Raw genomic sequence first — 56,185 nt, 5'->3', positions numbered from 1 at the left:
TCAACCGTCCGCTCACGACCGTGGCGGCGGTCGCGGCCGCGGTTCTGATCATCGGCCTGAACGGCTTCCTGTTGTGGGCGCTCGTGTCGTGACATGTGGTTAGAACCGGTGATTCTGGGGATCGACGGCCGGTGCCGTATCAACGTTCGTCCAGGATCCCGGCTCTGCCGGCCATCGCCGCCGCCTCCGCGCGGGTGGTCACCCCGAGCAGGCGCAGCAGCCGCGACACCAGCCGCTTGACGGTCCGTTCGGAGACGTGCAGCTGCAGGGCGATCTCCGCCGTCGTGGCGCCGCTCGCCACCAGCCGCCACAGCAGGCGCTGCTCCCCGGTCAGCCGGAACGTGCCCCGTACCGGCGGCCGGGGTTCGCCCGCCAGGTCGGCGAGAACGCTCGTCGGCAGCACCGACCAGCCCTCGGTCATCGCCAGCAGCGGCGCGACGAGTTCGTCCGGCCGCGCGGTCTTCGGCAGGAACCCGGACGCCCCCGCCCGCAGCGCCTGTGCGATCAGTTCCACGTCGGCGGTCCCGGACAGCGCGACGACCCGGACCCCCGGCTCGGCGCGCCGGATCGCCGCGATGGCCCGGATCCCACCGGGCTGCGGCATCACCAGATCCACCAGCACGATCTGCGGCCGGCAGCGGCGCACCAGTGCCGCGGCGGAAGCCGGGTCGGCGGTCACGCCCGTCACCGACAGACGCCCGTCACTCGCCGGACCGAGTAGGAGTTCCAGGCCGTGAACGAAGAGCGGATGATCGTCCACGATCACCAGTTCGACGGGACTGGCCACGTCACCTCCGGTCGCAGGTCTCTGGTACCACCACCGCTGCGCGGCACCGCTCGGCGGCTCGCGGTGGTGGGTCGTTCCGTGGTGGCCGGCATCCTGGCGCCACGCCGCCGCCGCGCCGCCGAACGCTCGACCGCCGCGCTGCGCCACGAGCTGCGCACGCCGCTCAGCGCTCTCACGGCGCTGACCGCCGCCCTGGTCTCCGACGACCGCGATCCCCGGCTGTCGGCGGCCGACCGGCGGGAGGTCGACCGGCTCGCCTACTGGCAGGCGTGCCATCTGGCGGAGCTCCTGGACGGCGGCGGGGCGCGGCGCGTTTCGCTCGCGGAGGTGGTGGCCGCTTCCCGGGTCGCCGCCGGGATCCCGCTCGCGCGGCTGCGGACGGAACTGTCGCCGCGCGCCGCGGCCGTGCCGGTGGACCGGCGCCGGGCCCAGCAGGTCATCACGAACCTGCTCACGAACGCCGATCGGCACGGCGCGCCCGGCGGCCCGGTGTTCGTCTCCGCGGCCGTGGCTCACGGGCGCCTCGTGCTCCGCGTGGACAACCGGACGGCCCGCGCGCAGAACCGGGCGGCCCGCCGCCGTGGCGGGCTGGGGCTGCGGGTCGTGCGGCTGGTGCTCGACGAGGTCGGTGGAGCGTTGACCTCGTCGAGCACCGACGGCGTCACCCGGTTTCAGGTGTCCGTGCCCACGCCGCGGCGCATCGGCCGCGGATCAGGCGTCGGTTCTGCCGCGCCGGGGCGTGAAGAGCAGGCCGAGCCCGATCATGCCGACGGCGAGGACGAGATGCAGCCAGTTGTCGGCGTTGTCGAGCGGAACGAAGTTGGCGGAGCTGTCGTGGTCGATGACCAGCCCGTACAGCCACAGCAGCAGGTACACCGCACCGCCGCCGATCAGGAACAGGCGCGCCGTGTCGGCCCGGCGGGCCAGCACCAGCCCGGCCACCCCGAACAGCAGGTGCACGATGTTGTGCAGGATCGACACCTGGAAGAGGCCGAACAGCTGCGCACCGGACTCGTGCCCGGCGAAGGCCATCGAGTCGTAGTCGGTCGTCACGCCGGGAATGAATCCCAGCACACCGACGAGGATGAATGTCGCCGCGACTATTCTCGCCACGGTTCGGACCACCGGCCGTTCGCCGGCGGCGGGGATCGCACCCGATTGGGAAGCGCTGACCATGGGTCACCTCCATCGAAATGAATGTGCCCGCCTCACTGCCCGCCGCGGCTATCGACAAACACCTACCCGGAGGACTCCCCGGACAATTTGTCGGGAACGCTGTCGCCGGTGTTCTCCTCCGGATAACTGGCGCCGCCGGTGGACTCCTCGGACATCGGCTTCGCCCCACCGGGCGGCGGGCTCTGCGACGAGTGCCCCGGCGCGTGTTCGGGGAACTTCGCGTCGAACGCCGGCCGTTCCGAACGGATCCGCGGCACCCGGTCGAAGTTGCGCAGCGGCGGCGGGCACGAGGTGGCCCACTCCAGCGACATGCCGTGCCCCCACGGGTCGTCGACCTCGATCACCCGGCCGGCCCGCCAGGAGTGCCAGGCGTTCCACGCGAACGGCAGGAACGACACCCCGAGGATGAACGCGCCCACGGTCGACACCGTGTTGAGAGTGGTGAAGTTGTCGCTCGCCTGGTAGTCGGCGTAGCGGCGCGGCATGCCCTCGTTGCCCAGCCAGTGCTGCACGAGGAACGTCGTGTGGAATCCGACGAAGGTCAGCCAGAAGTGCAGCTTCGCGAGGCGTTCGTCCATCATCCGGCCGGTCGCCTTGGGGAACCAGAAATAGATCCCGCCGAAGACGGCGAACACGATGGTGCCGAAGAGCACGTAGTGGAAGTGCGCCACGACGAAGTACGAGTCGGAGACGTGGAAATCGATCGGCGGGCTGGCCAGCAGGATGCCGGAGAGCCCGCCGAACAGGAATGTCACCATGAATCCCAGCGCCCACAGCATCGGCGACTCGAAGGTGAGCTGGCCGCGCCACATCGTGCCGATCCAGTTGAAGAACTTCACACCGGTCGGCACCGCGATGAGGAACGTGAAGAAGGAGAAGAACGGCAGCAGCACCTGGCCGGTCGCGAACATGTGGTGCGCCCACACGGTCAGCGAGAGCGCCGCGATGGCGATGGTCGCGCCGACGAGGCCCTTGTAACCGAAGACCGGCTTGCGGCTGAAGACCGGGATGATCTCGGTGACGATGCCGAAGAACGGCAGCGCGACGACGTACACCTCGGGATGGCCGAAGAACCAGAACAGGTGCTGCCACAGGACCGGTCCCCCGGTGGCCGGGTCGAACACGTGCGCCCCGAGTCTCCGGTCCGCCTCCAGGGCCAGCAGCGTGGCGGCCAGCAGCGGGAACACCATGATGACGAGAACGCTGGTGATCAGGATGTTCCAGGTGAAGATGGGCATGCGGAAGAAGGTCATCCCGGGCGCGCGCAGCGTCAGCGTCGTGGTGATCATGTTGACCGCGCCGAGGATGGTGCCGAGCCCGGAGAGCACCAGCCCCATGATCCACATGTCGGCGCCGACACCCGGCGAGTGCGTCGAGTCGGACAGCGGCGGATAGGCCGTCCACCCGAAGTCCGCCGCCCCGCCCGGGCTGATGAAGCCGAGCATCGTCATCGAACTGCCGAGCAGGTACAGCCAGTACGCGAGGGAGTTCAGCCGGGGGAACGACACGTCCGGCGCACCGATCTGCAACGGCACGATGTAGTTGGCGAACGCGAACACGATCGGCGTCGCGAAGAACAGCAGCATGATCGTGCCGTGCATGGTGAACAGCTGGTTGTACTGGTCCGGCGAGAGGAACTGCAATTCCGGGCGGGCCAGTTCGGCGCGCATCAGCAGCGCCATGAACCCGCCGACGACGAACCACGCCAGCGACGTGACGAGGTACAGCAGCCCGATCTGCTTGGCGTCGGTGGTGCGCAGCAGCCGCCCGAGCGCCGAACCGCGCACCGGCCGCCGGATCGGGTAGGGCCGGGTCTGCACCGGCCGCGGCGTCATGGTGGTCACCGCGGACGCCTTCCCGCGGGAACCCGCCAGCCGCCGCGCGGCACCCCGTCCGGGGCCCGCCTGCTCAGCCGCCACATCAGCAGCAGCCAGCCGATGCCGACGGCCGACACCAGCGCCAGCCCGCCGTACTCCAGCACCGGGAAGAGCTGCGCCTGGGCCCGCGTCGGCGCCACGAGCCAGCCGTTCGGGCCCTGGGTGTAGGCCTCGCCCTCGGTGAGCAGCAGCGTCAGCAGCCGGGCCAGCCCGTGCATCGAGTCCCACAGCGCGTGCAGCACCGACACGCCCAGGTAGGTGGCCACGAGCCGGGCGGTCACCACGAAGTGGTCGCGGGTGCTGGCCGAGAAGAGCACCCCGCCGACGATCGCCGTCCACAGGCCGTGCCCGAGCGGGGCGAGCAGCCCGCGCAGCAGTTCGGTCTGCACGACCTGGGTCAGCGACAGCCCGTCGACGGTGAACAGCGCCGTGAACGCGTACCCCGCCGACTCGAACGCCGCGAAGCCGAACCCGACCGTCGCGCCGAGGATCATCCCGTTCCGCACCGACTTCACGGCCAGGTGCCGGGCCAGCACCGCCAGCGCGGCGAGCTTCACCGCCTCCTCGATCAGTCCGACGCCGAGGAAGAGCAGCGGCGAGGGGCGCAGCAGGTAGGACTCCAGCACCGAGGCGGCCAGCACGCCCAGCACCCCGCCGGTCACGAACGTGCTGAGCACCAGCCCGGCGGTCAGTTCACCGGTCTCCCGGCGCTCGAACGCCCACGCCACGAAGGTCACCGGCACCAGGAAGCTGCCGAGCAGCACCACGGTCGGGATCAGGTTCGGATTGCCGGTCAGCAGCGTCACGGCCACGGTCGCGATCCACAGCGACAGCCCGACGACGAACATCCGCGCCCAGGGTCGCCGCCCGCGCGGCACGACGGGGCTCGGCAGGGTGGAAACCGCCATCGCGCGCCACTACCCCGCCGCGGGGTTCCCGAATCATCGATCTCGATCCGGTGCGAGGGGTAATTTCGCCGGGTGGACACAGATCAGAAGATCGCCCGGGCGGCGGTGTACAGCGAGACCGGTGGGCCCGAGGTGCTGCGTGTGATCGCGCGTCCGGTGCGCGAGCCCGGCCCGGACGAGGTGCGCGTGCGGGTGCACCGCGCCGGCGTCAATCCGACCGACTGGAAGTTCCGGGTCGCTGCCGGCGGCGGTATGCCGGTCGACCCGCCGCAGGTGCCCGGACAGGACGGCGCCGGCGTGGTGGACGCCGTCGGCGAGGCCGCCCCGGCAGAACTGCTCGGCCGGCGGGTCTGGCTGTGGGAGGCCGCCTACCAGCGGCCCGACGGCACCGCGCAGGAGTTCGCCGTGGTGCCGGCGAGGCAGGTGGTGGAGCTGCCGGAGGGCGTGTCGTTCGACCTCGGGGCGGCGTTGGGGGTGCCGTTCGTGACGGCGCACCGGTGCCTGACCGTCACCGAGGAGGGGCCGTCGCGGCTGGGGCCCGGCGCGTTGGACGGGCGCACGGTGCTCGTCGCGGGTGGCGCCGGCGCGGTGGGCAACGCGGCGATCCAGCTCGCCCGCTGGGCCGGCGCGACGGTGATCACCACGGTGAGCGGCCCGGAGAAGGGCCGGCTGGCGAGCGCGGCCGGTGCCGACCACGTCGTCGACTACCGCCGGCAGGACGCCGTCGCGGAGGTCCGCAAGGTGGCCCCGCAGGGCGTCGACACGATCGTCGAGGTCTCCCCGGCCGGGAACGCCGCGCTCGACGTCGCCGTTCTGGCCCGGGGCGGCTCGGTGGCGATCTACGCCAACAACGGCGGCGACGAGTTCACGGTGCCGGTGCGCGCGTTGTTGGGGCCGAACGCCCGCTGGCAGTTCGTGCTGCTGTACACCATGCCGGTGCGGGCGAAGGAGGCGGCGATCGCCGACATCACGGCCGCGCTGCGCGCCGGTGCGATCCGCACGGGCCCCGAGGCCGGGCTGCCCCTGATCCACTTCCCGCTGGAGCAGGTGGCGCAGGCACACGCCGCCGTCGAGAACGGCGCCGTCGGCAAGGTCCTCATCGACCTGGCCGAGTAGCGCCGAGATCGTTGCTCCTCCCGTGACACGACACGCCGGGCGGCAGGGCCGTCACAGGAGGAGCAACGATCTCGACAACTCAGTCCCGCGTCAGCGCCTCGACGGGCGCGACCGCCAGCGCGCGGCGCGTCGGCAGTTCCATCGAAAGAAGGGCGATCAGCGCGACGATGGCGAAGACCAGCGGCGCCGACCACCACGGACCGGCGGGCACCGGACGCCCGAGGATGCCCACGGCGAGCAGCACCAGCGGCCCGGCCGACAGCACCGCCCCCGCGCCGATCGCGGTCGCGCACACCAGCAACGCCTCCTGGCGCACCGTGCGGCGCACCTGCGCGGGCGTGGCACCGGCCAGTTGCAGCGCGGCCAGCTCCGTGCGGCGCCGCGTGGTGGTGGCGACGAGCCGGTTGGCGATGCCGAAGAGCAGGTAGCCCAGCAGCACCAGAAGGACGGCCGCGTTGATCCACAGCTCCGGCGGGATCTTCGCCTCGGGGGCCGGCGGGGCGCCGACGAGCATGCCCGGGTGCGCCGCGGCCAGCTTCTCCAGCGCGGCCAGGGTCGCCGGGGCGCCGTCGGTGCGCACCAGCACCTGCTGGTCGAGCGCGGTCGTCGTGTGGCCGGCGGCCAGGTCGCGGGAGACGACCAGCGGCCCGAAGCCGAAGCCGCGCCCGTAGGTGGCCACGACGCGCGCCTTGACGGCCGTGCCGTCGCCGAGCGTCAGGTCGATCGTGTCGCCGACGTTCGCGTCCCGGCCGCGCGCGGTGTCCGCGTCGACCGCGACCGTGGCGCCGCGCAGGTCGGCCAGGTCGCCGGTGCGGACGTCGAGGTCCAGGACCCCGGGCGCGTCGGGGTTCAGGATCATCGCGGACGCGCTCTCCGTCTCCTTCTCGCCCAGCATGTCGAACGTCCACAGCACCGTCGTGCTCGTCACGGCGGCCGCCCCGCGCACACCCGGCACGCCGCGCACGGCGGAGGTGAGTTCCGCCGGCATGCCGCCGACGGCCGGTGCGGTGACGCTCAGTTCGGCGAGGGTGCCCTCGCGCACGTCGTCGCGGGCCGCCTGCAGCAGGGTGGTCTGGGTGAGCGCGTAGGTGAGGGTGAAGACGACCGCCATCGCGAGCGTCGTGACGGCGCCGGCGACGCGCTGCGGGTAGCCGTGGGTGTTCGCGACGGCGAGCCAGGTGGAGGCCGAGGCGCGGGCCGGAAGAACCCGGTGCAGCACCCGTCCGAGCGCGGCGACCAGACCCGGGCCGGCGATCGCGAGCCCGATCGTGGCGATGATGCCGGCGACCGCGGTCACCGACGCGCCGATCGGCGTGCGGACGAACAGCGGCGTCACCGCGACGACGTGCGCCGCGACGAGCACCAGCAGCCCGGCGAATGTGCGCGTCGGCGAGGCCCGACGGGGTTCGACGCGGGACTCGGCGACGGCCTCGGTGGCGGCCATCCGGGAGGTGCGCCACACCGCGAGCCGCGCGGCGACCGGGATCACGGCGGCGAGCAGCAGCACCGTCACCGCGGCCGGCACCGGACTGAACGACAACGGCAGCACACCCGGCAGGAACCCGGCCCGCACCAGCAGGTCCCGGAAGATCCCCGCCAGCGGGTAGCCGAGCGCGATGCCGGGCACGGCCGCGACGGCGGCGGCGGCCGAGGCCTGCGCGGCGGCGAGCCCGCGCACCTGCTTCGGCGTGGCGCCGACGGCCCGCATGAGCGCCAGGTCGCGGCGCTGGGCGGCGACGGAGACGGCGAGCGCGCCCCCGACGATGAACCCGACGACGAGCAGCGTCACGCCGCCGAGCGAACCGGCGAGCACGGGCAGGATGCGCCGGCCGGCGGTGGTGCCCGGCGATTCCACGTCGCCCCGGTCGTCCCCGGTCGACACGACCAGCCCGGTCCCGCGCACGGCCTGGCGCACCGCGTCGGCGACGGCGTCCTCCTTGCCCGCCTCGGCCGTCAGCACGACGAGGTCGACGCCCTCGACGCTCCCCGCGGACGGGCCGCCGGCCGGTTCGGCGGGCGCCGGGCGGTTGCGGGTCGCCAGTTCCCGCGCGGTCGGGTCGGCGAAGTAGATGCCGCCGCCGGACACGATCGCGCTCACCCGGTAGGAGGCCTGCCGTCCGGCCGCGACCACCGTGACCGCGTCGCCGGTGCGCACCCCGGCGGCGTCGGCCGTCGCGCGGTCCAGCGCCACGTCGAGCTGTCCCGCGGGCGGCACACCATCCACAGTGGACTGTCCGATGAGGACGGTCGAGGACCAGCCGTGGCCGGCGACGCGCGGGTCCCCGGAGGCGGTCACCGGCGTGCCGTCCGCCGTCAGCGCGGCCGCCGGAAAACTCAGGTCGCCGACGGCCGACGTGACGCCGGGCAGGGCGCGCAGCCGTTCGACCACGTCGGCCGGCACCAGCGCCCGCTCCGGCAGCGGAGTCGCGAACGGATCACCGGCCGCGCGGGTCTGATCGGCCGAGACCACCACATCGGCGCCGGCGAGCCGGTCGACCGGTGCGTGCGAGCGGAACCCGGACTCGGCGAGGATGCCGACACAGGTGAGGAACGCCGCACCGCCCAGCACCGCCACGACGACCGCGAGGGTCGCGGCGACGCGCTTGGTGGCGAGCCTGACGCCGAGGGTGAACACGGGATTACTCCTTTTCCAGGGACGTGATGCGGTAGGCGAGGGTGGCGGCGTCCGGCCGCTCGAAGCTGTCGACGACCCGGCCGTCGGCCATGATGAGCACGATGTCGGCGCGGGCCGCCGCGGCCGGGTCGTGCGTGACCATGACGACCGTCTGGCCCAACCCGTCGACCAGGTCCCGCAGCAGGTCCAGGACCTCGCGCGCGGTGCGCAGGTCGAGCGCGCCGGTGGGTTCGTCGCCGAAGACGACCGCCGGCTTGTTGATCAGTGCGCGGGCCACGGCCGCCCGCTGCTGCTGGCCCCCGGAGAGCTCCGTCGGCCGCCGGTCCAGCCGGCCGGCGAGGCCGACCCGGTCGACCAGGGTCGCCAGCCATTGCTGGTCGGGCTTCTTGCCGGCGAGGCGCAGCGGCAGCGTGATGTTGTCCCGCACGCTCAGCGACGGGATCAGGTTGTACTGCTGGAAGACGAACCCGACCCGGTCGCGCCGCCACTTGGTGCGCTTGGTCTCGTTCAGCCGGCCGATGTCGGTGCCGTCGATGCTGGCGCTGCCGGACGTGGGCGTGTCCAGCCCGGCGGCGCAGTGCATCAGCGTGCTCTTGCCCGAACCCGACGGGCCCATCACGGCGACGAAGGTGCCGCGCTCGACGGCGATGGTGACGCCGTCGAGCGCGTGCACGCCGCCGCGGTAGGTCTTGGTGACCCCGTTCAGGGCCACCGCAGGGGTGGCGCTCATGACGCCGCCTCGCTTCGCTCACCGGCGCCATGAGTGCCGAGCGCGCAGTGCCCCATGATGAGCTCCCGCAAGCGTGCGCTCATGACGTGCGGCGGTGCTTGTAGTGGTCGACGGCCAGGGCGCCGCCGCTCGCGAGGGCCGCGAGGCCGAAGGCCGAACCCACGATGTGGGCGCCGGCGGCCGAGGCCACCATGTTCGCGGCGACGGCGATTGTCAGGACCAGCCAGAGGATCGCTCGATAGGTGTTCATGCCGAAAACGCTATGGAACGGCACGGCTTTCATCGATCCAGTGGGCGCGTCGAACGGAGTACAGCAGGCTGTACCGACAACCGGCCCCGCGTTCGCCTAGGGTGGCCCCGATGTCAGCGTTTCTCGCCCGCCGCGCCCGTTCGACGCTCGACGCGCTCGAACATCTCGTCGGCGGGCTCGGCACCGCCATCCTCGCGGTCGCCACGCTCCTGTGGGTGCTGTTGACCGCCGCGCTGTGCGTGTTCGGCGTCGGGCTCCTGATCGTGCCGGCCACCGCCCGGATCGTGCACACCGTCGCCGATCGCGAACGCGGCCGCATCTCGCGCTGGGGCGAGGAGGTCATCAGCCCGCCACCGCCGCCGTACAGCCTGCGCGTCGTCACCGACCGCACGTTCCACCGCGAACTGGGCTGGCTCGTCACGCACGCGACGTTCGGCTTCTTCGTCGGGCTGGTCGGCATCACGCTGCCGCTCGACGTGGTGCACGACGGGACGCTGCCGCTGTGGTGGTGGGCGGTGCCGGAGTTCGTCGCGGCGCCGTCGCTCGGCTGGTGGACGGTGACGGACTGGCCCGGGGCGTTCTTCGTGGCGTTCCTGGGGCTGATGTGCGCAGTGGTGATCATGATCATCGGACCGGGCCTGGCGTGGGTGCAGGCGTGGCCCGGCCGGGCGTTGCTGCCCCCGTCGGCCGACGTCGACCTCAACCTGCGGGTCGCCGAGCTGACCGCCACCCGGGCCGCGGCGCTCGACGCACACGCGGCGGAGCTTCGGCGCATCGAGCGTTCGCTGCACGACGGCGCGCAGAACCGGCTGGTTGCCGTCACCGTCCTGCTCGGTGCCGCGCGGCGCGCGCTCGGCCGCGACCCCGCGACGGCCGTCGAGATCATCGACCGCGCACAGGACGCCGCCGAACTGGCCCTCGCCGAACTGCGCACCGTCGCCCGCGGCATCCTGCCGCCCGTGCTCGCCGACCGCGGCCTCGCCGGTGCGCTGGAGGGGCTGGCCGTCTCGTCGGGCGTTCCGGTGTCGGTGGACGTCGACGTGGCGGTGCGCTGCCCCGCGTCGACGGAGGCGACGGCCTACTTCGTGGTGGCCGAGACGCTGACGAACATCGCCAAGCACAGCGGCGCGACGTCCGCCTCGGTCATGGTGCGCCGCGACGGCGACACCCTGCTTGCGCGGATCACCGACGACGGCAAGGGTGGTGCGGACGAGAAGGCCGGTTCCGGCATCGCCGGGATGCGCCGCCGCATCGAGGCGCACGACGGCCGCCTGACCCTGACCAGCCCGCCCGGCGGGCCGACGACACTCGAGGTGGAGCTTCCGTGCGGATCGTGATCGCCGAGGACGACCCGCTGCTGCGGGAGGGCCTGGCCCTGCTGCTGCGCGCCGAGGGCCTGGACGTGGTGGCGAAGACGGAGCGGCCCGAGCCGTTCCTGGAGGCGGTCGACGAGCACAAGCCCGACGTCGCGATCGTCGACGTGCGGATGCCGCCGACGCACACCGACGAGGGCATCCGGGCCGCCGTCGAGGCCCGGCGCCGTCGCCCCGACCTCGCCGTCCTGGTCCTGTCGGCCTACGTCGAGCAGGCCTTCGCCACGGAACTGCTCAGCGCCGGCGCGAGCGGCCTCGGCTACCTGCTCAAGGAGCGCGTGGGGCGGGTGGAGCAGTTCCTGGAGGCGCTGCACCGGGTGGCCGACGGCGGCACCGCGGTCGACCCGGAGGTGGTGGCGCAGCTGCTGACGCGCACCCGGCCGGACGCCGGCCTGGACCGGCTGAGCGCCCGCGAGCAGGAGGTGCTGGCCATCATGGCCGAGGGGCTGGGCAACGGCGCCATCGCCGAACGCCTCTTCGTCACCGAGGGTGCCGTGCACAAGCACATCCGCAGCATCTTCCAGAAGCTGGACCTCAACCCGAGCGACAGCGTCGACCGCCGGGTCACCGCCGTGCTGCGCTACCTCGAGGACAGCCGCCGGCGCTCCTAGCCGACGAACTTGTCCTGCACGAAGGAGACGATCGCGACGCCCTGCAGGCCGACGGTCGCGGTCAAGAAGATCTGGTGGAACGTGGGACTGCGGCCCATCCTCGCCAGCACCATGAAGATCGGCAGGCATTCCAGCACGTAGCGCACCATCGAACTCAACGGATAGTAACTGTGGATCGGGCTGAGCACCGGCAGCATGATCACGAAGACCGAGAAGATCACCAGGTAGGCGTTCTCCCGGCCGAGCTTCCAGGGTCCGACCAGCGCCAGCACCAGGAACACCAGCCCGATCAGCACGGTCAGCAGGTTGTACATGTTGCGGACCGTGTTGGGGTCGAGCCAGCTCGTACTCGTCGCGATGAGTTCCCACGTGTCGGCGACCGTGGTCCACGGCCACTGGTAGCCCTCGCGGAACCACGCCTTCTGCGCCTCGTTGAAGTACATCGCGTCGCCGAAGGCGTTCCAGAGATACAGCATGTAGAGCGCGAGCCCGACGGGGATCAGCGTGACGGCGAGCGCCTCGACGCCCACCTTCCGTAGCGAGAACCCGCGCTGCCGCAGGTATTCGTAGACGAACGCCAGCCCGAGCACCACCCCGATCATGCGCGTGGCGCCGCTGAACCCGGCCAGCACGGCCGCCGTCCACCAGTGCCCGCGGCGCATGCAGTACAGCGACCCGACCAGCAGCGCGATGAACATCGACTCGTTGTAGGCCGCCACGAGGTAGAACCCGGTCGGGAACGCCAGCAGGTACCACGTCGTGCGGCGGGCGTGCGCCGAGTCGATCGCCTCGCTGACGAACCGGTGCACCAGGATCAGCGCCACCAGCGCGCACACCAGCGACACCAGGATCGCCGCCGGGAACGTGTCGATGAACAGCACGGTGCGCACGACCCGGACGGTCATCGGGTACAGCGGGAAGAACGCCGCCGCGCGGGAGTCCGACTGGTAGCCGGACTCCGCGATCATGACGTACCAGACGGTGTCCCACTTGGCCCAGGAGTCGAGAATCGGACGGAAGCCGATCGGCGCCGGCGCGACCCCCTGGGTGCCGTCGACCGGGAACCACGCCACGACCGTCGCCAGCACGTAGAGCACCAGCCCGGCCACCCACGTACACGCGCCCGCCACCACCGACGGCCGCCACAGCGCCCAGGCCCCGGGCGGCGATTGCGGGCTGTCGGCGGGACTTTCGGCGACGTTCTCGGCGGCCGGCTCCTCGCGAACGGGTGTTCCGGCGACCTCCGCGTCGGGGCTCTCGTCGACTCCGGGCACCGGTCGGTTCATCCACGCCGTCCTCTCGCTGCGCCGATCAGCACGCACGGTACAGCCCCGACCCCGTAGGGCGCGAAACCCGATGAAACGGTGCACACAGGGGTCCCCGACAACCCTTTCGTTATGAACGGCGTCCTAGGGTTTAGGCATGTTGGGTTCAGGGGAAGGGCGTCGCCATGCGCAAGCGTGACCACAGCCTGCTCGCAAACGGCGCATCGCTGCTGGTTTGTGGGCTTTTGGCCGGTTTGGTGGTCGCTGCTGCGGCCTTCCCCGCGGTCGCCATGGGCGGCCTCGCCGCCAAGGCGGGTGCGGACACGTTCGACAGTCTGCCGACGGATCTCGACGTGCTGCCGGCACCGCAGATCAGTGAGGTCTACGCGAGCGACGGCAAGACCCTGCTCACGTACCTGTACGACGAGAACCGGCACGACGTTCCGATCTCCGAGGTCGCGCCGATCATGCGCGACGCGTTGGTCGCCTCCGAGGACATCCGGTTCTACGACCACAACGGCGTGGACTTCAAGGGTGTGGCGCGCGCGTTCGTCGCCAACCAGCAGTCCGACGGGGTGGCGCAGGGTGCCTCGACGCTCACCATGCAGTACGTGCGTCAGGTGATCGGGTACACCGCGAAGACGCCGCAGCAGGTGCTGGCCGCGACGGAGAAGACGCCGGCCCGCAAGCTGGCCGAGATCAAGCGCGCGCTGGCCCTGGAGAAGAAGCTCAACAAGGAGCAGATCCTCGAGCGCTACCTGAACATCGCCTCGTTCGGGCACAACGCGTACGGGATCTACGCGGCGTCGCAGGTCTACTTCGGCAAGCCGCCCTCGGAGCTGAAGCTCGAGGAGGCCGCCCTGCTGGCCGGCCTGGTGCAGGCGCCGTCGGCGTACGACCCGGCCGACGAGAAGAAGCGGCCCAAGGCGCTCGAACGCCGCGTGTACGTGCTGAACCAGCTGGTGAAGCTTGGCAAGATCACCCAGCAGCAGGCCGACGAGGCGCAGAAGATCGAGCTGAACATCAAGGGCGAGCGCACCCCCGAGGGCTGCGGCGAGGTGCAGCGCACCGACCTGGGCGCCGGCTTCTTCTGCGACTACATGATCCGCTGGTGGAACGAGCAGGAGGCCTTCGGCGCCGACCGCTACGAGCGGGAGAACAGGCTCCGTTCCCGCGGCTACAAGATCGTCACCACCCTGGACATCCAGACCCAGGCGGGCGCCAAGCGCAACATCGAGCAGTACATGGGCAAGCGCGACCCCTCCGAGGCGCTCATGCTCGCCGCCACCGAACCGGGTACCGGCAAGGTGCGGATGCTGGCCGCCAACCGCAACTACAGCAACGACCAGAGCGGCAACGGCATCAACACCGAGCCCACCAAGAAGGCCCGCGGCGTCAAGGGCAACTACCCGAACACGACCGTGCCGCTGCTGAGCGGCGGTGCCGACATCCAGGGCTACCAGGTCGGCTCGGTGTTCAAGATCTTCACCCTGGTTACCGCGCTCAAGCAGGGCATCCAGCTCGACTACGAGGCGGACACCCCGTCGCCGGTGACCACCAAGTACATCCTCGAACGCGGCAGCCCGGCGGCCTGCCCCGGCACGGTGTACTACTGCCCGAAGAACTCCGGCGGCAACGGCCAGGGCATCAAGAACATGTGGACCGCCTTCGGCTCCTCGACCAACACCTTCTTCGTGCCGCTGCAGGAGAAGGTCGGCGCGGACAAGGTCGTCGAGACGGCCAAGTCGATGGGCATCCGATTCCACTCCGACGAGGACCGCGGCTTCGGCGACAACCCGAAGTCCGCCGTCCAGTGGGGCGCCTTCACCCTGGGCGTGTCGATCCAGACGCCGCTGGAGATGGCGAACGCCTACGCCACCCTCGCCGCCGACGGCAAGTACTGCACGCCCACGCCGATCGAGGAGATCACCGAGATCAGCGGCGGCGCCAAGGTCGAGGGCGGGGCGGCCAAGTGCGAGCAGGTGATGTCCGAGGACGTGGCCCGCGCGGCCACCGACGCGGCGCGCTGCCCCGTCGGCGACAAGTCCCAGTGGGACCGCTGCGCCGGCGGTACGGCCACCGGCATGAAGGGCCAGTTCCTCAGCAGCTGGCCGATCGCCGGCAAGACGGGCACCACGGACTCGGAGAAGTCGGCCACGTTCGAGGTGTTCACCAAGCAGCTCTCCGTCTTCGGGGTGATCACCGACCCGGACTACCCGCGCACGCCCAAGGTGTTCAAGCACGACCAGGTGAACCCGGCCGTGGCCGCGACGCTGCGCGACGGCATGCAGGGCAAGCCGGCGATCCAGTTCGGCAAGCCGAGTTCCGGGCTGTCGTTCGGGGCACCGAAGGCGCCGCGGCCGGCACCGTCGGCGGGTGGGACTCCCGGCGGGCGACCCCCGGGCGGGGGCTGCCGTCCGGGGCAGCCGAACTGCCGCCCGGGAGGCTGACCGGTCAGGCGAAAGATTCATTCACGGTGATCATCGGCCCGACAGCATATCGTAGTAGTTCGACTACGGTGCGCCGTTGGGGGTTCCGATGCTGTGGTCCGAGTCGGCAGCCGCCGAGTTCGTTCTCGATCTCGTGCGGCTGGCGGTCATCATCACTCCACTGTGGATGGTCCTGAGGCCGGAACCGGCACCGCTGCGGCGCGTCGCCGTCGTGGCGGCCGTTCAGCTCGGGGCCGGGATGGCGGTGCTCGCGCCGCTGTCCGAGCCGTGGCCGGCCGCCGCGGCCCAGATCGCCGGCTTCTTCGTGACCGGCTTCGCGATCGGATACCTGCGCGCTCCCGCGCCCGAACCCGAGCCGGAGCCGGCCTCGGTTGCGGAACCGACTTAAGCTCTCAAAACGCCGCAGAATCCGCCTAGTCTGACCTGACGGACGGACGCGGACGCGACGGGGGCGGCGTTTGAGCAGGCAGGCGCTGGTCTTCAGGGCTCGGCGGCACGTGTGCGCCGTCGGCCTGGAGCAGGTCGTCGAGACCATGCGCCCGCAGCCCGTCCGCGCGCTCGCCGGCGTCCCCGCGTACGTCACCGGCGTGGCCGTCATCCGCGGCGCGCCGGCACCGGTGCTGAGCGTCGGCGCGCTCCTCGACGGGGACTCGCCCGGGGGCGACCTCCCGAGCGCCCGGCTGGTGATGGTCGGCCGTGGGCAGCCGTACGCGTTCGCGGTCGACGAGGTGATCGGCATCCGCACCGTGCCGGAACAGGTGTGGCGCGAGTTGCCGCCGTTGCTGCGCAGCGTGGCCGGGGTGACGGCGTTCGCGGCGGTGGACGGGGAGCCGACGCTCTTCCTCGACGCCGCGCGGGCCCTCCCGGGCGACACCTGGGACGCGCTGGAGCCCGACCGGTGAACCGGACGGAACGCTTCCGTGAGGTGCTGACCCGGCGGATCGGGCTGGCGCTCACGGACGTTCCCCCGGAGAAGCTGGCGGAGATCCTCGACCGGAGGATGTCCGCGACCGGGCTGAGCGCGGACGCCTATCTCGCGGGTCTGGTCCGCGAGCGCGCCGCCGGGTCCGAGGTCGGTGCCCTGGCGCGGGAACTGACCATCAACGAGACCTACTTCTTCCGGAACCCGGAACAGTTCGACGCCCTGCGCGAGGTGGTGCTCCCGGAGCGCCTCGCCCGGCGGGCCGGGGAACGCCGCCTGCGCCTGCTCTCCGCCGCGTGCTCCTCCGGCGAGGAGGCCTACACGATGGCCACGGTGGTGCGCGAGCGCGTGCCGCGCGGCGGCTGGGACGTGCAGATCGTCGGCGTCGACCTCGACCCGTCCATGGTCGAACGCGCCCGCCGCGCCCGGTACGCCGAATGGTCGATGCGCGCCACGCCACCGTCGGCGCGCAGCCGCTGGTTCCACGGCTCCGGCGACCGCATCACCCCCGACGCCGACCTGACCGGCCTCGTCCGCTTCGCCGTGGGCAACCTCGCCGACGACGAACCGGAGCTGCTGCGGCCCGGCACCTACGACGTGATCTTCTGCCGGAACGCCATCATGTACTTCACCGGCCCGCAGATCCGCGCCGCCACGGCCCGGCTGGTCGAGGCGCTCGCGCCCGGCGGGTTCCTCTTCCTCGGCCACGCCGAGGTCGCCCACGGCCGCGTCGCCGAACTCACCCTCCGGCACAGCCACGACACGTTCTACTACCAGCGCGAGCCGGCCGTGCAGGAACTGCCTCCGCCGGCGCCGCCGGCCCCACCGGCCGCTGCCCCGCCGGTGGTGCGGCGCCCGCCCGACACCTGGGAGCGGGTGCTCGCACTGCTGCGCGCCGAACGCTTCGACGGCGCGCTGCACCTCGTCGAGTCCATGGGCGACGGCACCGACGAGCTGCTGGTCACGCACGCCGCGCTGCTCATCCAGCACGGCCGCCTGGACCGCGCCGAGGCGCTCTGCCGCCGCCTGCTCGAACGCGACGGCATGCACGCCGGTGCGCACTACCTGCTCGCGCTCTGCCGCGAGGGCGACGGCGACAAGCACGGCGCGGCCGAACACGACCGGCGGGCGGCCTACCTCGACCCCGGGTTCGCGCTGCCGCGGCTGCGCCTCGGGCTGCTCGCCCGCCGCGACGGCGACCGCGACCTCGCCCGCCGCGAACTCGAGGACGCCCTGCGGCTGCTCAGCTGCGAGGACGACCGGCGGCTGCTGCTGTTCGGCGGCGGGTTCAGCCGGGCGGCGCTGATCGCGCTGTGCCGCGCGGAACTGCGGGCGTGCGGATGAACCGCTTCCCGGTCGCCGGACCGCCCCCGGACGCCTGGCCTCCCGCGACCGCCGCGCATCCCCCGGAGACCTGGCCGCCCGCCGCCTCCCCTCCCCCGGACACCTGGCCGCCCGAGACCGCGGCACCTTCGCCGGACGCCCGGCCCGTCGAAGCGGCCGGCGCGCCGCCCTCGGACGCCCGGCCGGTCGGGACGGCCGACGTAGCGACGCGCGACGACGCGCGCACGGCCGGCACCGCGACCAGCAGCGATGCCGGGACCGCCGACGCAGCGACCAGCGGCACCGTGGAGACCGCCTGCGCGGCGACGAGCGGCGACGCCCGGACCGCCGGCACGGCGGCCAGCGGCAGCGCCGGGACGGCCGGCGCAGCCACGAGCGGCGACGCCCGGACCGCCGGCGCGGCGACGAGCGGCGGCCGGGTGGCCGGGGCGGTGGCGAGCGGTGGCGCGGTGGCGACCATGCACGAGCGGCTCGCCGACCTGCGCACCGCGTTCGACCGGTCGTTCGCGCTGCCGCCGGTGGAGATCGAGGACGGCTACGTCGACCTGCTGGACCTGCGGGTCGGCGGCGACGCCTACGCCGTCCGGCTCTCCGAGGTGTCGGCCCTGGTCGTGGACCGGCCGCCGACCCGCCTGCCGGGCGCCGTCCCCGAACTGCTCGGCGTCGTCGGGGTGCGCGGGTCGGTGGTGCCGGCGTTCGACCTCGCGGCGCTCCTCGGCGGCAAGCGCTCGACCGAACCGCCGCGCTGGCTGCTCGTCGCCGCCGGCACCCCCGCGCTCGGCCTCGCCGTCGAGCGCCTCGACGGACACCTGCGGGTGCGCCACGACGGACCGGCGCAGAAGAGCACCGGGTTCGTCGGCGACCTGCTGCCCACGCCGGCCGGGCCACGGCCGGTGATCGACATGGCCGCGGTGCGTGCCGCGGTCGTCGCCCGGGTAGGCCCGGGCAGCCCGGACGGGAGTGCGTGAACCATGGGACGTCGCTTTACCTTCAGCCAGAAGATCGCCGCGGCCCTCGGCGTGTCCGTGCTGCTGACCGTCGCCGTCGCGGCGGTCTCCGCCTTCGCCCTGAACACAGCGGTCACCAGCAAGGACCACGTGATCGACCGCGACGCGGTGTACCTCGTCGACACCGAACGGCTCATCGCCGCCGTCGACGGCAAGCTCGCCGCCAGCCGGGCCTACCTGCTCACCGGCGAACAGCGCCACCTCGACCAGATGCGCCAGGAACGCACGACGTTCCTCAACACGGTCGACGCGCTCATGGGCAAGGTGCGCGGTGTCGACGCCCGTGATCCGCTGACCCGCGTCAAGGAGGCCGAACACGCGCACCAGGAGGCACTCGACGCGGTGATCTCGCTGCGTGCGGGCGGTGCGGACCTGATGGCGGTGGCGAAGGAGTTCGACCTGCGCATGACCCCCAAACGGGAGGTGCTGATGGCCGACATCGCGACGTTCTCCGGAGTCATGACGCACCGGCTGGACGCCGCCAAGCGCGCCTCCACCGACGACGCCGCGGCGGCCGTTCTCCTGGTGCTCGGCCTCGGCGTCGTGGCGATCCTCATCGCGATCCTCATCGCCGTGCTGCTCACCCGCAGCCTCGCCAACCAGATCGGCCGGGCCGTCGGACAGGTCCAGACCTCCTCCGCCGAACTGGAGTCCGTCGCCGGCCAGCAGGCCACCGGCGCCAAGGAGGAGGCGACGGCGATGAGCGAGATCACCACCACGATCAACGAACTGCTCGCCACCTCCCGCCAGATCGCCGAGAGCGCCAAGCGGGTCGCCCTGGTGGCCGCCGAGACGGCGGGCGCGGCGCGCACCGGAGACGGCACCATCGAGCAGGCGAACGACGCGATCAACGCCATCCGCCGGCAGGTCGACCTCATCGTGCGCCACATGCTGGAGCTCGGCGAGAAGTCGCAGCAGATCGGCGCCGTGCTCGAAATCGTCTCCGAGCTGGCCGAACAGACCAACATCCTGGCCATCAACGCCACCATCGAGGCCACCAGCGCGGGCGAGTCCGGGCGGCGGTTCGCCGTCGTCGCCGACGAGATCCGCAAACTGGCCGACCGGGTCGGCGGCTCGACGAAGGAGATCCGCGGCCTGATCGACGACGTGCGGGGCGCCGTCAACACCACGGTCATGGCGACCGAGACCGGTTCGAAGGCGGTCGACGCCGGGTTCGCGCAGTTCGGCCGGGTGGCGGAGTCGTTCGCGCAGATCGCCGACCTCGTCGGGACCACCACCCAGGCCGCCCGCGAGATCGAGCTGTCGACCAAGCAGCAGACCACCGCCGTCGAACAGGTCAACGTCGCCGTCGTCGACGTCGCCCAGGCGACCCGGGCCACCGAGGCGAGTTCGACGCAGACGCAGCAGACCGCCGCGCAGCTCGCCGGCCTCTCCCGCGACCTGATGCTGCTCGTGCGCTCCGGAGCGGGCCGGTAGCCGTGGCCGACCGGGATCCGTACCGCTACTTCCGCGTCGAGGCCCGCGAGCTGGTCGACCAGTTGAGCGAGGGTGCGCTGGAACTGGAACGGCACGACAGCCCGGCCGACATCGTCGCGCGGATGCTGCGCCACGCGCACACGCTCAAGGGCGCGGCACGGGTGGTGCGGCTGCCCGGGATCGCGGATCGCACGCACACCCTGGAGGAGGAACTCGGCGTGCACCGGGACGCCGCCGGGCCGCTGCCGCCGGGGCGCGCCGCGTACCTGATCGGGATGGTCGACGAACTGAGCGCCGAGGTCTCCGCGATCCCGCCACCGGGCCTGAGTGCGCCGGGATCGGGCGGTGCCGGCGGCGTGACCGGCGCGGGTGACGTGGCCGGCGCCGGCGGCACGGGTGTGGGTGCAGCCGGCGGTGCGAACCGCGCCTTCGGCGATGCGGCGGCCGGATCGGGCGCAGACCCCGCCGGTGGTGCGGCCGGGCCCGGTGACGTCCGCGCGGCGGGTGCCGGCAGCGGAGTCGCGGCCGGGCCGGGCAGCGCGGGCGGAGACAGGGCCGCAGCGGCCGGCAGCGGGGCGGGCGGCAGCGGGGCGGGCGACGCCGGAGCTGCGGCGCCTGGCGGAGCCCCGCACAGCGGCGCGGACGCGGCGGGTCGACCGGCGGCCGGCGCTGTGACGCACGCCGGCGCGGAAAGCGCCACGCAACTCGGGACCGGCGCCGGCAGCACCACGCACCCCAGGACCGGCGTCGGCAGCACCGCACACCCGGGCGCCGAAGCCGCTGCCACGGCCGGAAGCAGCGCCCACACCGGGGAGGGGACCGCTGCCGCATCCGACGGCACCGCTCAGGCCGGCGATCGGCGGCAGCCCGACCAGCCGCCCACCGGCCGCCGCAGCACCCACCCCGAACCCCTCCTGGTCGGCCGCACCGACGCCCAGGACGTCGACGAGCTGCTCGACGCGATAGCCGAGACCCAGACCCGGATGGCGCCGCTGCGTTCCGGGGTGGGCCAGGTCGAACGCATCCGCCGCGGCATGCGCCTCCTCCTCGCGCAGCTCGACTCGCCCGTCTCCGGAGCGGCCGCCACGGGACGGCTGCGCACCATCGCCTCCGGGATCGACGGCGAGCTCGCCGCGTTCGGCCGGGGGCTGTCGACCACGGTGGAGCACACCGAACGCGATCTCCGTCAGGTGCGCGGGGGTGCCGAACGCCTGCGCCTGGTGCCGGCCGGCACGATCTTCCCGGCGCTGCAGCGGGCCGTTCGGGATGCGGCGGATGTGCAGGAGCGGCGGGCACGGTTCGCCGGGGAGGGTGGCACCATCCGGCTGGATCCGCAGGTGTTGTCGTCGGTGTACGGGGCGCTGCTGCATGTCGTTCGGAATGCGGTCGCGCACGGGATCGAGGCGCCGCCGCAGCGGGAGGAGGCCGGGAAGCCGCCGGAGGGGACCGTGCGGGTGACCGTCGAACGCCACGGCGACCGCATCCGCTTCGCCGTGCGCGACGACGGGCGCGGGTTCGACCTGGCGGCGTTGCGGCGTGCGGCGGCGGAGGCGGGGGTGCCGTCGGCCGGGAACCTCGCGACGAGCGAACTGGTCGACCTGACGCTGCGCGGCGGGATCAGCACCTCCGCCGGGGTGACCGCGGTGGCCGGGCGCGGCGTGGGCCTCGACGCGGTGCGCGACGCGGCCGAACGCCTCGGCGGCAGGGTCGACGTCGACAGTGTGCCCGGGCGCGGCACGGTCGTCGCGTTGGCCGTTCCGCTGTCGCTGCTGGCGCTGGACGCGATGACCGTCGAGGCCGCCGGCACACTGGCGAGCATCCCCCTGGACGCGGTGACCCGAACCGTGCGGGTGGCACCCGGCGACGTCGCCCGCACGGGCAGCGGCGCGTCGGTGCGGCACGACGGCGCGGCCGTTCCGCTGCTGCTCCTGGCGCGGGTGCTCGCACCCCAGGAGACGTCGCGGGCCGACCGCGCGACGACGTTCCCGGCGATAGTGGTCTCGACCCGGACCGGGACGGCCGCGATCGCCGTCGACCGGGTGCTGGGGACGGACCCCGTGGTCGTGCGCGGCCTGCCGCCCCTCGCGCGGGCCGGGGCGACGGTGAGCGGGGTGTCGCTCGACGACGCCGGCAACCCGCGGCTGGTGCTCGACCCGGACGGCCTGGTCGCGGCGGCCCACGGGGTGCGCCCCGACGACGGGCCGGCGCAGGCGTTGGCCTCGCCGGAGGGGCCGCTGCTGGTCATCGACGACTCGCTCACCACCCGCATGCTGGAGCGCAGCATCCTGGAGTCGGCCGGCTACCTGGTCGACGTGGCCGCCGACGCCGAGGAGGGCCTCGAGAAGGCGCGGGCCACCCGGTACGCGCTGATCCTGTGCGACATCGAGATGCCGGGCATGGACGGCTACACGTTCGTGGAGACGATCCGCGCCGATCCGGAACTGCGCGACATCCCCACGATCCTGGTCAGCTCGCTCGCGGACCCCGCGGCGCGGGCCCGTGGCGTGGCCGCCGGCGCGAACCTGCACGTGGCCAAGCACGAGTTCAACCAGAACGACCTCATCGACCAGATCCGAAGGCTGGTGAGCGCGTGAGCAAAAGGATCCGCGTGCTGGTCGTGGAGGACTCCCCGACCGTGCGCCACCGCATCACGGAGATCCTCGGCGACGACCCCGAGCTGGACGTCATCGCCACGGCCGCCGACGGCCGCAGCGCGATCGAGCTGACCATGCGCACCCGGCCGGACGTGATCACGATGGACATCATGTTGCCCCTGGTCAGCGGCCAGGCGGCGACGGAGTACATCATGGCGCACTGCCCCACGCCGATCCTCGTGGTGTCGTCGGCGGACAACCGGACGGAGACGTTCACGACGTGTGACGCGCTCGCGGCCGGTGCCGTGGAGGTGCTGGAGAAGCCGCACGGCGGCAGCGAGGACGACTGGGAACGGCAGCTGCTGTCGGCCGTCAAGCTGGTCTCCCGCATCCCGGTGATCACCCATCCGCGGGGCAAGCTCGGCGGTGTGCCGCGCCCGGCCGCGTCGCCGGCGGTGTCGGCGCCGAGGAGCTGCGAGCTGGTCGCGATCGGCGCCTCCACCGGTGGGCCCGGTGCCGTGGTGGACCTGCTGCGGGCGCTGCCGCGCGAGTTCCCGCTGCCGCTGCTGCTGGTGCAGCACATCAGCGCGCCGTTCGCGGGGGCGTTCGTGGAGTGGCTGGGTGCGCAGGTCGGGCGCAAGGCCGTCTGCGCGCAGGACGGCGACCGGCTCGTCGGCGGGCAGATAACGGTGGCGCCGGCCGACGTGCACATGACCGTTCGGCACGGGCGGCTGCGACTGGACTCCGGTCCGCCGCTGCACTCGTGCCGGCCCTCGGTCGACGTGCTGTTCGACTCGGTCGCCGCCGATGTCGGGCCGGCGTCGGCCGCGTGCCTGCTCACGGGCATGGGTCGGGACGGGGCGGCCGGGCTGCTCGCGATCCGGCGGGCGGGCGGTTTCACCGCCGCCCAGGACGAGGCCACCTCGGTCGTCTACGGGATGCCGCGGGAGGCCGCCCTGTTGGACGCCGCCGACGAGATCTCTTCTCCGGAACGGATAGGTCGTCGGCTGGCCGATCTCGTCAAGGATTCCGGGTGAACGCCTCAGCGCCGGCCGTGCTGATCGTCGACGACTCGTTGACGGTGCGCATGGATCTGGCCGAGGCGTTCGAGGACGGCGGCTTCGAGGTGGTGGCGTGCGGGACGCTGGCCGACGCCCGGGTCGCTCTCGACGGACGCGTCGTCGCGGCGGCCGTTCTCGACGTGAACCTGCCGGACGGCGACGGGGTCGAGTTCCTCGGCGAACTGCGTGCCCGCCCGGACTACGGGATCCGGCCGACGATCATGCTCTCGTCCGAGGCCGAGGTGAAGGACCGCCTGCGCGCCCTGCGCACCGGTGCCGACGAGTACGTCGGGAAGCCGTACGACAGCGGCTACGTGGTCGCCCGCACCCGCGAACTCCTGTCCGCCGGCGCGCACGCCCCGCCGCAGGAGTTCACCGTGCTGCTCGTCGACGACAGCCTCACCCTGCGGATGGAACTCGCCGACGCGCTACGCGACGCCGGCTACACGGTGATCACCGCCGAGAACGGCGAGGAGGGGCTGCGGCAGGCGGCCGTTCAGCGGCCCGACGCGCTCGTCGTGGACCGGGACATGCCCGGCATCGACGGCCCCACCGTCATCCGCCGGATCCGTCTCGACGCGGCCCTGCGCGACCTGCCCTGCCTGCTGCTGACCGCCGCGACGGAGCGGGGCGTGGAGACGGCGGCGCTGGAGGCCGGCGCGGACGCGTTCGTGCGCAAGGACGAGGACCGCGACGTCATGCTGGCGAAGCTGGCCGCGATGCTGCGCAGCGGCGCCCCGGTCGGCGGCGCGCCCGCGCGAGGCCCGCACAGCCCGAAGCGGGTGCTCGTCGTCGACGACAGCGCCACGTTCCTGGACGAGGTCGGCCGGTGCCTGCTGGCCGAGGGGTACGAGGTGGCGCAGGCGCGCAGCGGTGAGGAGGCGCTCGAACTGCTCGCCGGGGAGCCGTTCGACTGCATCCTGCTCGACCTGCGGCTGCCCGGCATGAGCGGCCGGGAGACGTGTCGGCAGATCAAGACGACGCCGCGGCTGAAGGACGTTCCCCTGATAATCGTGACCAGTGTCGACGATCCGGATGCGACGCTCGCTGGTCTCGCCGACGGCGCCGACGACTACATCCGCAAGTCCGACCAGCTGGACGTGCTGACGGCCCGGGTGCGCGCGCAGATCCGCCGCAAGCAGCTCCAGGACGAGAACCGCCGCATCCGCGACGAGCTGCTGCGCGGCGAGCTGGAGGCGCGGCAGGCGAAGGCCCTCGCCGAACTCGTCGACGAGGTGGAGTGGAAGAACCGGGAGCTGGAGGCCTTCAACTACTCGGTCTCGCACGACCTGCGCGGGCCCCTGCAGATCATCCTCGCCTTCGGCGCCGACATCATCGACGAGTACGGCGACGGCCTCGACCCGTACGTGCGGCGCGGGGTCGAACGCATCCACGCCGCCGCCGGCCGCATGAACGACATGATCGGCGCGCTGCTGCGCCTGTCGCACGCCGGCCGGGCCCCGATCGCCCACGAACGGGTCGACCTCGCCGCGATGGCCCGCGAGATCGTCGCCGACCTGCGCACCCGCGACCCCGACCGGTGCGTCGAGGTGGTCATCGCCGACGACCTCATCGCCTCCGCCGACCCCGGCATGATCCGCGTCGTGCTGGAGAATCTCATCGGGAACGCCTGGAAGTACAGCTCCCGCACCGAGTCGCCACGCATCGAGATGCGCGCCGGGCCGGGCTGCTTCCAGGTGTGCGACAACGGCGCCGGCTTCAGCATGGAGCACGCCGACACGATCTTCGACGCCTACGGGCGGCTGCACACCGACAGCGAGTTCCCCGGAACGGGCATCGGGCTGGCGACCGTGCACCGCATCATCGACCGGCACGGCGGCCGGATCTGGGCCGAGGGGGAGGTTGGCGTCGGGGCGACGTTCAGCTTCACTACCACCTCATGATGGTGCAACGGATCGCCGCGCTGCTCCCGGATGCGGAGCAGCGGCGGATGTTCGGCGGGCGGGCGTTCTTCGCGGACGGGAACATGCTGGTGTGCGTGCGCAAGGACGAGAGCCTGATGGTGCGGGTCGGGGCGGCGGACTACGAGGCCGCGCTGGCCGAACCCGGGGTCGGGCCGTGCGACGGGACGGGGCGGCCGATGCGCGGCTGGGTGGTGGTGCGGCCCGCCTCTCTGGAGGGGGACGCGCTGGCGCACTGGGTGGGGCGCGCGTCCGCGTTCGTGGCGACGCTACCGCCGAAGTGATCTTGACACTCGGGCGGCGGCTGGGCGCGTGGATCGGCATCGCCCGCGCGGCCTAACGGCGGTTGCCGAAGAGGGCGTACGCGCAGAGGCCGGAGAGGCCCAGCAGGACGGCGGTGCGGGTCGACGCCGGTTCGGGCCCGGCGACGAACATCCACCGCGCCGCCGTGCGCTCCGCGGGCAGGAAGACGGTGCCGGCGAACCAGGCCAGCGGCAGCGCCCAGGCCGTTCGGGCGCCGAGGGCGGTCGCCCCCAGGGCCAGCAGCCCGGTCGTCCCGACGGCGTCGCGCAGCGCGGCCGGATGCGCGCCGCCGTCCACTGCGGACGCCAGTGCGGCCAGGACCGCGGCGATCGCCGCCACGTGCAGCGCGCGGCGGGGCACCCAGGCGATCGCCGCCGTGCGTTCCAGCGCGGGATCAGCACCGGTGAGTCCGGTGCCGAGCACCCCGGCGCAGACCACCGCGACGAACGCCGTCAGCACCGGCCCGGCACCGCCGTCGGCCGGCGCGATCAGCGCTCCCCCGAGGGCGACGGCCACCGCCGTCAGGTGCGCCACCGGCAGCCGCCGGGAACGCGCGTACAGCACCGCGAATCTCACGACGCCAACCCCGTCAGCGCGGCCAGCGGGTCGGCGCGGCAGGTGAGTCCGGCGTCCCGCACCGCCGCGTAGCGGGCCGTGCGCGCCGGCGCGTCCAGGGCGTCCAGCGCGAGCCACGCCTCCCGCGCCGTGGCCCCCACCTCCGGCCCGTAGGCGGATGAGGCCTTCTGCAGCGGCACCGGGTCGCCGAGCAGCCGCGCGGCGACGACGTGCCGGGCGACGAGTTCGCGATCCTGCCGCCGCGTCGTCCCCTCGTCCGGTGCGTCGTGGGCGCCGAAGCAGGACGGCGTGCCCGCGCCGAGCACGAACGCGCTCGCGAGCTGGTCCCCGTCGCGGCCGGCGTACTGCGCCCAGTCCGCGTTGAACAGGATCGCGTCGGCCCGGCGCGGTGGCGGGCCGCTGCGCGGTTCGGCGGCGGGCACCTCCTCGATCCGGGCCGGCGCGCCGGGGACGACCCGCAGCGCGGCGAGGGCCCGTTCGGCCGGGGCGCGCAGCGTGCGGCGCATCGGCTCGTGGAGGCGGGTGAGGCAGAGACCGTCCACACAGGACAGTGCGGCGGCGGCGCGGTCGACGCCGTGGACCGCGCCGGCGGTGCCCGGCAGGAGCACCAGCGCGGCGGCGAGGCCCGCCAGGGCGGCCGGGACGGCCGCGACCCGCGCGCGCCGGTGTGCCGCGGTCGCCAGCAGCAGCCCGGCGCCGGCGAGCCCGAGCCACCACGCAGCCTGCCCGAGAGAAACCCGTCCCGCGACGGTCTGCCACGGATGCGCCGGCCCGGAAAGCACCGGCGACAGCAGCAGCAACCGCACCGGCGCGCCGACGTTCCCCTCCGGCGTCGAGCCGTCACCGACCGGCGTGGACAGGAACAGGCCGATCGTGCCGGCGAGCGCGCCACCGGCGAGCAGCGGCGGGGTCAGCACGGAGGGGACGGCGCGGGCGATCCCGAAGCCGAGCCAGCCGCCGGCCACGAGCGCCGCCGAGCCGACGAACGCCACGGGCACCCACCACGGGCGCGGCAGTCCGTCGTGCGCCGCCACCTGCACGCCGCCGACGCTCAGCAGCGCCGCGTACCCGGTGACCGCCGCGAGCGCCAGCGCGCCGACCGGCGCCGCGATCCGCTGCCACGCCGGCCGTGCGGTCGTGCCGAGCAGTTCGCCGATGCCGCTGCGCCGGTCGCGCAGTCCCGCCACGGCGCCCACACCGACGACGGCCGGCCACCCGAGCAGGAACATGAACCGGCTCCACACCGCCAGGCTCCCCCACTGCGCCGTCCACGCCGTCGCGTCGCGCCAGAACGGGCCGCGGCCGGGCGTCGAGTACACGAACGCCAGACACACCAGCAGCAGCACGAGCCCGGCCGCGCCGGCGGCGGAGCGCCGCAGTTCGGTGCGCAGAATCCGCCCCGTCACCAACCGTCCGCTCACCAGCCGCTTCCCTCGCCGGCCGGGCCGAGCAGCGCCGAGTAGCCGCGTTCGATGGCGCTGTCGCCGGGGTGCTCGTCCGTGCCGGCCGCGGCGAGGGCCGCCGGGTCGCCCTGGAACACCACCCGCCCGCGCGCCATCAGCGTCACGTCGTCGCACGCGGCGGCCACGTCCTCGACGAGGTGGGTGGAGACCACCACGCACGTGTCGGTGCCGAGCGCGCGCAGCATCTCCCGGAAGCGCAGCCGCTGCGCGGGGTCCAGCCCGACGGTCGGCTCGTCGAGCAGCAGCACGCGCGGGTCGTTGACGATCGCCTGCGCGATGCCGACCCGGCGCACCATCCCGCCGGAGAGCGTGCGCAGCTTGTCACCGGCCCGCTCGGTGAGGCCGACCCGTTCGACGGCGCGCTGCACGGCGTCGGGGATCTCCCGGCCCGGCATCTCCTTGAGCCACGCCATGTACTCGACGAACTCCCGCACCGTGAAACGCCGGTAGTAGCCGAAGTCCTGCGGCAGGTAGCCGATCCGCCGGCGTACCGCGCGCAGGTCCACAGTGGACGCCGAGGTGCCGAGCAGTTCGAGGGAACCCCCGGTGGGGCGCAGCACCGTGGCGAGCGCGCGGATGAGCGTGGTCTTGCCGGCGCCGTTCGGGCCGAGGAGCCCGTGCACGCCGGTGCCGAACGCCAGGTCCAGCCCGTCGACGGCCATCCGGTTGCGCCCGACGCGCACCCGCAGTCCGGTGGCGTGCACGTCCCACGCGTACGTCGCCGGTGCGAGGTCGTCCGGTTCGAGAGCGCGAATCATGACAGTGGTCCCCTGATTCAGTTCACGGAGAAGGGAAGGCGACCGAACGCGTCGCGCCGCAGCAGCGTGACGACCGCGCCCACGACGAACGCGGCGCCCCACAGGGGCACGAGTTCCGGCCGCGACAGATACGACGAACCGTCGAGCAGCACCGGCGGCGCGAGGCACACCGCCGCCCATACGCCGGTCAGCGCGACGGCGGCGCGCCGGACACCGACCACGCTGCCGAGGGCGAGGGTCGCCGACGTGAACGCCAGCGCCGGCACCAGCGCGACGCCCAGCGACGTGCCGGTCAGCAGCCCCACGGCGGTCAGCACCGGCACGAGGACGGCGAGCACCCCGAGCGTGCGGCGCAGCACGAGCTCGAGTCCCGCGCGGGGCGTGGCCGCCACGACCTCGTACGCCGGATCGGCACCGCGCGCCCACGAGGCGTAGACGCCGAGGACCGGCAGCACCGGGGAGAGCGGCAGCAGCAACGGGAACCCGCCGCTCGACGCGTGCAGCAGCACGGCGAGAAGCCCCAGGCACACGACCGAGATCGCCCACGCGGCGACGGCCGGGACGACCCGCGGCGAGTAGCGGGTCCGGGGAACCGGTGCGAGCCGCGGCGCCAGCGACTCCCACACGCCGTCGACGACACCCGTCACAGCGGGATCGCCCACCGCGGCGAGGCGCGCCCGGCACGGCGCGCAGGCGGACAGGTGCGCCTCCAGCCCCCACAGGACGTCGGCGTGGATGGTGTCGTCGCCGGCCACGTAGCGGGCGATGAGCGTGTCGGACGCGTGCGTCATGCCAGTGCCTCCCGCATCGCGGCGCGGGCCCGGCGGGCGCGCGTCTTGACCGTTCCCTCGGGAACGCCCAGCAGCACGGCGGTCTCCCGGACGGACAGCCCGTCGAGGACCATCGCCTGGAGCACCGCGCGCAGCTCCGGCGCGAGGGCGGCGAGCGCGTCGCCGACGTCCCCGCCGGGGTGCGCGGCGATCGCCTCCTCCTCGGCGGCCGGGGCCACCGGGTCGAGCAGCGCGACGGCCGGCGGCGCCGCGTGGTGCGCCCGCCGCCGGAACGCGTCGACGAGCCGCCGGGCCGCGATCGTCCACACCCAGCCCACCGCGCTGCCGCCGGCGGCCGCACCCGCGAACGACGCCGCCGCCCGCCACACCGCCAGGTAGGTCTCCTGGAGCACGTCGGCGACGATCTGTTCGTCCGCGCAGCGGCGGCGCAGCCGCACGACGAGCCACGGCGACGTGCGGCGGTAGAACTCCTCGAACGCCGCCCGGTCGCCCTTGGCCACGCGTCGAACGAGCTGCTCCTCGTTCAGCCCGGCACGTTTCATGCCCAGGTAGACGGGGTGGGACGCGATTCGGTTCTCGGCCGCGTGTGACCGCCGTCACAGGAGTTCAGGGCCGGGGGCGGTCCACGGTCCCGAACCGCACGAAGCTCTCCGCGGCGTCCACGATGGACTCCCGCACCGGCCGCTGGGTCCAGCCGAGTTCCCTGATCGCGCGGTCGGAGCTGAGCAGCGTCGGCTGGTCGAGGTAGCGCAGGGCCATCCGCACGTCGCGGTCCCAGCGGCCGACCACCCACAGCAGCCAGCGGGGCGCGGGGCGGCGCGCGACCCGGTACCCCAACGGCGCGAACTCCTCGTCGAGCACCCGCGCCATCTCGCCGAGCCAGACCGACGGGCCGGCGAGGATGTAGCGGCCGGCGGCGTCCGGGTTCTCCATGGCGAGCCGGTGCCCCACCGCCACGTCCCGCGCGTCGGTCACGGCGAAGCTCATCCGCGGGACGGCGGGCACCTCGCCGGCGAAGATGCGCCGCAGGATCTCCAGGGACATCGGCTTCGCGGCGTTCAGCAGCGGGCCGAGCACCAGCCCGGGGTTGACCACGACGAGGTCGAGCCCGTTCGCCTCGGCGAACTCCCACGCGGCGCGTTCGGCGAGCACCTTGCTGCGCGGGTACGGGTCGAGCCCGTCCGGCACGGACCAGTCCGCCTCGGTGCGCACCTTCGTCAGGTCGGCGTGGCCGAGCCGGATCGTCGCGACCGACGAGGTGTACACGACCCGCTTCACGCTCGGCGCGGCGGCGGCCGCGCGCAGCACCCGCAGGGTCCCGTCGACGGCCGGGCGCACCAGCGTCTCCGGGTCGCGCGGCACCTCGGTCGGGTTCGGCGACGCCACGTGCCAGACGCAGGCGCAGCCGTCGACCGCCTCGGCCCAGCCGGCGTCGTCCGTCAGGTCGGCCCGCACGACGTCGAACACCCGCCCGGTCTCGGCCGCGATCGCGCGCAGGTGCGCCACGTCGGCGGTCGCCGGGTCGCGCACCGTGCCGCGCACGTCGTAGCCGTGCGTGAGCAGCTCGCGTACGCAGTGCCCCGCAACGAAGCCCGTAACGCCCGTCACCAGCACGATCAAGGGTTTCCCCAATCATTTGCGTCTATCAAATCGGCCCGCGCCGGGCCAGAATCAACATCGTTCGCCATCGATCGTATGGGAGGAACGCATGAAGGAAGTCCTGTCGGCCCGGCGGGCGGTCCTGGCACTCGGGCTCGCGACGGCGGCGACCGCGGCGACCGTGCTGGCCATGGGCAGCGCCGCGTCGGCCGCACCCGTCGGCGACATCCAGGTCGCCGGTGGCCCGACCGCCGTCGCGGACAGCTACATCGTGGTGCTGAAGTCGGACGCGTCAAGTGTGGACAGCACGGCCGGCCGGCTGGTGTCGCGCCACGGCGGCACCGTGCGGCAGACGTACTCGGCGGCCCTGCGCGGGTTCGAGGTCACCGTCGGCGAGGCCGCCGCGAAGCGGATCGCCGCCGACCCGGCCGTCGCCTACGTCGAGCAGAACCACGTCGTCAGCATCGCCGCGACCCAGACCAACCCGCCGTCGTGGGGCCTGGACCGCATCGACCAGCGCAACCTGCCGCTGAACAGCTCATACACCTACCCCAACACCGCGTCGAACGTGCGCGCCTACATCATCGACACCGGCATCCGCTTCAACCACAGCACGTTCGGCGGGCGGGCCACGAGCGGCTACGACGCCGTCGACGGCGGCTCGGCCGACGACTGCAACGGACACGGCACGCACGTGGCGGGCACGGTCGGCGGCAGCCAGTACGGCGTCGCCAAGGGCGTCGCGATCGTCGGCGTCCGGGTGCTCAACTGTTCCGGCAGCGGTACCGTGGCGCAGGTCGTCGCCGGCGTCAACTGGGTGCGGGCCAACGCCGTCAAGCCCGCCGTGGCCAACATGAGCCTCGGTGGCGGCGTCAGCACGTCGATCGACACCGCCGTCGCCAACGCCGTCAGCTCCGGCGTGACGTTCGCGCTCGCGGCCGGCAACAGCAACGCGAACGCCTGCAACAGCAGCCCGGCCCGCGTCGCCTCGGCCATCACCGTCGGCGCGACCGACCGCAACGACAACCGGGCGTCGTTCTCCAACTACGGCAGCTGCGTGGACATCTTCGCGCCGGGCGTGGGCATCACGTCCGCGTGGTACACCAGCACCACCGCCACCAACTCGATCAGCGGCACGTCGATGGCGTCGCCGCACGTGGCCGGGGCCGCCGCGCTCATCCTGTCGGCGCACACCGGCTACACGCCGGCGCAGGTCGCGTCGGCGATGACGGGCGTCGCCACCTCCGGCGTGGTGGTCAACCCGGGCAGCGGTTCCCCGAACCGCCTGCTGTTCGTCTCGCAGACCCCGTGATCGCGAGGGCGCCCGGCCGTCCTGGTCGGGCGCCCTTCACAATGATCCGATGGAACGGGTTGACGTCGTCGACGAGCACGACACCGTGATCGGCGCCGCCACCCGCGACGAGGCGTACGCGCGCCGCCTGATCCACCGCTGCGCGGTGGTCCTGGTCCGGGACGCCCACGGCCGCGTCTTCGTCCACCGGCGCACCGACACCAAATCGATCTTCCCCGGCCTGTACGACATGTTCGTGGGTGGCGTGGTGCACGCCGGCGAGACCTACGCCGCGGCGGCACTGCGCGAGGCCGCCGAGGAACTCGGCGTGACCGGCCTTCCGCGCCCCGAGCCGCTGTTCACCTTCCTGACCTCCGATCCCCTGCACCGGTGGTGGATGGGTGTGCACGAGGTGCGTTGGGACGGTCCCGTGCGGCCGCAGCCCGACGAGATCGCGTGGCACGCGTTCCTCCCGGAAGAAGAGCTGCGGCGCAAGCTGGACGAGTGGGAGTGGGTGCCGGACGGCCTCGAGGCGTATCGACGGCTGTGCGGCTGAGTCAGGGCCGCGACAGAGCCTTCTCCCGCATTCGTGCCGGTGACTAGACTTCTTTGAACTCGTTCGGTCCCGTTGGCGTGCTCCCGACTACAAGGCCCGTTCACGAGAAAGCGAGAGAAGTCCGATGCCACCAGAGATTGTCGGACGCGGGGGTTCGCACGCAGGTCGGCGTTTTCCGCTCGGCGAAGCCCCGATCACGTTCGGCCGCAAGAGCGACAACACGGTGGTGATCTCCAGCATCCGGGCCTCGCGATTCCACGCGGAGATCCGTCGGGAGGCCGAGTCGTTCGTGCTGACCGACCTCGAGAGCAGCAACGGCACGCTGGTCAACGGCAGGCGGGTCACGTCGCTGGTGCTCACTCCCGGCGACGTCATCACGATCGGCGGGGAGTCGTTCAACTACGAGCTCAACGACGCCACGGCCACCGTTCTCGGGCTGCCGCCGGTGCGTCCGGCCGCCGCGCCCGCCGAGGGCGCCCCTCCCCCGGTCCTGCGCGTCACCGTGGCCGGCGGCGGACCGGTCGGACTCACGTTGGCCCTGCTGTTGGAACGCACCCTCGGCGAGCGGGTCGCCGTCACGGTCTACGACAGCCGCTGGATCTCCGAGGGCGGCCGGATCGTCTGGAAGGACGAGTCGCAGGGCAACGTGCGCCGCCAGCAGGTCGTCACGATCCAGAGCCGCCAGTACCTCAACCTGCCCGAGGAGGTGCAGGAGCGGCTGTTCCGGCCGGAGACGCACACGGAGATGTGGCCGCCCGGGCCGGACTCGGTGCAGGGCTTCCGCCCGCGCAACATCCGCATCGCCTACATCGAGGACACGCTGCTCGACCTCGCCAACGACAAGCCGGGCATCACGCTGGTGCCGGAGAAGTTCGACGCGGTCGCCCGCCACGGCGAGGTGAGCACGCACCACGTGCTGGCGATCTGCGAGGGCGGCCGGTCGCGCACCCGGGAGCACTTCATCAGCAAGTTCGGCAACCCGGACAAGTCGATCTTCTCGCTGGACGGCCGGCACATCCAGGACGTCGTGCTCGGGCTGCGGGTCAAGTCGAAGCTGTCCGACCCGATGAGCGTGCTGCTGACCGTCGCGCAGAACCGCTTCCTGCTCAACTCGTTGCGCGGCGAGGGCTTCCTCAACATGCGCCTGTCCGACGCCGAGGCGCAGGAGGTCGTCGGCATCGACCCGGTCAAGCGGACGTTCGAGGAGTGCATCGCGTCCCGGCCGTGCGTGATGATGCGCGACGGCGACGGCGACTACGTGTGCCCGACGCACAGCACGCTCTTCCTGCCGGCGCTGGTGAAGGGTTCCGCGCTGTGGAAGCGGGTGCGCGAGGGGCTCGCCCTCTTCGGGGTGCCGCCGGAGGACCTGAGCGCGGTGACGGCGTTCCGGCTGGACATGGTGCAGCGGCCGCGGTTCACCGCCCGGCTCTGGGCGCCGACGCCGGAGACGCCCGGCACGTACGGGTTCCTGCTCGGCGACGCCGCCAACGCGATCCACTTCTGGCCGGGCCGCGGGCTCAACAGCGGGCTCGCGTCGGCCATCTCGCTGGCGCGTTCGCTCGGCGGGGCGTGGCGCGGGCGGCCGTTCCGCGACGCGGACTTCATCCGGCACGAGGCTGCCATGTCGATGCTCCAGTACCGGCACAAGAGCCGCGCCTGGAACGCCATGGTCACCTCCGACGAGCAGGGCGAGAGCAGGGCCATCAAGGACGTCATCGCGGAGAGCATCGAGTCGGCCCCGGAGGGGGATGCCCAGCGGGAGGCGGACGTCGAGGCGCTCATGGCGCGGCTGCGCGACATCCGCGACCGGCTCTCCCCGCGCATCTCCGGCCTGCCCGACGACGACACGCTGCGGGTGCACCTGATGACGTTGCGCGCCGACACGCTGCACACGCTCGTCGCGAGCGGCGCGTGGGACACGCTGGTCGTGGGCGGCGAGGAGGTCGACGTCGACATCTTCTACCGGCCCGACCCGCAGGTGGCACCGGACCGGGTGGCCGCCCCGGCGTAGACCTGGCCGGCGGGGGGTACGCACAGCTACGAGACGATCGTCGGTTTTCTGTAGGAGGTTCCCGTGCGCAATCCCTTCGACGAGCGGCCGCGGCGTCCCCGGATTCTGGACGACGTGCCGGACCCCGACCGTCCCGGCCGCGTTCCGGGGGCGCAGGGCACCTCCGGGCGGGACGACTTCCAGCGCTCCGACAGCCTGATCGGCCTCATCGCCCGGGCATTGCGCTCCGGGCGACGCGGCCGTCGTTGATCAGTTCTCTCGGGTGAGCCGGGCACGCAGCAACTGCTTGCCCTGCTCCGCGCCCTTGCGGCTCTCGCCCTGGGCGCGCTTGAAGAACTCGGCGAGTTCGGTGTCGCCGTCGCGTTCGGCGTCCTGCGCGTACTGCTCCATGCGCAGGGCGTTGCTCAGGCACTGCTCGGTGAACCAGAGCAGGTTGTAATCCTTGTCCTTCGTGCCGGTCGTGTGGCCGGTCTCGGCACCCACGGACATCTCGGCCTCCTCGTGGATCGACGGTGTCCGGCACCGCTACCCAGCCGGGCCGTGATCAGTCAGGGTTTCGCCTTCCCGAACCGTTCGTGCGCGGACTGCTTGGTGATCCCGAGCGCGGCACCGATCTCGGCCCACGAGGCGCCCTTGGCGCGCGCGGCGGCCACGGCGTCGGCGGTGAGCGTCTTCTGCCAGCGTTCGATGTCGGCGAGAACGCCCATCGCCTGCAGCGGCCAGCTCTCCGCCAGGTCGGCGAGCGCCTGACGCAGGGCGTCGGAACGGTTGACGAGCCAGCCGGGTGGGGCGGCGGCCCACAGCGGCTGCATGTGCGCGACCCAGTCGGACGTGGCGGACATGCGGCCGGTGTCGGTGGGCGGCCGGTCGTCGGTGCCCCGCCAGCCGCACGAGCAGGAGGCGAGGTAGGCGAGGGCACCGGCGGGCGCCTCGTCCGCGGCCGCACCCAGGGAACCGTCGGGCAGGCGCGCGACGACGGCGCCTTCGTGGCCGGGGAGGTCGTCGAGCGCGATCCGCACCCGGCAAGCATATGCTGGCAGGGTTTCCTGACGGTTTTCGTCAGTCTAACCTGACGACATGACGATCAACGGATGGGTCGCGAACGGGTACGAGGCCGTGCGCACGGCGTTCGACCGGAACAGCGAGATCGGGGCGGCGGTCTGCGTGTACCGACACGGGCGAGTGGTCGCGGACCTGTGGGTCGGCACCGCCGACCGGGAGACCGGCCGCGCCTGGGAGCGCGACACGCCGGTGGTGCTGCACTCGACGGGCAAGGGCGTCGTCGCGGCGTGCGTGCACCTGCTGGTCCGGCGGGGCCTGCTCGACCTCGACGCGCCGGTCGCGCGCTACTGGCCGGAGTTCGCCGCGGCCGGCAAGGAACGCCTCCCGGTGCGCTTCGTGCTCTCCCACCGGGCCGGCCTGCCCTCGCTCGGCCGGCGCGTCCCGCTCGCCGACGCGCTCGCCGGGGAACCGGTGGTGCGCCTGCTCGCCGCGCTGCGACCGCAGTGGGAGCCCGGCACCGCACACGGCTACCACGGCGTCACCTACGGCTGGCTCGTCGGCGAACTGGTGCGCCGGGTCAGCGGCGTCTCCCTGGGCGCGTTCCTGGCGCGGGAGATCGCCGCCCCGCTCGGCCTCGACCTGTGGATCGGCACGCCGCCCGCCGTGCTGCCCCGCGTCGCCCGGCTCGACTCGCCGCCCATCCCCGGCATCGAGAACGCCCCGGAGGCCATGCTCGCGGCCTTCGTGCCGACGGTGCCGGCGTTCGACCTCAACGACCCGGCGCAGCTCGCGGCGGAGATCCCGGCGGTCAACGGCGTCGGCACCGCGCACGCGCTGGCCCGGTTCTACGCGGCGCTCATCGGGCCGGTCGACGGCGTGCGCATCCTCGACGAGGCGACCCTCGCGACCGCCGTCACCGAGCAGGCGAACGGGCCGGACCGGATGCTCGGCATCACCACCCGGCCGGCGCTCGGGTTCGGGCTGCCGACGCCCGGGATGCCGTGGTACTCACCGACGGCGTTCGGCTTCCCGGGGCACGGCGGGTCGCTCGGCTACGCCGATCCGGCCGAGGGGATCGCGTTCGGCTACGTGCCGAACCGGCTGCACGTGGACCCGTTCACGCCGGATCCGCGGGCCGCGTCCCTGGTGCGCGCGGTCAGGGGCGCGCTTTCTTCGGGAGCTTGCTGACGATCGTGTCGTAGGAGGCGTCGATCGCCTCGCGCAGTTCGTCGTCCGGGATCGCGCCGCCGATCGTCAGGACGTTCCAGCCGGAACGCCCGATGTAGGGCGAGGCCTTCGCGTCGTCCGGGTACTGGTGCAGCCACTCGTCGGCGACCTCCCGGTTCGGCCCGCACTTGAGGCCCACGGCGTGGCCGGAGCCCAGGAACGCGAAGATCTTCCCGCCCACCTTCGCGACGACGTCTCCCTCCCAGGGTTCGTCGCGGAACGCACCGGGCTTGGCGAGGCAGTACGCGAGCACGTCGTCGTGGTCCACGTGCCGAAGGTAGCGGACGATGGCGGCATGCACCTGCACTCCGTTCCGGCCCGGGCGGGTGGGCCGCCGTGCGAGACCGCGGCCGCCCGGCCGGACCCGCGGCTGCGCCCCTACGTGATCGGTTACAGCACGTTCCACGCCGCCGGTTCCGGGCCGTTGCCGCACCGGCTCCTTCCGTTGAACGTCACCTGCGCGATCGTGGATCTCGACGGGGCGGCCCGCATCGTCACCGGGCCGCGCCGGGCACACGCCGTCCTCGAGGAGACCGGCTGGCGGCACGGGATCACGATCGGGCTCACCCCGCTCGGGACGGCGACGCTGCTCGGGGTGCCGGCGCGGGACCTGGTCGACGGGACGGCCGGGCTGGACGAGGTGCTCCGCGTGGATCTCGTCGACCGGCTCGCGTCGGTATCGGACCCGGCGTCGCGTTTCGCGGTGCTGGACCGGCTCCTCGCGGCGCGGCTGCCGGACGGTCCGCCGGCGGACGGGCCGGTGTGGCAGGCGTGGCGGATGCTCCAGCGGCCCGCGCCCGGCAGTCCTTCGCCGGACCCCGGCCCGCACGGCGGCGATCCCGACGCGACCGCCGGAGGGCGGGCGCGGGTAGGGGACGTCGCCGCGCGCCTGGGGGTGCGCCGGCGCTGGTTGGCGGCGGCGTTCCGGCGGGAGGTGGGGCTGTCGCCGGGGACCGTGGCGCGGATCGCCCGCTTCCAGCGCGCCGTGCACGGCCTCACCCGCGGGCTCGACCTGGCCCGGATCGCCGCCGAGTGCGGCTATGCCGACCAGGCGCACTTCCAGCGGGAGGTGCGCGCCCTGTCGGGCCTGACGCCGGCGCGGCTGCGCGCATTCGTTCAATACCGGGAGCCGGCCAGGCCCTAGCGTCCGGGTCCATGAGGACAGCACTCGTGACGGGCGGTTCGCGCGGGATCGGCCGCGCCGTCGTGGAACGGCTCACCGCCGACGGCATCCGCGTGGTGTTCACCTTCCGGGAAAACGGGGCGATGGCGCAGCGCCTCGTCGACACGCTGCCCGGCACCACCGCGATCCGGGTCGACGGCGCCGAACGCGACGCGGCCGCGGCGATGTTCGCGCACGTGCGGGACGGGCTCGACATCCTGGTCAACAACGCGGCGATCAACCCGCGCACGCCGTTCGCCGAGCTGACCGCCGACGACGTCGACCAGGTCCTGGCCGTCAACGTGCGCTTCCCCGCCCTGGCCATGCGGGAGGCCGCCACGGTGCTGCGCGACGGCGGCCGCATCGTGAACGTCTCCACGCTCAACACCGTGGTGCCGGCCGTGGGGCACGCGCTCTACTGCGCCAGCAAGGCGGCGCTCGAACAGCTCACCGCCGTCGGCGCGCGGGAGTTCGGCGGTCGGGGCATCACGGTCAACACCGTCTCGCCGGGCGCCACGGACAGCGACATGCTGCGGGCGGCCAACCCGCCGGCGGCGCTCGAACAGGCCGCCGCGCTCACGGCCCTGCGGCGGCTGGGGCGGCCGGCGGACATCGCCGCGGTGGTGGCGTTCCTCGTGGGGCCCGACGCCGGCTGGATCACCGGCCAGAACCTCCGCGCCACGGGCGGCTACCTGGTCTGACGGCGCGGGTAGGGCCGGCCCGACCGCCGATCGCCCGCGCCGGATGCCGGGCACGCGCTAGTCGACGTTCCACCGCCGCGGGAGGTCGGCGTCGCAGAGCGCGCACACGTACACCTCCTCGCGGACGACGTTGAGCGCTCCGCACGCCGGACACCGCCGGAACACGAACGGCTCCGTGAAGCCGTCCGGACGGCCGATCCCGGCCCGGTCCAGCGCATCCGCGAGGGCATGCCATGACGGCAGGTCCGGGCAGTAGCCGGTCGACTGGTTGCTGGCGTACGTCACCGTCCAGCCGCCCGCACCGCGCCCGAACGCCACCTCCCCGGCGGCGCGCACGTCCCGCCCGCCGGCGCAGGCCACGTGTTCGCTGCGGCGGGGCGCGATCCGCAGCAGCCCGTCGAGGTCGACGACGAACGTGAACGCCTCCTCGCCGGCCACCCCGTCGAGGTCGCCCGCTTCGCGCAGCACCGTCACGTTCGCCGCGACGGCGTGCACGTCGGGCGGGCCCACGTACCGATACGTCCGCACCATGTCGCGCAGCGTAGCCATTCGGGGTGGCACAAACGGGGGATTAACCGGGCCGCCGGGCGCCGTAACTTAGTTCTCGTCACGGGGCCAACGAATACGACAACCGAGCGAAAGAGATGCGGACATGAGCGACGACTACGATGTGAACGTTGACGTTGACGGCGACGGCCACTGGGACCACAACACCACCGAGTCGGACGGCCACGGCGGTCACAACATCTACGTCGACATGAACCACGACGGTCGCGCGGACTTCGTCGGCCACGACGCGGACTCCGACGGCCTGATCGACTCGGCCACCTACGACGCCAACTACGACGGCCACTTCGAGGCGCAGACGGTCGACACCAACGGCGACGGCTGGCAGGACCAGACGGTCTACGACTACGACGGCGACGGCAAGCCGGACGAGGGCACCGCCGACACCAACTACGACGGGCAGACCGACGTCGAGGCCGCCGACACCAACAACGACGGCGAAGCGGACATCTTCCGCGCCGACCTCGACTTCGACGGCGACTTCGACTGGGCCGGGCGCGACGACTCCGACGCCAACCCGTACGCCTCCCGCTGAACATCCACCAGGACCTGATCGCTCTCACAACCCGGCCCGGCCCGAGGAAACTCGGGCCGGGCCGAACCACGTTCAGACGCTTGTCGTGCTGCCCGGGCGGATGATCATCAGCACCGTCACGGTCGCCCACAGCAGGTTGAACGCGCCGGTGTACATGCCGAGCCGCGCGACCGACGCACCGGCGAGGACGCGTTCCTGACCGGGGAGCACCACCAGGGCGAGCACACCGGCGGCGGCTCCGGTCAGCGCGATCGACACCACGACCCAGGGATCACCGGTCACCCCGAGCATTCCCGCGGTGGCGAACCCGAACACCGGCACCGCGATCCCGACGAGCGCGTACACGCGACAGGTGCGGTGCAACGAACGCAGCACCGCGCCGTGGCGGGCGTCGGACGGGTCGGCGGCGGCCCGGCGCGCCGCGGGCGGGAACATGCTCGCCGCCACGGTCACCGGCCCGATCGCGACGATGGCCGCGATCACGTGCAGCGAGAGCATCAGCTTGGTCACGCCGCACGCTCCACAGTGGACTGTCCGGCGGCGGCCCGCCAGACGATGCCGCGCCGCTCGTGCCGGAACAGCTCCTCCACGCGGTGCGCGGTGCGCGGGCCGACCTCCCGTTCGATCAGATGCAGGGCGAGGTCGAGCCCGGAGGTGACGCTCGAGGACGAGACAAGATCACCGTCGTCGACGACCCTGGCGTCGACGGCCTGGACGCCCATCGCGGCGAGCGCCGCCAGCCCCAGGTGGTGCGTCGCCGCCGGGCGGCCCTTGATGAGTCCGGCCAGCGCCGGGATCACCGCGCCGCCGCAGACCGTCGCGACCGTCACGTCGGGCCGGGCGATCGCCTCCGCGAGCAGCCCCGGCAGGGGCGTCTCGAGCGTGCCGGCCAGCAGCCCGACGACGCTGTCGCCGGGGCCGTCGTCGCCCGGCATGAGCCCGAGCGCGCCCGGCACCACGACGATCCGCGCCCGGGACGGGTCGAGCGCGCCGACGGCGTCGAGGCTGAGCAGCCCGGCGCCGGACGGCACGCGGCGGGCGCCCTCGGCGGAGACCAGCTCCACCGGGATGCCGCCCGAGTAGAGAACCTCGTACGGGCCGATGACGTCGAGCGGGTCGAACCCGTCGAACAACACGATTTGCGCCAACATGCCCCACACGCTAGGAGCGCCGAAGGCACCGGAAAACGGCCGCGATCGCCAGCTTTCGCCGGATTATCGCCAGGAACGCCTGGCCGGATCCCGGTGCGCGCTACGGTTCTGGCCATGCACACCGTGGCCGTGCTCGCGCTCGACAGCGTGGTGCCGTTCGACCTCGCGACGCCGATCGAGGTGTTCGGCCGCACCCGCCTGCCGGACGGCCGCGCCGCCTACCGGGTGCTGGTCTGCGGCGCCGGCGAGGTCGACGCCGGGCCGTTCGTCATCCGGCCCACGCACGGGCTCGACGCGCTGCGCGAGGCGGACACCATCGTCGTGCCGGGGTGCACCGACGTCGCGCCGCCGCCCCCGCCCGTGCTGGACGCCTTACGTGGTGCGGCTTCCCGGGGCACGCGGATCGCCTCGATCTGCGGCGGGGCGTTCGTCCTGGCGGCCACCGGGCTGCTCGACGGGCTGCGGGCCACGACGCACTGGATCGCCGCCGCCGAGCTGGCCCGGCGCCACCCGGCCGTCGTGGTCGACCCGGACGTGCTGTATGTCGACAATGGACAGTTGCTCACGTCGGCCGGTGCCGCCGCCGGGCTCGACCTGTGCCTGCACCTGGTCCGCCGGGATCACGGTTCGGCCGTCGCCGCCGACGCCGCGCGCCTCTCCGTTGTTCCGTTGGAACGAGAAGGCGGGCAGGCGCAGTTCATCGTGCACGACCTGCCCCCGGCGCCGCGCGGCTGCGCGCTCGAGCCGGTGCTGCGCTGGATGGAGGAGAACGCCGGCCGCGACCTCGCACTCGCCGACATCGCCGCCCGGGCCGGCATGAGCGCGCGCAGCCTCAACCGCCGGTTCAAGGAACAGACGGGCAGCACGCCGCTGCAGTGGCTGCACCGGGCCCGGATCCGCCGCGCGCAGCACCTCCTGGAGACCACGGACCACCCGGTCGAACGGATCAGCGCACAGGTCGGATTCGGCTCCCCGACAGCCTTCCGCGAGAGGTTCCGCAGAGTGGTCGGCACCAGCCCGCTCGCCTACCGGGGAGCCTTCCGCTCATGATCGTAGGCGGACTGCGTCGCTTTCCGCCGGCACCGGCGCAGCGCCGGCCAGTGCCGCGTGCCAGGGGGCTGTGCCGGCCTCGCGGCGGACCTCTACCACGTCGCCATTCCTGGTCGCCGTGAAGCGGGCGGCCACCCCGCCGCGCCGATCCGGCACGTCCACTGTGGACGTCTCGCCGTCGGCCAACGCGTACACGCGCAGCGTGACACCGTCGGCGTAGTCGTAGTCCGGGCGGTCGTCGCGGGAACCGAGCGCCAGCAGCGCCCCGGGGCGCACGAGCACCGGCAGGTCCGCCAGCGGGTAGTGCCGCTTCACCCACACCGGCCCGGTGATGACCTCGTCGGTGCGCAGGTCCGTCCACTCCCCCGCCGGCACGTAGAACGAGTGCTCACCGTCCACTGTGAACACCGGCGCCACGAGCAGGTCCGGCCCCAGCAGGTACTGCCGGTCCAGATACGCGCACGCCGGATCCTCCGGGAACGCCAGCACCATCGGCCGCATCACCGGCGTCCCCTCGCGATGCGCCGTGACGCCCGCCCGGAACAGGTACGGCATCAGCCGCGCCTTGAGCTTCGTGTACTCGCGCAGGATGTCGACGGCCTGCTCGCCGAAGAGCCACGGCACCCGGTACGACTCGCTGCCGTGCAACCGGCTGTGCGAGGAGAGCAGCCCGAAGGGAATCCATCGGGAGAAGAGCCCCGGGTCGGGAGTCTTCTCGAAGCCGCCGATGTCGTGGCTCCAGAAGCCGAAGCCGGACAGCGCCAGCGACAGCCCGCCGCGCAGGCTCTCCGCCATCGACTCGAACGTGGCGATGCAGTCCCCGCCCCAGTGCACCGGGAACTGCTGCCCGCCGGCCGTCGCCGAACGCGCGAACAGCACGGCCTCGCCCTCGCCGCGATGTTCGCGCAGCACGTCGAAGACCGCCTCGTTGTACAGGTGCGCGTAGTAGTTGTGCATCCGCACCGGATCCGAACCGTCGTGCCACACCACATCGGTCGGGATGCGCTCGCCGAAGTCGGACTTGAAGCAGTCGACGCCCATGTCCAGCAGCCCGCGCAGCTTCTCCTGGTACCAGGCGCGCGCGTCGGGGTTCGTGAAGTCGACGAGGCCCATGCCGGCCTGCCACTTGTCCCACTGCCAGACGCTGCCGTCGGCCCGGCGCACCAGGTATCCCCGCGCCGCGCCCTCGGCGAAGAGCGCGCTGCGCTGGGCGATGTACGGGTTGATCCAGACACAGATGCGCAGCTCGCGTGCTTTCAGCCGGGCCAGCGTGCCGGCCGGGTCGGGAAACGCCACCGGATCCCACTCGAAGTCGCACCAGTGGAACTCGCGCATCCAGAAGCAGTCGAAGTGGAACACCGACAGCGGCAGGTCCCGTTCGGCCATACCGTCCACAAAGGACGACACCGTCGCCTCGTCGTACGGCGTGGTGAACGACGTCGTCAGCCACAGCCCGAACGACCACGCCGGGGGCAGCGCCGGCCGGCCGGTCAGCGCCGTGTACCGGCGCAGGATCTCCCGCGGCGTGGGCCCGTAGATGAACAGGTACTCCAGTTCCTGGCCCTCGACGCTGAACTGCACCCGTGCGGTCGTCTCCGAACCGACCTCGAACGACACCGGCCCGGGGTGGTTGACGAAGACGCCGTAGCCCGCGTCGGTCAGGAAGAACGGGACGTTCTTGTACGCCTGCTCGCTGCTGGTGCCGCCGTCGGCGTTCCAGATGTCGATCGTCTGGCCGTTCTTGACCAGGGGGCCGAAGCGCTCGCCGAGGCCGTACACGTGGTGCCCCACGCCGAGACGCAACTGGTCGCGCACGAAGTGCCCCTCGGGCGTCTCCAGGGCCGCCATCGCCTTGCCCGCACTGGAGGTCAGCGTGCGCCCCTCGGCGACGAAGTCCAGCCGCCACGTGTCGCCGAGCGCGAACCGGGCGCTCAACGCGCCGGAGGAAAAGGTCACCGCCGACTCGTCGCGGGTCACCTTCGGGTTCGCGCCCGGATCCCGTTCGACATGGAACTCGGGAAGCAGCGGCCGCCCACCGACGTGGCGGCTCACGCGGACGGCGATCACCTCGGGCGCCGGGGCGGTGCAGGTGACCGTCAGCAGCGGCAGGTTGAGCGTGTCGCCGCGGGTGACGATGCGCTTGGTCGGCGCGTAGACCGTGAGCCGGTCGTCCGCCGCGTCGAAATCGCGCACCTGCATGGGATAGCGCGCAGTGACACCCTCGCGCATGTGCCAGTACCCGTCGCTGAACTTCATTTGATGGCTCCTGCGGTCACGCCGCGCGTCAGGGTGCGTTGGAAAACAAGGAAGAAGATGACGGCCGGCGCGATGCCGAGCAGCGCGGACGCACTCGTGAGCGTGGCGTCCATCTGCCGCTCCCCCTGGAGCACACCGAGGGCCACCGGAACCGTCTGATTCTCGTTGGAGACCAGGAAGATCAGGGGGATGAACAGCTCGTTCCAGGTCCACACGAAGAAGAACGTGAAGAGCACACCGAGCGTCGGCCGGCTCACCGGCACCACGACCCGCCACAGCGTGCGCCACCGGCCGGCGCCGTCGATCGCGGCCGCGTCCAGCAGTTCCGGGGGGAACTCGCGGTACACCGACGAGAGCAGGTAGGTCCCGAACGCGCTCTGGATGGCCGTGAAGATGACGATGACCGTGAACTTGCTGTCGTACAGGTCGAGCTGCGTCGCCATGTAGTACAGCGGGTAGATGAGGCTCTCCTGCGGCACCAGGTTGGCCACCAGGAACGCCACCAGGAACCAGTTGCGCCCGCGCACCCGCCCGATGCCGAGCGCATAGGCGTTCAGGATCGACAGCAGGACACCGAGGACGGCCACGCAGCCGCTGATGACGACGCTGTTGAGCAGCACCTGGGTGAAGTCGACCCGTTCCCAGAAGGTCCTGATGCCCGCCAGGTACAGCCCGCCCGGCAGGGAGAGCGGCCCCTTGTTGGAGTACTCCTCGGGCGCCTTCACCGCGTTGAGCGCCACCAGCACCATCGGCGCCAGCACAAGAAGAACGACCACCGTGAGCACACCGGCGACGATCGGCGTCAGCGGCCGGAAACGACGCGTCTTCACGCCTTCTCCTCCCCCCGCCGCTGCACCCGCAGGAACGCCCACGTCAGCACCACGATCAGCACCGTCAGCACGCTGGAGATGGCCGAGCCGTAGCCGACGTCGGCCCGTTCGAAGTAGCTCTTGTACGCGAAGTACGACGGCACCAGCGTCGCGTTGCCGGGCCCGCCCTTGGTGAGCACGAAGATCTGCCCGAACACCTTGAGCGCGGCGATGGTGGTCGTGATGAGCACGATGTAGATCTCCGGTTTGATCTGGTGCACCGCGATCCGGCTGAACCGCTGCCACCAGGTCGCCCCGTCGATCGAGGCCGCCTCGTACAGCTCGGGGTCGACCCGCTGCAACCCGGCCATGAACATCACGACGGGGTAGCCGATCTGCACCCACACCATCACGGCCATGACGCTGTAGATGGCGTACGCCTCGTCACCGAGCCAGTTGCGGGCCAGCGTTCCGAGGCCGACCTTGTCCAGGATCGAGTTGAGCGCGCCGTACTGCGGGTGCAGGATCCAGCCCCACACGATGCCGGTCACCGCCAGCGGCAGCACCTGCGGCAGGTAGAAGCCGTTGCGCAGGATCCTGGCGAAGCGGTCCCCGAGGCGGGGGCCGACGAAGTCGAACAGCAGCGCGGCGAGCACCAGTCCCAACAGGGTCGGAACGACCGCCATGGCGACGACGATCAGCAGGATGTTCTGGAACGAGGCCCAGAAGTTCTCGTCCTGGAACAGCTTCGTGTAGTTGTCGACGCCGACGAACTCGGGCGTTCCCACGCCGGTCCACTCGGTGAAGCTGATCCCGAGCGTGGACACGAGCGGGACCACGATCACCACGGTGGCCAGGAGGGCGCCGGGCAGCAGGAAGAGCCCGTAGCCGCCCCGACCGCGCGACGCGCGCGCGGCCGGGGAGCGTGTCGCTGCGGTCATTTGCCGACGTTCTTGGCGGCCTCGTCGTACGGCTTGGCGATCTCGTCGAGCACCTGCGCGGGCGTGGCCGTGCCGTTCATCAGCTTCTGCGTGCCGGCGACCAGCACGTCGTAGTAGGCCGGGGCCGGCCAGTCCGGATAGAACGCGAACCCGTCACCGATGGCGGCGTAGTTGGCGATCAGTTCCTTGCTCTTCGGGTCGGTGATCGCCGCGGCGTCGGCCGCGACCGGGATGCCGCCCGAGTTGCCGAGCAGGTTCTGGATCTCCGGCTTGAGCGTGATGTCGATGAAGTCGTAGGCGAGCTTCTTCGCCTTCGCCTTCGCGGGAACGACCCACATGTTGCCGGCCGAGCCGAGGTGCAGCTTCGTGCCGGGGAAGAGGAACGTGCCCCACTGGAACCCGCTGGCCTCCTTGACCAGGCGGCCGTACCACCAGCTGCCGGAGACCATGATGGGCGCCTTGCCCTGGATGAACGACAGCCCCATGTCCTCGGCCTTGAGGCCGGTGGTGTTCTTGTCGACGTAGCCCTTCGCCACCCAGTCCGCGAACGTCGTCGCGCCGTACGTCCACTGTGGACCCTTGAAGTCCACCGGCTTCTTGTACAGCTGGTAGTCCTCGACCCAGGACCGGTCGGCCTTGGTCAGCGCGAGCTGGTACATGAGCTGGTGGGCCGGGTACTCGGCACCGCCCATCGCCAGCGGCGTCACCCCGGCCGCCTTGAACGTGTCCATCGCGGCCGTGAACTGCTCGAGCGTGGTCGGGACGGCCACGTTGTGCTTCGCGAAGAGGTCCTTGTTGTAGTAGACCTCGACGTACTCGGCGTAGTTGGGCACACCGAACCACCTGTCGCCGCCCATGACGCCGCGCTTGTCGTACTTCGCGGTCGTGGCGAGCCCGGCGTTGAGCGACCTGCTCCAGCCGCGCTTGTCGGCCTCGTCGCTCAGGTCGGTCAGCAGCCCCTGCTTCGACAGCAGGCCGGCGCTGGCGTTGCCCTTGTTGTACTCCATGATGTCGGGCGCATCCTTGGAGTTGAGGATCATGTTGGCGCTCTGGCGGATCTGCTCGAAGCTCTTCGCCTCGAACACGACCTCGACGCCGGGGTGGGACGCCTTGAACTGCTCGATCGCCTTGGCCCAGGCGATCCCCATGGCGCTGTTCTCGCTCTCGTAGTGCCACAGCTTCAGCGTCTTGGCGTCGTCGCCGCTGTCGTCGTCGCCGCAGCCGACCAGGCCGACGGCGGCGAGAGCCAGCGCGACGGCCACGGCGACCGTGCGCGTTCTGGTGAACACGTTGTGCTCCTCCGGGGGTGGTGTTGCTGCACAGGGGGTGGGGTGGAGCGTCGTGGTGCGGAGTCGACCCTGCGCTGGTGAGGCGCTGTCGAAGCGGTTCGACAGTCAAGTTACGAACCGATCATCGGGATGTCAACCAGTCTGTCGAACCGCTTCGACGCGCTTACTCCAGGTGCCCGGAGCGTGCGGAACAGATGATCAGGCGGCGTTCATCAGGTCGGCGGCGCTCTGCTGGCGGGCCGCGTCGGTCCGATCCACCGGCCCGGCCCAGCGCAGCCCGTAGGTGTCCAACGGGGTGCGGTCGTTCGCGTACGCGGTGTCGGCCTGCCGGCGCAGGTACGCCGTGTACGGGTGATCGCTCAGGGCCGCGTTGAGCTGGGCGAGGCCGCGCACGTGCGCCCCCTTGAACGACGGGCCGTCGCCGCCGCAGTCGCCGTTCTCGCACGAGTCGCGCAGGATGCCGTTGGTGTTGAGCGAACCGCTCGTCGTCGCGGCGTCGGCGATGCGGCGCGCGGTGCTCAGCGCGGCGGCGTCACCGGTCGCGCGGTTCAGCTCGGTGAGCGCGGCCAGCAGCACGCCCTGGTTGTACGACCACGTGGCCGGGTTGCTCCCGCGGCAGGTGGTCAGGCTGATCCCGTCGACCACCAGCGACGAGCTGTTGATCATCGCGACGCCCTGGAACCAGGTCCAGCCGGCCCGGGCCCGCTGCACGTAGGTCGTGTCGCCGCCGATCCGGTTGTGCAGCGCGGCGTTCACCTGGATGTACAGGCTGTTGGCGATGGCGTTCTTGTACGTCTTCGCGGTGCTCCACCAGACGCCGCCGCCGCACGTGTTGTCCCAGTAGCGGGCCATGTAGTCGGCGCCGGCGCGCGCCGTGGTGAGGTACTTCGCGTCGCCGGTCAGGTCGTAGGCCTTGATCCAGGCCATCGCCCACCAGCCGACGTCGTCGATGTACTCGTTGGTGAAGTTGCCGCCGTAGGCGTTGATGTTCTTCGTGTACGTGTTGTCGACGGCGTAGCGGTAGCTGTTCATGCCGCTGACCCGGATGTTGTCGATGACGGCGGTGAGCGCGTTGGCCGTGTTCCACCAGCCGGTCGTCGCGAAGCGGCCGGTCGACTGGTCGTAGAACTGCATCAGGGCGGTGATCGCCGCCGAGCGCCGGTCCGCCGCGTTCCACGTCGTGCGGGCCCACGCCGTGCACATCACCTCGGCGCGGTCGCCCGCCTTGCCGCACGCGCGGGTGGCGCCGACGCCGCGGTTGGTCCAGTCGTCGACGTTCCACATCGAGGTCCGCGTCGTGCGCGAGCCGGTCGGGACGGTCGCCCGGGTGACCTCGGTCCAGCTCCTTCCGCCGTCGAACGATCGGTCCAGCCACACCTGGTCGCCCGGATTCCCGGTGTCCAGGGAGGCCCACGACATCCCGTCGGCGTCGTCGAAGTGCAGCACGAAACGCCGGCCGTAGAGCGTGGCGCTCACCGGCGCACGGTCACCCGGCGAGAGCGCGGGATCGCGGCCGTCGCAGTACCGGTTGCAGATCGGGGCCCGCGGCGCGGCGCCGGTCGACGCGGACGGCGACGAGGCAGCCGGCGCGGGCGGCTTCGCGACGAACGCCTCGACGGCCTCCCGCGCCGGCGGCTCCACCGGCGGCACCTCGACCGCCGACGGCGCCGTGTCCGGCGGGGCCGACCGCCGCTCCGAACGCGCCAGAGCGGCGGGACCGATGCTCGTCACCATGAGCGTCACCGCGGCCCAGGCAAGCATCTTGACCGGGCCGGACATCCTGCGCGCCATCGATCCTCCTCGACATCCACCGGAGCGGATGTCCGGATACGACGGGCGAACCGGGCCGCCGGTTCAACGCGAGCCGGAAACTTTCGCGGATCAGCGGTTGGCGACCACGATCAGCGCGATCAACGCCACCACGAGCACCACCGGAACGATCAGCGCGGGACTGCGCAGCACCGGCGTGCCGAGCGCCAGCGGCCGGCCGTAGTGCGGCCCACCCGTCCCCGGGGCGAACGCGTACCCGGCCTGCGGCAGCTGGTTGACCTTGTTGAAGCTGTACAGGTTCATCAGCAGCACCAGCGGTGCGGCCAACCCCTGGACGCCCCACCAGCCCATGACGAGCGTGGTCTTGGTCTGCTGACGGCACAGCGCCGTCCCGCACTGCCGGCAGTAGACGCCCTTGTGCGTCGAGACGCGCATCCCGACGAGGACCGTGACCATCGACCGGAACGATGCGTTAGCCGCGGGTAAGCCCCCGCACACCTGACAACTCACGCGCGCAAGATTAAGGCCTCCTGTCAAAGCCCTCCGGTCCGATTCCGGTCGGTCCCGTCGACAACCCGGCGCCGCCGCGTCGACAGTGGAACCGCATGTCGACACCACGGGGGAGGACGCACATGCGGACCAGGAAGATCGCGCTCGCAGTGGCCGCGCTGACGCTCATGACGACGGCCGTCGCGCCGGGCCGGGCCGCGGCCGCCCAGGCCCGACCGGCGCCGGGCGTCACCGGCACGGCGATCGGCACCGGCGACAAACTGCTCGTCGGCCAGAACGGCAACCTCAGCGTCATCACCGCCGCCGGCGACCTGATCATGTACTACCACCAGGACTGGGCCAACGGCGATCCCGACCTCGGCCCCGGCTACGACCGCGGCGACGGCTGGAACATGTTCAAGCAGGTGATCTCGTTCGGGGTCAACGGCACGCGGGACAACCTGTACCTGGCCGTCGCGCACAACGGCGACATGTACGGCTACTACTGGCGGGACAGCACGCAGTCCTGGGTCAACCCGACCGGCACCAAGATCGGCAACGGCTGGCAGGACAGCACGATGCTGTTCGCCGGCGGCAATCGCGAGGACCTCAACGACGTGCACCGCGTAACGCCGGACGGCCGGCTCTGGTGGTACCAGTACCGCGGCGTTCCCGGGCAGGGCGGCTCGTGGTCGGTGGGCGGCAAGGCGATCGGCGCGGGGTGGGGGCAGTTCCGCTACGTCACGGCGTCGTGGGGCGAGTTCTACGCCGTGCTCCCGGACGGGCTGATGCGGTTCTACTCGTACGACCGGCGCACCGACGAGTGGGCGAACGGCGGCCTGCCGCAGGACATCGGCACCGGCTGGGCCGGCGGCGAGTGCGCGTTCCGGACGGTGCAGGCCGGCGGTTTCCGCACGATGTACGCCGTCGACGGGGCCGGTCAGCTGCGGTGGCGGTTCCACGTGATGGGGCCGGACGGCACCCACTCCTGGCTGCCGGCGACCGGCTGCGGGACGGTGCTCGAGGATCAGAGCTTGCGGCGATCCAGCAGCTTGCCGGTCAGCGGGTCGTAGTGCAGTTCGTACTCCTCGCGCATCGTGCCGCCGTCGCGCACCCGCGTGCGCAGCACACCGGCCCGCACGTCGTCGTCGCTGGAGACCCAGATCCACGGGTGCCCGTCCTTGTGCACCTGGATCTCCCCGGCGAACGACCCCGGCGACACGATCGCGTACCCGGGTCCGTTCGGGGTCAGCAGGTCGAGGCCGCCCTCGGTGCGCACGACGGTGGTGAGCACGAGGCCGCCGTCGGCGTCGTAGATCGGCGCGGCCTCCCCGACCTTGTAGACCTTCTCGCCGCTGCCCTGCACGCCCTGCGCGTTGCGGGTGATCCGTCCGGCGCCGTCGAGGTAGTAGTGCGGCACGGTCGCCTTCTTCGCGCCGTTGTTCTTGCCCGGGTAGTACGCCAGGTGCCAGTGCGGCGGGTTGTCCTGGTGCAGCGTGTTGTTGGTCTCGAAGCCCATGAGCGAGAAGAAGTGCTGACGCTGCCGGGCCCGCTGCACCAGCCCGGAGTCGTACAGGCAGGCCTCGGCGGCGACCATGTAGTTGATCACCGAACGGGTCTCCGCGACCGGCCACGGCACCTTCTGCCAGTAGCCCGCGGCGCGGTCGACGTCGTTGTGCTCGACCCGCCACTCCAGCCCGGAGTCGGCGGTGCTGATCATGCTCCACACCTGCACGGTGCCGGAGTCGGCGACCTGCGTGGTCCGCACGACCGGCAGCGTGAAGCGCATGGTCTCCGGATCGGCCGGGTCCGGGGCCAGTTCGATGCGGCGGTCGCCGGTGATGATCGCGATGATCTTCTCTCCGGACCAGCGCACCCCCATGGGGATGCCCGCGTCGCTGCGGGGCCCCTCGACGAACGCGTAGAACTCCCGCCGGCTCGGCGTCTGGTACTTCGCCGCGATCCCGTACCCGTCGGGATAGCCGATCGCCGGAACGCTCGGCGGGCCCGCGTTCTCCCGGACGATCCGCAGCGCGGCGTAGAGCGGCGGCGGCTTGGGCGGCGAGGGCGACGGGGCCGGCGGCGTGGCGGGTGCCGGCGGGACGGGCGGGTGGACCAGGGTCCGCGCCGTGGGTAGCGCCGCGTCGACCCAGACGGGTCCGGTGCCGAGCACGGTGACCGCCCCCGCGGCGAGAACCGACCGTCGGGAGACCGGCCGGGCCCGGTGTCTCGCGCCATGCATCGCGATGCCACGCTGCCGGACGACCGCGGCGGTGTCAATTCGTGTGAATCATCCCGCAGCGCCCTACGTCGCCGGACGTAGCCGCGGATACGCCCGTGAGGTCTCCCCCGGCCAGGTCGGGCGGGAGAGGATGGCGGGCATGGGACGGTTCGCGCGGATCGCCGCCACCCCGGCGATCGTCGAGTTCGGCGTCCCCGCGTGTCTGGCGCTGTTCGTCCTCGGGAGCCTTCCGCTGGTGAACCACCTGAGCCCGGCAGACCGCGCCCCGGACGCCCTGGCCGCCGGGCTGGCCGGGCTCGCGGCACTGTCGTGCGCCGGCCGGCGTCGGTGGCCGGTGCCCACGCTCGGCGCCGTCACGCTGCTGACCACCACGTACCTGCTGGTCGGGTACCCGTTCGGGCCGATCCTGCTGTGCGTCGCGCTGGCCGTGTACTCGGTGGCCCGCCGCCGCCCGCCGGCGCCGGCCGCGCTGTGGTGCGTGGCGGCGTTCGCGGCGCTGACCCCGCACGTCTTCGTGCACGCCTCGGCCCTGCCGGGCCTCGTCGGGTTGATCCCGGCCTCCGCCTGGGTCGCCGTCCCGTTCACCGCGGGCGTCGCGCGCCGCGCGGTGCTGGAGGCCCGGGCGAGGGAACGGCACGAGGCCGAACGCCGTCTCGTCGACGCCGAACGGCTGCGGCTCGCCCAGGAGGTGCACGACGTGGTGGGACACGGCCTCGCGGCCATCAACATGCAGGCGAGCATCGCGTTGCACGTGGCGTCGAAGAGTCCGGCTCAGGCGGCCCTGGCGCTGGCGGCGATCAGCCGGGCGAGCGCCGACGCACTGGCCGAACTGCGCGCCACCCTCGCCGCGATCACCCCCGCCGAGGCGCACGCGGCGCGGCCCCCGGCCCCCGGCCTCGCCCGCCTGGACGACCTGCGCCGCCGGGTCGAGGACGCGGGCGTCGCCGTGGAGATCACCACGCGGGGCCGGCCCCGGCCGCTGCCGAACGCCGTCGACACCGCCGCGTACCGCGTGCTCCAGGAGGCGCTGACCAACGTCGTCAAGCACTCCGCGCACCCGCGCGCGGCGGTGGGTCTGGAGTACGGGAAGGGAGCGCTGACCCTGACTGTGATCAATCAGGACCTGGCGCCCGAGCACACGGTCGGGTTCGGGATCAACGGGATGCGCCGCCGGGTCGAGCACCTCGGCGGGCAGCTGACCGCGGGGCCGGGCGAGGGCACGTTCGAGGTGCGGGCCAGCCTGCCCACCGGAGCGGGGGCCGTGCGGTGATCTCGGTGTTGCTCGTGGACGACCAGGATCTCGTGCGCCTCGGACTGCGCACGCTGCTCGAGCACGAGGACGGGTTCGCCGTGGCGGGCGAGGCGGCCGACGGGATCGGGGCCGTGCGGGAGGCCGTTCGGCTGCGGCCCGACGTGGTGCTGATGGACGTGCGCATGCCGGGGATCGACGGCATCGAGGCCACCTCGCGCATCGTGGCCGAACCGGCGCTCGCCCGCACGCGGGTGATCGTGCTGACCACGTTCGAACGGGACGACTACGTCTTCGACGCGTTGCGCCTGGGGGCGAGCGGGTTCCTGCTCAAGGACACCCCGCCGGCGCGGCTCATCGAGGCGATCCGCACGGTCGTCGACGGGGGTGCGCTGCTGGCCCCGTCGGTGACCCGCACGCTGATCCGGGAGTTCACCCGGCAAAGGCCGAGGGCACCGCGGCCGCACCCCCGGATCGCGGACCTGACCGGGCGCGAACGCGAGGTCGTCTCGCTGGTGGCCGAGGGCCTGACCAACCACGAGATCGCCGAACGCCTCACGATGAGCCCGGCCACCGCCCGCACGCACGTGAGCCGGGCGATGGTGAAGCTCGGCGCCCGCGACCGCGCGCAGCTCGTCGTCTTCGCCTACCAATCCGGCCTCGACGCGGATACCCGCTGATGGACGTCCTGATCGCCGGGGCCGGTGTCGGCGGGCTGGCCCTCGCGGCCGGCCTGACCGCCGACGGCCACACGGTCCGCGTCCTCGAACGCGCACCCGCACCGCGCACCGACGGCGCCGCCGTCACGATCTTCTGCAACGGCGCCAAGGCGGCACACGAACTCGGCGTCCCGCTCGACGGCCTCGGCGGACCGGTGCGGACGCTGACGTTCACCCTGCCGGACGGCACGGTCTTCGGCCGCACCGACCTGACGGTGATGCGTCGACGGACCGGCTTCGGCGTGGCCACCGTCCCCCGCCATCGCCTCCTGGCCCGCCTGGCGGCCCCCCTCTCCCCCGGCGGCGCGATCTCCTACGGCGTCGAGGTCACCGGCGTGGCACCGGACGCGAACGGGGTCACCGTCAGCACGGCCGACGGGGCCACGCACCGCGCCGACGTGCTGGTGGGCGCGGACGGCTACCGCTCGGCCGTGCGGCGCGCGGTCCTCGGCGACGAGCCGGCCCGCCACAACGGCTGGATCTCCTGGCAGGGCCTCACGGTCGCGCTCCCGGAGATCGCCGGTTCGCCCCACGCGCGCTGCGTCGTCGGCCCCGCCGGCCTCTGCGGCCTGATGCCGGCCGGCGACGGCCTGCTGCAGTGGTGGTTCGACACGCCGGACGCGCCGGAGTCGGAGCCGACCCTGGAGTGGTTGCGCGGGCGCTTCGCCGCGTACGCGGGGCCGGTCGCCGCGCTCCTCGACGGGCTCACCGAGGCGGACGTGCAGCGGTACCCGCACGTGCGGCACGCCGTCCCGGACCGCTGGGGCGCCGAGCGCACGACGCTCGTCGGCGACGCCGCGCACGCGTTCCCGCCCTCCCAGGCGCAGGGCGCCAACCAGGCCCTGGAGGACGCGTGGGTGCTGCGCCGCAGGATCGCTCTCCCCGACGGCCTCCGGCGCTACGAGCGCGAACGGATCCCGCGCGTGCGGCGGATATCGAGGCTGGCGGCGAGCGAGGTCACCAACCGGCCGCCGTCGCCGCTGGGCCGCCTGGCCGGTCGACTCGCCGGCCCGCGCCTGGGCGGCCTCGCCTACCTCGCGATGCTCCGCCGCTGCTCAAATGTACTGGGCGATCGTTAAGCAACCGCCTCGTCAGGAGCAGGCCACGATCGTGCGGGCCAGTCCGACGTAGCGCTCGACCAGTTCGTCCACGGTGACGGCCCCCTCCGGCCGGTACCAGTCCGCGATCGCGTTGCACATCGCGATGACGGCCCGGCGCGCGTCGTCCGGCCACGCCGTCGCGAACACCCCCGCGCGCACCCCGTCGTCGATGATCCCGGCCCACATCCGGGTCGCCGTGTCCACCCGCGCGTCCAACAGCTTGCGGTAGCGCGGTTCCAGGTTGCGCACCTCGATCAGGTTGAGCGTGCTCTCGGCCCGCCGCCGCACCCGGTACCGCACGGTGGCCCCCACCAACGCGTCCAGGTGCGCGGCCGGGTCGTCGGGCGCCGCGGCCAGCGCGTGCTCGCAGGTGACGAAGTAGTCCTCGACGGACTCGCGCAGCACGGCGAAGAGCAACTCCTGCTTGCCCTCGTAGTGGTAGTACAGCGCGGCCATGCTGACGCCGGCCCGCCGCGCGATGTCCCGCACGGAGGTGGCGTGGTAACCCTGCTCCGCGAACGCCTCCCGCGCGGCGGCATGGATGGCCGCCAACCCTTCTCCGCGCATCATGGCCTTGACTTTACTGAACGGTCGCCCAGTAGGCTGGCACAATGCGACGGGACGTGTACGACGAAGAACACGAAGCCTTCCGCGACCTCGTGCGCCAGTTCATCGACAAGGAGGTGGCGCCGCACTTCGCCGAGTGGGAGCGGGCCCACCAGGTGCCCCGCGAGCTGTACAAGCGCATGGGCGACGTCGGCATCATGGGCATGACCGTGCCCGAGGAGTACGGCGGGGGCGGCGTCACGTCGTTCAAGTTCAACGCGGTGCTGACCGAGGAGTCCGTGCGGCAGCATGTCATGCTCGGCACCTCCGCGGTGCACCTCGACATCATCCTGCCGTACGTGCTCACGCTCGCCACCGACGTGCAGAAGCGCCGGTGGCTGCCCGGGATGGCCGCGGGCGAGCTGATGACCGCGATCGCCATGAGCGAGCCCGGCACCGGCTCCGACCTGAGCGGCATCGCCACCACGGCCCGACGCGACGGCGACGACTGGGTATTGAGCGGCGCGAAGACGTTCATCACCGGCGGGATCCTCGCCGACCTCGTGA

At 72.5% G+C, this 56,185-nt stretch carries 56 protein-coding genes and 1 pseudogene (2 of these 57 only partly in view); 29 read left to right on the top strand and 28 right to left on the bottom strand.

Annotation, left to right across the window (positions count from 1 at the left end; genetic code table 11):
* A protein-coding gene (locus tag Val02_RS10090) for an Nramp family divalent metal transporter (RefSeq protein ID WP_203898687.1) crosses the window boundary here: on the top strand, positions 1–92 show its final stretch. 1,156 nt of this gene lie to the left of the window's left edge; only the last 92 of its 1,248 coding nucleotides appear in the window; its start codon lies off the left edge, out of view; the stop codon is at positions 90–92.
* A 47-nt stretch (positions 93–139) separates the two neighbouring features.
* Here the strand turns inward: Val02_RS10090 and Val02_RS10085 are convergent, their stop codons facing one another.
* Positions 140–787, bottom strand: coding sequence for a response regulator transcription factor (locus Val02_RS10085; RefSeq protein ID WP_239152684.1), 648 nt, complete (start codon positions 785–787; stop codon positions 140–142).
* Here Val02_RS10085 and Val02_RS48655 point away from each other — a divergent pair.
* Positions 749–1,468, top strand: a pseudogene (locus Val02_RS48655) (sensor histidine kinase); the annotation flags it as partial. The gene Val02_RS10085 and the pseudogene Val02_RS48655 sit on opposite strands and share 39 nt — an antisense overlap.
* 30 nt (positions 1,469–1,498) lie before the next feature.
* On the opposite strand, the gene Val02_RS10080 reads toward Val02_RS48655, so the two are convergent.
* The 3 genes from Val02_RS10080 to Val02_RS10070 all read right to left on the bottom strand — a co-directional run bounded on the left by Val02_RS10080 (position 1,499) and on the right by Val02_RS10070 (position 4,748).
* Positions 1,499–1,963: a DUF4383 domain-containing protein gene (locus tag Val02_RS10080; protein WP_203898685.1), complete on the bottom strand. Its 465-nt coding sequence runs from the start codon at positions 1,961–1,963 to the stop codon at positions 1,499–1,501.
* Positions 1,964–2,025: 62 nt separating this feature from the next.
* Positions 2,026–3,807, bottom strand: coding sequence for an aa3-type cytochrome oxidase subunit I (ctaD, locus tag Val02_RS10075; RefSeq protein WP_203898684.1), 1,782 nt, complete (start codon positions 3,805–3,807; stop codon positions 2,026–2,028).
* Entirely contained in the window at positions 3,804–4,748 is a 945-nt protein-coding gene (locus Val02_RS10070; protein WP_203898683.1) for a PrsW family intramembrane metalloprotease, read from the bottom strand. Before Val02_RS10070 ends, ctaD begins: the two co-directional genes overlap by 4 nt.
* 72 nt (positions 4,749–4,820) lie before the next feature.
* Between Val02_RS10070 and Val02_RS10065 the strand changes: the two genes are divergently transcribed.
* Positions 4,821–5,864, top strand: a complete 1,044-nt coding sequence (locus tag Val02_RS10065) for an NADPH:quinone reductase (RefSeq protein ID WP_239152659.1) — start codon at positions 4,821–4,823, stop codon at positions 5,862–5,864.
* A gap of 79 nt (positions 5,865–5,943) precedes the next feature.
* On the opposite strand, the gene Val02_RS10060 is transcribed toward Val02_RS10065, so the two are convergent.
* The 3 genes from Val02_RS10060 to Val02_RS10050 all read right to left on the bottom strand — a co-directional run bounded on the left by Val02_RS10060 (position 5,944) and on the right by Val02_RS10050 (position 9,479).
* Complete coding sequence (locus Val02_RS10060; protein WP_203898682.1) at positions 5,944–8,499, bottom strand: FtsX-like permease family protein; 2,556 nt, start codon at positions 8,497–8,499, stop codon at positions 5,944–5,946.
* Between the two features lie 4 nt (positions 8,500–8,503).
* Positions 8,504–9,229 carry an ABC transporter ATP-binding protein gene (locus Val02_RS10055; RefSeq protein WP_203898681.1) on the bottom strand — a complete coding sequence of 242 codons (726 nt, stop codon included), beginning with the start codon at positions 9,227–9,229 and terminating at the stop codon, positions 8,504–8,506.
* Between the two features lie 79 nt (positions 9,230–9,308).
* The gene (locus Val02_RS10050; protein ID WP_239152658.1) at positions 9,309–9,479 is read right to left on the bottom strand and encodes a hypothetical protein; all 171 of its coding nucleotides are present in this window, start codon (positions 9,477–9,479) and stop codon (positions 9,309–9,311) included.
* 110 nt (positions 9,480–9,589) lie between these two features.
* Here Val02_RS10050 and Val02_RS10045 point away from each other — a divergent pair, with 110 nt between their 5' ends.
* Both Val02_RS10045 and Val02_RS10040 read left to right on the top strand, forming a co-directional pair.
* The gene (locus Val02_RS10045) at positions 9,590–10,816 is read left to right on the top strand and encodes a sensor histidine kinase (protein ID WP_203898679.1); all 1,227 of its coding nucleotides are present in this window, start codon (positions 9,590–9,592) and stop codon (positions 10,814–10,816) included.
* Complete coding sequence (locus Val02_RS10040; RefSeq protein ID WP_203898678.1) at positions 10,804–11,463, top strand: response regulator; 660 nt, start codon at positions 10,804–10,806, stop codon at positions 11,461–11,463. The genes Val02_RS10045 and Val02_RS10040 overlap by 13 nt, the downstream gene beginning before the upstream one ends.
* On the opposite strand, the gene Val02_RS10035 is transcribed toward Val02_RS10040, so the two are convergent.
* Complete coding sequence (locus Val02_RS10035; protein ID WP_203898677.1) at positions 11,460–12,749, bottom strand: mannosyltransferase family protein; 1,290 nt, start codon at positions 12,747–12,749, stop codon at positions 11,460–11,462. The genes Val02_RS10040 and Val02_RS10035 overlap by 4 nt on opposite strands.
* Positions 12,750–12,913: 164 nt before the next feature.
* Here Val02_RS10035 and Val02_RS10030 point away from each other — a divergent pair, with 164 nt between their 5' ends.
* The 10 genes from Val02_RS10030 (at position 12,914) to Val02_RS09985 (ending at position 25,749) form a co-directional block, all read left to right on the top strand.
* Positions 12,914–15,178, top strand: coding sequence for a transglycosylase domain-containing protein (locus Val02_RS10030; RefSeq protein ID WP_203898676.1), 2,265 nt, complete (start codon positions 12,914–12,916; stop codon positions 15,176–15,178).
* Positions 15,179–15,254: 76 nt separating this feature from the next.
* Positions 15,255–15,566, top strand: a complete 312-nt coding sequence (locus Val02_RS10025; RefSeq protein WP_203898675.1) for a hypothetical protein — start codon at positions 15,255–15,257, stop codon at positions 15,564–15,566.
* 70 nt (positions 15,567–15,636) lie between these two features.
* Positions 15,637–16,080, top strand: coding sequence for a chemotaxis protein CheW (locus Val02_RS10020; RefSeq protein WP_203898674.1), 444 nt, complete (start codon positions 15,637–15,639; stop codon positions 16,078–16,080).
* The gene (locus Val02_RS10015) at positions 16,077–17,444 is read left to right on the top strand and encodes a CheR family methyltransferase (RefSeq protein WP_239152656.1); all 1,368 of its coding nucleotides are present in this window, start codon (positions 16,077–16,079) and stop codon (positions 17,442–17,444) included. The genes Val02_RS10020 and Val02_RS10015 overlap by 4 nt, the downstream gene beginning before the upstream one ends.
* Positions 17,441–18,412, top strand: coding sequence for a chemotaxis protein CheW (locus tag Val02_RS10010; RefSeq protein WP_203898673.1), 972 nt, complete (start codon positions 17,441–17,443; stop codon positions 18,410–18,412). Before Val02_RS10015 ends, Val02_RS10010 begins: the two co-directional genes overlap by 4 nt.
* A gap of 3 nt (positions 18,413–18,415) precedes the next feature.
* Positions 18,416–19,888: a methyl-accepting chemotaxis protein gene (locus Val02_RS10005; protein WP_203898672.1), complete on the top strand. Its 1,473-nt coding sequence runs from the start codon at positions 18,416–18,418 to the stop codon at positions 19,886–19,888.
* 2 nt (positions 19,889–19,890) lie between these two features.
* Positions 19,891–22,482, top strand: a complete 2,592-nt coding sequence (locus Val02_RS10000) for a hybrid sensor histidine kinase/response regulator (protein WP_203898671.1) — start codon at positions 19,891–19,893, stop codon at positions 22,480–22,482.
* The gene (gene cheB, locus Val02_RS09995; RefSeq protein ID WP_239152654.1) at positions 22,479–23,519 is read left to right on the top strand and encodes a chemotaxis-specific protein-glutamate methyltransferase CheB; all 1,041 of its coding nucleotides are present in this window, start codon (positions 22,479–22,481) and stop codon (positions 23,517–23,519) included. The genes Val02_RS10000 and cheB overlap by 4 nt, the downstream gene beginning before the upstream one ends.
* The gene (locus tag Val02_RS09990) at positions 23,516–25,447 is read left to right on the top strand and encodes a response regulator (protein ID WP_239152652.1); all 1,932 of its coding nucleotides are present in this window, start codon (positions 23,516–23,518) and stop codon (positions 25,445–25,447) included. Before cheB ends, Val02_RS09990 begins: the two co-directional genes overlap by 4 nt.
* Complete coding sequence (locus Val02_RS09985; protein WP_203898670.1) at positions 25,444–25,749, top strand: TfoX/Sxy family protein; 306 nt, start codon at positions 25,444–25,446, stop codon at positions 25,747–25,749. Before Val02_RS09990 ends, Val02_RS09985 begins: the two co-directional genes overlap by 4 nt.
* Positions 25,750–25,801: 52 nt before the next feature.
* Here Val02_RS09985 and Val02_RS09980 read toward each other — a convergent pair whose 3' ends face one another.
* From Val02_RS09980 to Val02_RS09955, 6 genes are all read right to left on the bottom strand, one after another.
* Positions 25,802–26,344 carry a hypothetical protein gene (locus Val02_RS09980; protein ID WP_203898669.1) on the bottom strand — a complete coding sequence of 181 codons (543 nt, stop codon included), beginning with the start codon at positions 26,342–26,344 and terminating at the stop codon, positions 25,802–25,804.
* On the bottom strand, positions 26,341–27,765 hold the full coding sequence (locus Val02_RS09975) for a hypothetical protein (RefSeq protein WP_203898668.1): 1,425 nt from the start codon (positions 27,763–27,765) through the stop codon (positions 26,341–26,343). Before Val02_RS09975 ends, Val02_RS09980 begins: the two co-directional genes overlap by 4 nt.
* Positions 27,762–28,565 carry an ABC transporter ATP-binding protein gene (locus tag Val02_RS09970; RefSeq protein WP_203898667.1) on the bottom strand — a complete coding sequence of 268 codons (804 nt, stop codon included), beginning with the start codon at positions 28,563–28,565 and terminating at the stop codon, positions 27,762–27,764. Before Val02_RS09970 ends, Val02_RS09975 begins: the two co-directional genes overlap by 4 nt.
* 17 nt (positions 28,566–28,582) lie before the next feature.
* Positions 28,583–29,356, bottom strand: coding sequence for a hypothetical protein (locus Val02_RS09965; RefSeq protein ID WP_203898666.1), 774 nt, complete (start codon positions 29,354–29,356; stop codon positions 28,583–28,585).
* On the bottom strand, positions 29,353–29,898 hold the full coding sequence (locus tag Val02_RS09960; protein ID WP_203898665.1) for an RNA polymerase sigma factor: 546 nt from the start codon (positions 29,896–29,898) through the stop codon (positions 29,353–29,355). The genes Val02_RS09965 and Val02_RS09960 overlap by 4 nt, the downstream gene beginning before the upstream one ends.
* A 64-nt stretch (positions 29,899–29,962) precedes the next feature.
* On the bottom strand, positions 29,963–30,964 hold the full coding sequence (locus Val02_RS09955) for an NAD-dependent epimerase/dehydratase family protein (protein WP_203898664.1): 1,002 nt from the start codon (positions 30,962–30,964) through the stop codon (positions 29,963–29,965).
* A 100-nt stretch (positions 30,965–31,064) separates the two neighbouring features.
* On the opposite strand from Val02_RS09955, the gene Val02_RS09950 reads away from it, so the two are divergent.
* The 4 genes from Val02_RS09950 (at position 31,065) to Val02_RS09935 (ending at position 35,062) form a co-directional block, all read left to right on the top strand.
* On the top strand, positions 31,065–32,267 hold the full coding sequence (locus Val02_RS09950) for a S8 family peptidase (protein ID WP_203898663.1): 1,203 nt from the start codon (positions 31,065–31,067) through the stop codon (positions 32,265–32,267).
* A 49-nt stretch (positions 32,268–32,316) separates the two neighbouring features.
* Positions 32,317–32,802, top strand: coding sequence for an NUDIX hydrolase (locus Val02_RS09945; RefSeq protein ID WP_203898662.1), 486 nt, complete (start codon positions 32,317–32,319; stop codon positions 32,800–32,802).
* A gap of 124 nt (positions 32,803–32,926) precedes the next feature.
* Complete coding sequence (locus tag Val02_RS09940) at positions 32,927–34,813, top strand: FHA domain-containing protein (RefSeq protein WP_203898661.1); 1,887 nt, start codon at positions 32,927–32,929, stop codon at positions 34,811–34,813.
* Between the two features lie 63 nt (positions 34,814–34,876).
* The gene (locus Val02_RS09935) at positions 34,877–35,062 is read left to right on the top strand and encodes a hypothetical protein (RefSeq protein WP_203898660.1); all 186 of its coding nucleotides are present in this window, start codon (positions 34,877–34,879) and stop codon (positions 35,060–35,062) included.
* Here Val02_RS09935 and Val02_RS09930 read toward each other — a convergent pair whose 3' ends face one another.
* Both Val02_RS09930 and Val02_RS09925 read right to left on the bottom strand, forming a co-directional pair.
* Positions 35,063–35,302, bottom strand: coding sequence for a hypothetical protein (locus tag Val02_RS09930; protein ID WP_203898659.1), 240 nt, complete (start codon positions 35,300–35,302; stop codon positions 35,063–35,065). It abuts the gene before it with no gap.
* 59 nt (positions 35,303–35,361) lie between these two features.
* Positions 35,362–35,832 (bottom strand): hypothetical protein, encoded by a 471-nt coding sequence (locus tag Val02_RS09925; RefSeq protein WP_308439991.1) that lies wholly within the window; start codon positions 35,830–35,832, stop codon positions 35,362–35,364.
* Positions 35,833–35,890: 58 nt separating this feature from the next.
* Here Val02_RS09925 and Val02_RS09920 point away from each other — a divergent pair, with 58 nt between their 5' ends.
* Positions 35,891–37,003 (top strand): serine hydrolase domain-containing protein, encoded by a 1,113-nt coding sequence (locus Val02_RS09920; protein WP_203898658.1) that lies wholly within the window; start codon positions 35,891–35,893, stop codon positions 37,001–37,003.
* Here the strand turns inward: Val02_RS09920 and Val02_RS09915 are convergent.
* The gene (locus Val02_RS09915; RefSeq protein ID WP_203898657.1) at positions 36,972–37,310 is read right to left on the bottom strand and encodes an MmcQ/YjbR family DNA-binding protein; all 339 of its coding nucleotides are present in this window, start codon (positions 37,308–37,310) and stop codon (positions 36,972–36,974) included. The genes Val02_RS09920 and Val02_RS09915 overlap by 32 nt on opposite strands.
* A gap of 27 nt (positions 37,311–37,337) precedes the next feature.
* Between Val02_RS09915 and Val02_RS09910 the strand changes: the two genes are divergently transcribed.
* A complete protein-coding gene (locus Val02_RS09910; protein ID WP_203898656.1) occupies positions 37,338–38,186 on the top strand; it encodes a helix-turn-helix domain-containing protein in 849 nt (282 codons plus the stop codon).
* A gap of 11 nt (positions 38,187–38,197) precedes the next feature.
* Positions 38,198–38,905 (top strand): SDR family NAD(P)-dependent oxidoreductase, encoded by a 708-nt coding sequence (locus Val02_RS09905; protein ID WP_203898655.1) that lies wholly within the window; start codon positions 38,198–38,200, stop codon positions 38,903–38,905.
* Between the two features lie 57 nt (positions 38,906–38,962).
* Here Val02_RS09905 and Val02_RS09900 read toward each other — a convergent pair whose 3' ends face one another.
* On the bottom strand, positions 38,963–39,436 hold the full coding sequence (locus Val02_RS09900; RefSeq protein WP_203898654.1) for a hypothetical protein: 474 nt from the start codon (positions 39,434–39,436) through the stop codon (positions 38,963–38,965).
* A 121-nt stretch (positions 39,437–39,557) separates the two neighbouring features.
* Here Val02_RS09900 and Val02_RS09895 point away from each other — a divergent pair, with 121 nt between their 5' ends.
* Positions 39,558–40,007 carry a hypothetical protein gene (locus Val02_RS09895; RefSeq protein WP_203898653.1) on the top strand — a complete coding sequence of 150 codons (450 nt, stop codon included), beginning with the start codon at positions 39,558–39,560 and terminating at the stop codon, positions 40,005–40,007.
* A gap of 72 nt (positions 40,008–40,079) precedes the next feature.
* On the opposite strand, the gene Val02_RS09890 is transcribed toward Val02_RS09895, so the two are convergent.
* Complete coding sequence (locus Val02_RS09890) at positions 40,080–40,517, bottom strand: hypothetical protein (RefSeq protein ID WP_203898652.1); 438 nt, start codon at positions 40,515–40,517, stop codon at positions 40,080–40,082.
* On the bottom strand, positions 40,514–41,158 hold the full coding sequence (locus Val02_RS09885) for a DJ-1/PfpI family protein (RefSeq protein WP_203898651.1): 645 nt from the start codon (positions 41,156–41,158) through the stop codon (positions 40,514–40,516). The genes Val02_RS09890 and Val02_RS09885 overlap by 4 nt, the downstream gene beginning before the upstream one ends.
* 114 nt (positions 41,159–41,272) lie before the next feature.
* Between Val02_RS09885 and Val02_RS09880 the strand changes: the two genes are divergently transcribed.
* Complete coding sequence (locus Val02_RS09880) at positions 41,273–42,208, top strand: GlxA family transcriptional regulator (RefSeq protein ID WP_203898650.1); 936 nt, start codon at positions 41,273–41,275, stop codon at positions 42,206–42,208.
* Here the strand turns inward: Val02_RS09880 and yicI are convergent.
* The 6 genes from yicI to Val02_RS09850 form a co-directional block, all read right to left on the bottom strand.
* Complete coding sequence (gene yicI / locus Val02_RS09875) at positions 42,203–44,464, bottom strand: alpha-xylosidase (RefSeq protein ID WP_203898649.1); 2,262 nt, start codon at positions 44,462–44,464, stop codon at positions 42,203–42,205. The two genes, Val02_RS09880 and yicI, sit on opposite strands and share 6 nt — an antisense overlap.
* On the bottom strand, positions 44,461–45,294 hold the full coding sequence (locus Val02_RS09870; RefSeq protein WP_239152650.1) for a carbohydrate ABC transporter permease: 834 nt from the start codon (positions 45,292–45,294) through the stop codon (positions 44,461–44,463). The genes yicI and Val02_RS09870 overlap by 4 nt, the downstream gene beginning before the upstream one ends.
* Complete coding sequence (locus Val02_RS09865; protein WP_203898648.1) at positions 45,291–46,214, bottom strand: carbohydrate ABC transporter permease; 924 nt, start codon at positions 46,212–46,214, stop codon at positions 45,291–45,293. Before Val02_RS09865 ends, Val02_RS09870 begins: the two co-directional genes overlap by 4 nt.
* Positions 46,211–47,503, bottom strand: a complete 1,293-nt coding sequence (locus Val02_RS09860) for an ABC transporter substrate-binding protein (protein WP_203898647.1) — start codon at positions 47,501–47,503, stop codon at positions 46,211–46,213. The genes Val02_RS09865 and Val02_RS09860 overlap by 4 nt, the downstream gene beginning before the upstream one ends.
* Positions 47,504–47,701: 198 nt before the next feature.
* On the bottom strand, positions 47,702–49,294 hold the full coding sequence (locus Val02_RS09855; RefSeq protein ID WP_239152648.1) for a glycoside hydrolase family 76 protein: 1,593 nt from the start codon (positions 49,292–49,294) through the stop codon (positions 47,702–47,704).
* Between the two features lie 90 nt (positions 49,295–49,384).
* Positions 49,385–49,729: a hypothetical protein gene (locus Val02_RS09850; protein WP_203898646.1), complete on the bottom strand. Its 345-nt coding sequence runs from the start codon at positions 49,727–49,729 to the stop codon at positions 49,385–49,387.
* Positions 49,730–49,905: 176 nt separating this feature from the next.
* On the opposite strand from Val02_RS09850, the gene Val02_RS09845 reads away from it, so the two are divergent.
* On the top strand, positions 49,906–50,835 hold the full coding sequence (locus tag Val02_RS09845) for a tachylectin-related carbohydrate-binding protein (protein ID WP_203898645.1): 930 nt from the start codon (positions 49,906–49,908) through the stop codon (positions 50,833–50,835).
* Here Val02_RS09845 and Val02_RS09840 read toward each other — a convergent pair.
* A complete protein-coding gene (locus Val02_RS09840) occupies positions 50,790–52,004 on the bottom strand; it encodes a hypothetical protein (RefSeq protein WP_203898644.1) in 1,215 nt (404 codons plus the stop codon). The genes Val02_RS09845 and Val02_RS09840 overlap by 46 nt on opposite strands.
* Before the next feature lie 139 nt (positions 52,005–52,143).
* Here Val02_RS09840 and Val02_RS09835 point away from each other — a divergent pair, with 139 nt between their 5' ends.
* Genes Val02_RS09835 through Val02_RS09825 form a run of 3 tightly spaced genes read left to right on the top strand, consistent with a single transcriptional unit; the run spans position 52,144 to position 55,051 of the window.
* On the top strand, positions 52,144–53,274 hold the full coding sequence (locus Val02_RS09835) for a sensor histidine kinase (RefSeq protein ID WP_203898643.1): 1,131 nt from the start codon (positions 52,144–52,146) through the stop codon (positions 53,272–53,274).
* Entirely contained in the window at positions 53,271–53,933 is a 663-nt protein-coding gene (locus Val02_RS09830) for a response regulator transcription factor (RefSeq protein WP_203898642.1), read from the top strand. Before Val02_RS09835 ends, Val02_RS09830 begins: the two co-directional genes overlap by 4 nt.
* A complete protein-coding gene (locus Val02_RS09825) occupies positions 53,933–55,051 on the top strand; it encodes an FAD-dependent oxidoreductase (RefSeq protein ID WP_203898641.1) in 1,119 nt (372 codons plus the stop codon). The genes Val02_RS09830 and Val02_RS09825 overlap by 1 nt, the downstream gene beginning before the upstream one ends.
* 12 nt (positions 55,052–55,063) lie before the next feature.
* On the opposite strand, the gene Val02_RS09820 is transcribed toward Val02_RS09825, so the two are convergent.
* The gene (locus Val02_RS09820) at positions 55,064–55,642 is read right to left on the bottom strand and encodes a TetR/AcrR family transcriptional regulator (protein WP_203898640.1); all 579 of its coding nucleotides are present in this window, start codon (positions 55,640–55,642) and stop codon (positions 55,064–55,066) included.
* 41 nt (positions 55,643–55,683) lie between these two features.
* On the opposite strand from Val02_RS09820, the gene Val02_RS09815 reads away from it, so the two are divergent.
* A protein-coding gene (locus tag Val02_RS09815) for an acyl-CoA dehydrogenase family protein (protein ID WP_203898639.1) crosses the window boundary here: on the top strand, positions 55,684–56,185 show its beginning. The gene runs 644 nt beyond the window's last position; 502 of the gene's 1,146 nt are visible here — the first part of the coding sequence; its start codon is at positions 55,684–55,686; its stop codon lies beyond the right edge, outside the window.

The organism is Virgisporangium aliadipatigenens (assembly GCF_016863615.1).
Taxonomy (GTDB): Bacteria; Actinomycetota; Actinomycetes; order Mycobacteriales; family Micromonosporaceae; genus Virgisporangium; species Virgisporangium aliadipatigenens.
Note: the sequence above shows the minus strand (reverse complement) of the source record. Positions and strands in the feature narration are given on the sequence as shown.

Coding starts and splice junctions, on each gene's coding strand:
- Val02_RS09835 (WP_203898643.1), top strand. CDS start 52,144: ATGGGACGGTTCGCGCGGATCGCCGCCACCCCGGCGATCGTCGAGTTC.
- Val02_RS09970 (WP_203898667.1), bottom strand. CDS start 28,565: ATGATTCGCGCTCTCGAACCGGACGACCTCGCACCGGCGACGTACGCG.
- Val02_RS09985 (WP_203898670.1), top strand. CDS start 25,444: ATGATGGTGCAACGGATCGCCGCGCTGCTCCCGGATGCGGAGCAGCGG.
- Val02_RS09965 (WP_203898666.1), bottom strand. CDS start 29,356: ATGACGCACGCGTCCGACACGCTCATCGCCCGCTACGTGGCCGGCGAC.
- Val02_RS09960 (WP_203898665.1), bottom strand. CDS start 29,898: ATGAAACGTGCCGGGCTGAACGAGGAGCAGCTCGTTCGACGCGTGGCC.
- Val02_RS10050 (WP_239152658.1), bottom strand. CDS start 9,479: ATGAACACCTATCGAGCGATCCTCTGGCTGGTCCTGACAATCGCCGTC.
- Val02_RS09905 (WP_203898655.1), top strand. CDS start 38,198: ATGAGGACAGCACTCGTGACGGGCGGTTCGCGCGGGATCGGCCGCGCC.
- Val02_RS10080 (WP_203898685.1), bottom strand. CDS start 1,963: ATGGTCAGCGCTTCCCAATCGGGTGCGATCCCCGCCGCCGGCGAACGG.
- Val02_RS09865 (WP_203898648.1), bottom strand. CDS start 46,214: ATGACCGCAGCGACACGCTCCCCGGCCGCGCGCGCGTCGCGCGGTCGG.
- Val02_RS10005 (WP_203898672.1), top strand. CDS start 18,416: ATGGGACGTCGCTTTACCTTCAGCCAGAAGATCGCCGCGGCCCTCGGC.
- Val02_RS10055 (WP_203898681.1), bottom strand. CDS start 9,229: ATGAGCGCCACCCCTGCGGTGGCCCTGAACGGGGTCACCAAGACCTAC.
- Val02_RS09895 (WP_203898653.1), top strand. CDS start 39,558: ATGAGCGACGACTACGATGTGAACGTTGACGTTGACGGCGACGGCCAC.
- Val02_RS09945 (WP_203898662.1), top strand. CDS start 32,317: ATGGAACGGGTTGACGTCGTCGACGAGCACGACACCGTGATCGGCGCC.
- Val02_RS09825 (WP_203898641.1), top strand. CDS start 53,933: ATGGACGTCCTGATCGCCGGGGCCGGTGTCGGCGGGCTGGCCCTCGCG.
- Val02_RS09885 (WP_203898651.1), bottom strand. CDS start 41,158: ATGTTGGCGCAAATCGTGTTGTTCGACGGGTTCGACCCGCTCGACGTC.
- Val02_RS09855 (WP_239152648.1), bottom strand. CDS start 49,294: ATGGCGCGCAGGATGTCCGGCCCGGTCAAGATGCTTGCCTGGGCCGCG.
- Val02_RS09950 (WP_203898663.1), top strand. CDS start 31,065: ATGAAGGAAGTCCTGTCGGCCCGGCGGGCGGTCCTGGCACTCGGGCTC.
- Val02_RS09940 (WP_203898661.1), top strand. CDS start 32,927: ATGCCACCAGAGATTGTCGGACGCGGGGGTTCGCACGCAGGTCGGCGT.
- Val02_RS09840 (WP_203898644.1), bottom strand. CDS start 52,004: ATGCATGGCGCGAGACACCGGGCCCGGCCGGTCTCCCGACGGTCGGTT.
- yicI (WP_203898649.1), bottom strand. CDS start 44,464: ATGAAGTTCAGCGACGGGTACTGGCACATGCGCGAGGGTGTCACTGCG.
- Val02_RS10070 (WP_203898683.1), bottom strand. CDS start 4,748: ATGGCGGTTTCCACCCTGCCGAGCCCCGTCGTGCCGCGCGGGCGGCGA.
- Val02_RS09910 (WP_203898656.1), top strand. CDS start 37,338: ATGCACCTGCACTCCGTTCCGGCCCGGGCGGGTGGGCCGCCGTGCGAG.
- Val02_RS10035 (WP_203898677.1), bottom strand. CDS start 12,749: ATGAACCGACCGGTGCCCGGAGTCGACGAGAGCCCCGACGCGGAGGTC.
- Val02_RS09930 (WP_203898659.1), bottom strand. CDS start 35,302: ATGTCCGTGGGTGCCGAGACCGGCCACACGACCGGCACGAAGGACAAG.
- Val02_RS09820 (WP_203898640.1), bottom strand. CDS start 55,642: ATGATGCGCGGAGAAGGGTTGGCGGCCATCCATGCCGCCGCGCGGGAG.
- Val02_RS09900 (WP_203898654.1), bottom strand. CDS start 39,436: ATGGTGCGGACGTATCGGTACGTGGGCCCGCCCGACGTGCACGCCGTC.
- Val02_RS10045 (WP_203898679.1), top strand. CDS start 9,590: ATGTCAGCGTTTCTCGCCCGCCGCGCCCGTTCGACGCTCGACGCGCTC.
- Val02_RS09880 (WP_203898650.1), top strand. CDS start 41,273: ATGCACACCGTGGCCGTGCTCGCGCTCGACAGCGTGGTGCCGTTCGAC.
- Val02_RS10030 (WP_203898676.1), top strand. CDS start 12,914: ATGCGCAAGCGTGACCACAGCCTGCTCGCAAACGGCGCATCGCTGCTG.
- Val02_RS09845 (WP_203898645.1), top strand. CDS start 49,906: ATGCGGACCAGGAAGATCGCGCTCGCAGTGGCCGCGCTGACGCTCATG.
- Val02_RS09850 (WP_203898646.1), bottom strand. CDS start 49,729: ATGGTCACGGTCCTCGTCGGGATGCGCGTCTCGACGCACAAGGGCGTC.
- Val02_RS10010 (WP_203898673.1), top strand. CDS start 17,441: ATGAACCGCTTCCCGGTCGCCGGACCGCCCCCGGACGCCTGGCCTCCC.
- Val02_RS09920 (WP_203898658.1), top strand. CDS start 35,891: ATGACGATCAACGGATGGGTCGCGAACGGGTACGAGGCCGTGCGCACG.